The organism is Olleya sp. Hel_I_94 (genome assembly GCF_007827365.1).
In the GTDB taxonomy this organism is placed as follows: domain Bacteria; phylum Bacteroidota; class Bacteroidia; order Flavobacteriales; family Flavobacteriaceae; genus Olleya.
On sequence record NZ_VISI01000001.1, the window covers coordinates 117,844 to 175,514 of the forward strand.

The following is a 57,671-nucleotide window of genomic DNA, read 5'->3' on the forward strand; positions in this document are numbered from 1 at the left end:
TAATTGATAGTCCTCTAATTCTATAACATTAACTTTGTCTACACCTTCAATATTTAATGGTATATTTGATTGAACAATAATTGTTACTTTGTAGTTTTTAAAACTTTTAAGTTCTGATACAACTTGTTCTAGATAATTCAATTGTTCATCTCCATAGTTAACTAATACAGCAAGTATATCCATATCTTAAAATGTAGTTGAATATTTATACTTATTAGAAACAATTAGGCTTACTGTTTTGACTCCTGAATATTTAGCCTTAAAGAAAACAATCTCTTTTTCTTTAAAAATCATTTGTAATGCGTCAAAAGTATCCTGTTCTCCTTTTCTTTGACAATCATCTATCAAAATTACAAACTCGCTTTCTTTGGTGAATTTTTCTGCCAAATAGAATATGTCAAATCTTGAGAATCGTTCACTACCATGAGGTCCATCCACAATATATAATTCTGCTTGAAAATCTATTTGATTTTTTAAGTCTTTGTAAGTATTGACACTAAATCCATTAATCTCTTTCCTTTCTAAAGGACAATGTATAAGACTCGTATTATTAGTTAATTGAAAATTAGATTGAAAATGAATTTTCCAATCCATATTTTGCTCAATAACCACATATTTGCAATCATAATTTAAACCTTTAATACAAGATGAAATAAACTTAGTAGATTCACCTAAACCAAATTCAATAATTGTTTTTGGTTTAAAATCATGCATTATTCTATTCAAAACATAAAAAAAAGCATAGTTACCTGCCCATCTACCGATATTCAAACTCAGATTTTCTAAATACGATTTACCTCTGATACTATCATGGTATACGTTTGCCCAATCTAACTCTTTAAGCCAATCCTTTACAGTATATTCTTGCACCTCTTGTTTAATGTTCTTTCTTTTAAAAAAATTCATTTAACTATGTTTTATTGAATAATCAAGCAAAATTTTACCTTGATTGTTAGGTACTTTTGCATCTGACTCATAATATTTTCCGTCTAAAATTTCAAAATCAAAAGCATTTTGTATCCAATCGGATACTTCTCCTTTACATTCCAAATATGTTGTCACATAATATATTCCTTTCTGTAGATTAAGCTTTTCTAATTCGAAACTAATTGTTTTTACAACATTGTTTTTTGATTTAACATCATAGGGAATAACCGATGTACTGAGCCAAGCATATTTTTGACCTAAACTATCATCTATTCTAATATCTAATCTCACATCACAAACTTTAAAATTACTATTGTTAGAAATGTCAAAACTTATAGAAAATGGAAGACCAACTGTACCATGGAAATCATTTCCTATGCTCTTAGTTTTTACAGAAGTAATTTTAATAACTCCATTACCTTTTCTTTCTAAACTTTCAAAATTTTCTTTTTCCTTTCGCATCTGACTAAGGTATAGGTTGATAATATTATCCACGCTACCTGTAGACCTTATTCTTCCTTTTTCTACTAAAATTGCTCTAGTACATAAATTTTTAATTGCCGACATATTATGACTGACAAACAAAACTGTTCTCCCCTCTCCACGACTTATATCTTGCATTTTACCAATAGCCTTTTTCTGGAATTCGGCATCACCAACCGCTAACACCTCATCAATCACCAATATTTCTGGTTCTAAAAAGGCTGCTACTGCAAAAGCTAATCGTACAGTCATACCAGAGCTATAACGTTTAACTGGCGTATCTATATAGCGCTGACAACCTGAAAACTCGATAATTTCGTCAATTTTAGAAGAAATTTCTTTTTTAGTCATTCCTAAAATAGCTCCATTAAGATAGACGTTTTCTCTACCAGTCATTTCGCCATGAAATCCTGTACCCACTTCTAATAAAGACGCTATACGTCCTTTAGTTTTAATCTCGCCTGTTGTTGGTCCTGTGACTTTAGATAAAATTTTGAGCAAAGTAGATTTTCCTGCTCCATTCTTACCAATAATCCCTAAGACTTCACCACGTTTAACTTCAAAATTAATATCTTGTAAAGCCCATACATACTCTGACTGTGCTTTAGTACTACGATCATTACTCTCGCCTACTTTTAAATAGGGATCTGCTTTACCTCGTACTTTATGCCACCATCTATTTAAATCGTGACTGATGGTTCCTGTACCGACTAATCCTAAACGGTATTGTTTAGAGATGTGTTCTGCTTTTAAAATAATGTCTTTTTCTTCCATATTACACAGTATCTATAAAAGACTTTTCGGTTTTATTAAATATAACTAGTCCTATTAAAAACAAAATAACACTTATAACACCTGCGTAAATAAAATTGCTAAACGCAAAGCTTCCAACGCCCAAAGTCATCTGTCTAAATAACTCTATAATGGTTGTCATTGGGTTATAGGCTACTAACCATGAATATTCTGGTAATTTCTCTTTAAAATAGGATAAGGGATACATCACTGCAGAACCATACATTAACAACTGTACACCAAAACCTACCAAAAAGGTTAAATCACGATATTTAGTGGTCATTGAAGATATAATCATACCTAAACCTAACCCTATTAAACCCATAAATATAATTAGTATAGGTAATAGTATAATAGTCAGTTGTGGTACGGCATTACTGGCTGTATCTGTAAAAAACACAAAGTAGATATAAAACGAAATAAACACTAATAGCTGAATTCCAAATTTTATAAGATTAGAAAACACAATAGATAAGGGTGTGATAACTCTAGGAAAGTACACCTTACCAAATATACCTTGATTAGCCTTAAAAGTATCACTTGTTCCTGTTAAGCAAGAGCTAAAATAGTTCCAAGAGGTGATGCCTGCCAAATTAAATAAAAAGGAAGGAATACCATTACCTGTAGGTATAGCAGCTAGATTGTTAAAGATTAGTGTAAAGATTACTGAGGTAAACAAGGGTTGTATAAAATACCACAAAGGGCCTAATATGGTTTGTTTATACTGTGTGATGATATCACGCTTTACAAATAAAAACAATAAATCACGATACCTCCATATCTCTTTAAAATTGAGATTTATAAGCTTTTTTTTGGGCGAAATGGTGTATAACCAATCTGATTTAATATGTTTACTCTCCAAATTTATTATTTTATTGCTTATTTAAATGGATTTAAAAATGCTATAATTTTTTTAGTAAAAGATGTATTCTTTTTTTCCTCCTCATGATACCCATTACCATAAGCACCATAACCATAGCTATATCCATAACCGTAGCCATAACCATATTTTCCTTTTTGGTCATAACCATTATATAAAAAACTAATATTTTTAACCTCTCCTTTTTTATGTTTATCGGTTATTAGAGATAGCATTTCTTTTTTGGTATAATCTTGACGGACAACATACAAAGAGGCATCTACATAATCTTTTAGCTCCAATGCATCAGCAACTAAGCCAACTGGTGGTGTATCCAATATAATATAGTCATACAACTCTTTTAATTCAGCAATAAACTGATCCATTTGTGCACCAATAAGTAATTCCGATGGATTTGGTGGAATAGGTCCAGAGGTTATAACATCAAGGTTTTCAACTTTAGTGTGTTGCACAACTTCTTGCAAAGATTTTTGCCCAATCAAATAATTTACTGCACCTGTAGTATTGTCTATATCAAAATCTCCAAATATTTTAGGTTTACGTAAATCTAATCCAACTAATACTGTTTTTTTACCACTTAAAGCAAATACAGTTGCAATATTAATTGAGCAAAAGGTTTTACCTTCTCCACTAACTGAAGAGGTAACCATAACAGTCTTAGTACCATTCAATTCATGCTTTTTATACATAAACTGCAAACTAGATCTAATAGCTCTAAACGCTTCTGCAATAGCAGATTTAGGCTTATTATACACTGCTAAATTGTTTTCAGAGTCATTTTTACCAACAACACCTAATAATGGGATTTTAGCTAATTTTTCTAAATCATTTGGTGTATGAATTTTATTATCAAAAAATGTAATAATGAAAGACAATAACAAAATAGGGATTAAAGCTGCTAAAATAGCAAATACATAACGTATATTAAGATTAACAGCATTACGTCCTTGACCAACATCTTTAGCTGGCTCAATAAAAATAATATCAGAAATATTTGAAGCTTTAATTAAATCAGCCTCACCTCGTTTAGCTAAATATAAATTATAAGTACTTTGACTTAATAAATATTCACGCTCAATAGCTTCTAATTTTTGCTGGTTTTCTGGTAGAGTTGAAAATTCTCGCTCTGAACTATATATTCTAGAGTTTAAGGATTGTAACTGAAAACCTATATTCGCTCTTACTGAAGCGATGTTTTCAATCATGACATTTTTAAGCGACTCTATTTGATTATTCAAATCATCAAATACAGACACATTATCCCTTACAGAAGTTTCTAAAGTAGATTTTTGGACAGATAAGGCTACTATATTAGAAATTCCTCCTATTATATTAGAATCATCAATACCTTGCAGAGCTGGTGCAGGAAAACTAGTAAAATCAGAACTAGTCAATAGATAATTTTTCAATAAATCATACGACATTAAACTTTCATTTAAAAGTTCTTTTTGAGTGTTATAGTCTTCTATTTTACTTGATAAAATCTCACTCTCACCTTTAATATCAAAAATTTTATTACTACGTTTAAAATCATTTAAGGAGTCCGCTTTTCTATTTAATTGCCCTTTAACACGAGCTAATTGTTTATCAATAAAAGCAACTGTATTAATTGCATATTGATTTTTTCGTTGGAGTTGGTCGCGCTCTAAAATAAAAACTGAAGTGTTAATATAGTCAACTATCTTAGATTTATTTTTATTAGTTAATCTGACTGTTAATAATGGTGAATTTTGCTGATTAGAAACCACATAACTATTTGAAAATTCAGATACGGTAGCATTAAAATTATTGTATTCTATAAAAAACTCCTCATTTTTTTTAATAGCTACATTACCTCTTTTTATTAGACTTCCTTTTAAAAAAGGCAAGTCAATGTATTCCTCAAACTTATAAATTTGAGAGAAAACCGAGGAAGACACTGAAAAAGATTTTATCTCTTTAGTATAAAAATTTTGCGCATTTACAGTTTCAGACTCTCCTAAATCATAAGATAACTTAAACGTTTCAGAATCTAAAAACTCAAGTTTTATAGGATGTCCGATCAATTGGTAAGCACTATCTAAACCTACAAATTTAAACTGATGACTGCCATATATATCTGTTTTGTAAAAACGACCTTGCTTTAGATAACTTAAATATAAATCTAAACTATCCACGACTTTTTCGTGATGCTTTCTAGATTTTAAATTTAACAGTACCTCTTGTACTTTTCCAGATATTCCTCCATAGTTAAAAATCAAACTAGTATTGGAAGTAAATAAAGGATTCTTATCATCTTGCACTGTAAGAGAAGCTTCTATTGTATAAGGAAACTCCCTTCTGATATTCTGCTGATAAACAACATATAAGCCAACAATCAAAGCCAACAAAAACCATTTCCAATAACTAATAGATCTAAAGATAAATGCTTTAAAATCAAAAATCTGACTATTATCTATCCCTCTTGGCTGTTCCATATTTTATAGATTTTTAGCTAAAAAATAAGTACTAACTAAAACTGAAAATATACTTGCTATAGTCGTTAAAGTTTGTGTCGCAGTTTGGCCACCTCCTAAAGACTTTCGCTTTAAAGGCTTGACCATAATAATATCGTTAGGTTGTATGTAATAAAACTCAGATTTCATGGCAGCCATATCAGTCAAATCAATATGATGAATTTTCTGTCCCTGTGGATATTGTCTTAATATTAAAACATCTTTTCTATCACCTGTTTGAGTTATATCACCAGCGTTAGCAATAGCTTCAAGAATATTTACTCGATCTTGATACAAAACCTGTGTTCCTTTGTTCTCTATTTCTCCTAAAGTAGAATATTTTAACCCTGACAATTTAACGGTAACAAATATTTTAGCAGTCTCTTTTAAGTATTTTTGTAATATTACAGTTTTAATTTTTTCTTCAACTTCATCAGTTGTAAAACCTAATACATTTATTTCTCCTAAAATTGGAAATTCAATATTACCGTGTAAATCAACCGTAAACCCATCATAATATAATGATTGATCAGAATTACCTATTTCATTTGTTGTAGGATTAAAGATTTGAACTAAATCAGAAACCTCTTTCTTTTCAGCTTTAACATTTACACTTAACAAATCATTAACCTGAACACGATAAGGAGATGCTAAAGCCTGCAATTGCAACGAGTCGTTAATAACCGTACCTTTATCTTGCAAGTAAACAACATCTTTTTGAGTAATACATGAGGTACTTACAAGCCCAAGCACTAGGACAAGACACATTACAATTTGCTTCATTTTTACAGGTTTGTTAATTCACAAATATAACCTTTAGCACTTTAAAACAAAACAACTAACAGGGTTTTTGATTTTAAATTCAAAAATTAAGCACCATCCTTAACTATTATTGTTTTTAAAACCTTTTTTTAGTTACTAGATTATTAACCAAACAACTTTTCACTTTTAAATATTCTACATTTCACTTATAATAACCATCTTTGCTAAAAATTACACGCATTGAATTATTTAACTGTAGAAAACATTGCCAAATCTTATGGCGAATTAACATTATTTGAAGGCTTATCTTTTAGCGTCCATAAAGACCAAAAGATTGCTTTTGTAGCTAAAAACGGAACAGGAAAAACCTCCATTTTAAAAATGCTTGCTGGTTTTGATGTTCCTGATACTGGTAATATTATTTACAGAAAAGATATTAAGGTTGCTTTTTTACCTCAAGAACCAATTCTAGACCCGGAATTAACCATTGAACAAACCATATTTAATGCCGATAATCCCGTTTTAGATATTATTAAAAACTACGAAAAAGCATTACTTAATCCTGAAGATGAAGATGTTTACCAAAAAGCGTTTGAACAAATGGACAGACACAACGCTTGGGATTTTGAAACACAATACAAACAAATACTTTTTAAGCTAAAATTAGACAATTTAGATCAAAAAGTTAGCGTACTGTCTGGAGGTCAAAAAAAACGTCTTAGCCTAGCTAATGCGCTAATTAATAAACCAGACTTACTAATTTTAGATGAGCCAACCAACCATTTGGATTTAGAAATGATTGAATGGTTAGAAGCTTTTTTTGCCAAAGAAAACATCACTTTATTTATGGTTACTCACGACCGCTTTTTCCTAGAGCGTGTGTGTAACGAAATTATAGAGCTTGATCATGGCGAATTATATAGTTACAAAGGAAACTACTCCTACTACCTTGAAAAAAAAGAAGAACGTATAGCTAGAGAGCAAGTAGAAACTGGTAAAGCAAAACAACTTTTTAAAAAAGAATTAGTATGGATGCGTCGCCAACCAAAAGCACGTACTACCAAATCTAAATCTAGAATTGACGATTTTACCGAAATTAAGCACAAAGCATCCCAACGCAGAAAAGATCATGTTGTAGAGTTGGAACTAAACATGGAGCGTTTAGGAAGCAAAATTGTTGAATTAGTTAAGCTATCTAAATCCTTTAAGGACAAAGTCATTTTAGACAATTTTGATTACAACTTTCAACGTGGAGAACGCGTTGGTATTATTGGTAAAAACGGAACAGGAAAATCAACATTCCTAAATATGTTAACCCAGACAACTGCTCCTGATAGCGGAAAAATATTAATTGGAGAAACAGTTAAATTTGGATATTATACCCAAGCAGGTATTACGCCAAAACCAGACCAAAAAGTAATTGATGTAGTTAGAGACTTTGGAGATTATATTCCGTTAAAAAAAGGAAGACAAATTAGCGCACAACAATTATTAGAACGCTTTTTATTTGACAGAAAAAAACAATATGATTTTGTCGAAAAACTAAGTGGTGGAGAACGTAAACGCTTATACCTTTGTACCATTTTAATACAAAATCCAAACTTTTTAATTCTAGATGAGCCTACTAACGACTTAGATATTGTAACCCTAAACGTGTTAGAAGACTTTTTATTAGATTTTCCGGGATGTTTGATAGTCGTCTCTCACGACCGCTATTTTATGGACAAAATTGTGGATCACCTATTAGTTTTTAAAGGCGAAGGTGAAGTAGAAAACTTTCCAGGAAACTACACAGATTATCGTATATACGAAGACAGTAAAGCACCTGAAAGCGACACTGATGCAGAAGATAAAAAAGAAAAGAAAAACTGGAAAAAAGACAGCAGCAAAGCAGCTCTATCTTACAACGAACAGAAAGAATATAATAATTTAGAAAGTAAAATAAAATCTCTAGAATTTGATAAAAAAGAGATTGAACAAAAATTCTTAAATCCAGATTTATCTCAAGATCAAATCACAGAATTGTCTGCTAAAATCCAAAAAATCATGGATAGCATCGAAGAAAAAGAAATGCGCTGGTTAGAATTGTCCGAAAAAATGGAAGAATAAAATTAGACAGAAAAAGAACGATTATAACTAAAACAAAATAAAGCTAAAAGGGCTACTCCCAAAATCAATTAATAGAATTAAACATTGAAATGCAGTACTAATGAATGAAGCAATGAAACTATAAAGCGTAGCTTTAAGCACGCCATTGCGACAGTGAATGATATTTTAGTAATTTCCTCATTTCAATATGATTTTTTGGATTGGTTTATACTGAGCGTTGTCAATGAGTTTGTATCAAGACAAAGTGAACAGAAAGAATTTGTAACGATCTAAAAAGCCTTTCAGGAATAAACATTTGATCTTAATAAAAGAAAATAATAGCAAACAGCTATCAGATGAGTAAGACTTACCAAATACAATCCTACTTTAATTTTTTAAAACGCTCCACTAATCAACATGGTGTGCACTCCCCTTTTGTTTATGATTTAGTTACCAAGTGTTTTTATGACAAAAAAAAGCACGCTGCTTACCTAGATATTAAATCCTACAGAAAAAAGCTTATAAAAAACACTGCCAGCATTAACGTCACTGACTTAGGCTCTGGCAGTCAAGTGTTTCAAAACAATAAAAGATCCGTTTCTAAAATGGCTAAAGTAGCTGGATCAGATTATAAAGAAGCCAAATTACTATATCGATTAACCAATTATTTTAAAAGTAATACCATTTTAGAGCTTGGTACATCTCTAGGTATTGCGACTCAAGCTTTAGCGTTGGGCAATCCAAAAGCAATAATTACAACCGTTGAAGGCTGTCCTAGTATTTCGGCTGTAGCCCAAACCCAATTTCAAAATTTCGACTTAAAAAACATTACAATAAAAACAGGTGATTTTGCTCAGGTTATTAGTAATTTAAATTCGCAAACCTTAGACTTAATTTATTGTGATGGCAATCATACCAAGCAGGCTACATTGCAGTATTTTGAAATGCTACTACCTAAAACGCACAACGACACAGTACTTATTTTAGATGACATTTACTGGTCAAAACAGATGACTGACGCTTGGGAAATTATAAAAAACCACCCTCAAGTAACCGTAACTATTGACACCTATAAATTTGGTTTTGTCTTTTTTAGAAAAGAACAAGCTAAAGAGCATTTTACCATTAGACTTTAAATTAATTATTAGTCGCGTCGCTTAGTTTTTAACTTTCTACTTTTAAACTTTTCCCTTAACTTTACATTCATGAAAATATATACAAAAACAGGAGACAAAGGTACTACAGCTTTATTTGGAGGCACACGTGTCCCTAAACATCATATTAGGATTGATAGCTATGGTACTGTTGACGAGCTAAACTCTTACATAGGTTTAATTAGAGACCAAGAGATTAATCAACTATATAAAGATATTTTAATTGACATACAGAATAAGTTATTTACTGTAGGTGCAATATTGGCTACAGATCCTGAAAAAGCGATTCTTAAAAACGGAAAAGAACGCTTAAACATTAATAAAATTTCTGATGAAGATATTATCTTGTTAGAACAAGAAATGGATATTATGAACCAGGACTTACCACCAATGACACATTTTGTACTTCCTGGTGGCCATCAAACTGTGTCATTCTGTCACATAACCAGAACCGTATGCAGACGTGCAGAGCGCTTAGCATCAGCACTTAACGATTTAGAGCCTTTTGAAGCCAATGCGTTAACGTATTTAAACCGTCTTTCTGACTATCTTTTTGTATTGGCACGAAAGTTGTCTCATGACTTACAAGCAGACGAAGTAAAGTGGATACCTGAAAAAAAGTAACCCACGTTATAAAGCGCTGTGATTAGTAACACTGCAAAATACTTTAGTATCAAGTAGTTTCAGTTTAGAAGACGTTCTTTTTTTTAATGAAAAAATAATTCACTTTTTTCTTGACTATTTAAACTAAAAATTTATTTTTGCAAAAATTAAAACCGCATAAGAAATGTATTGGACATTAGAATTAGCATCTTATTTAAGTGATGCACCTTGGCCAGCAACTAAAGATGAGCTTATTGACTACGCTATTAGAACAGGCGCTCCTTTAGAAGTTGTAGAAAATTTACAATCAATAGAAGATGAAGGTGATTCATACGATTCTATAGAAGAAATTTGGCCAGATTATCCAACTGACGAAGATTACCTCTGGAATGAGGACGAGTATTAATAACACACAAATAGTATCAAAAAAGTCTCAATTAGAGACTTTTTTTGTGCTTTTTAATATAGCTAAACGCAGCTAAAAACGTATATTTAAGCCCTTTTTAAAAAAGGACAAAACATAAAGTACTGTTATTCTATGCAATGCATAGAATGGCATCTCAAATAAAACACAAAAACTATGAGTTTTTTAAATTCCGTACTAAAAGTATTTGTTGGTGACAAGTCTAAACAAGACGTTAAAGCCATCACACCAATAGTAGACAAAATTAAAACCTTTGAAAAGGCTATGATAGCCTTGTCTCACGACCAATTAAGAGCTAAAACTGACGAGTTTAAAGCCATAATAGCAGAAGCGCGTCAACCATTTTACTCTAAAATTGAAACACTACAAGCTGAGGCTGAAGCAACAGAAGACATAGACAAACGTGAAGATATTTATCAAGAAATTGATAAAATTAAAGAAGAATCTTACACTGCCACAGAGGATACTTTAAACAAAATATTACCAGAAGCCTTTGCTGTTGTTAAAGAAACTGCTAGACGTTTTAAAGACAATACCACTATAATCGTTACTGCTAATGAGTTTGACAGAAGCCTTTCTGGAGACAAAGACTTTGTTACTTTAGAAGGTGATAAAGCAACTTGGTCTAACTCATGGGATGCTGCTGGAAAAGCCATTACTTGGGACATGGTACATTATGACGTCCAATTAATTGGTGGTATTGCAATGCACCAAGGTAAAATTGCAGAAATGCAAACAGGAGAAGGTAAAACTTTAGTGGCAACATTGCCTGTATATTTAAATGCCTTAGCTGGTAAAGGTGTACACTTAGTAACAGTAAATGACTACTTAGCTAAGCGTGATAGTGCTTGGATGGCTCCAATATTTAACTTTCATGGGTTAAGTATTGACTGTATTGATTATCACCAACCTAATAGTGATGCACGACGCAAAGCATACAACGCAGACATTACTTATGGTACCAACAACGAGTTTGGTTTTGATTACCTACGTGATAACATGGCACATGCTACTGGAGACTTAGTACAACGTCCACACCACTACGCAATTGTCGATGAGGTCGATTCTGTATTAATTGATGATGCACGTACACCATTAATTATTTCTGGACCTATACCTAAAGGTGATGAGCATGAATTTACAGAGCTTAAACCTAAAGTTGATGACATCGTTAATATCCAACGTAAATATTTGACTCAGGTTTTAGTTGAAGCTAAAAAATTAATAGCAGAAGGAGATACTAAAGAAGGTGGATTAAAATTATTAAGAGTTTACAGAGGTATTCCTAAAAACAAGGCATTAATAAAGTTTTTAAGTGAAGAAGGTGTAAAACAAATTCTTCAAAAAACGGAGAACTATTACATCCAAGACAATAATCGCGAGATGCCAAAGGTTGACGCAGAATTGTATTATGTAATAGAAGAAAAAAATAATCAAATTGAATTAACAGATAAAGGCGTTGAGTACCTTTCTGGAAAAGACAATCCTGACTTTTTTGTCATGCCAGAAATTGGTATTGAAATGGCTAAAATCGAAGCAAAAGGATTATCTACTGAAGAAGAAGCTGAGGCTAAAGAAGATTTATTCCGTGACTTCGGAATCAAATCAGAACGTATCCACACGCTTAATCAATTATTAAAAGCGTATGCTTTATTTGAAAAAGACACACAATACGTGGTCATGGACAATAAAGTAATGATTGTGGATGAGCAAACTGGTCGTATTATGGATGGTCGTCGTTATAGCGATGGACTACACCAAGCTATTGAAGCTAAAGAAAACGTAAAAATTGAAGATGCGACGCAAACTTTTGCAACGGTAACCCTTCAAAATTACTTCAGAATGTACAAAAAACTGTCAGGTATGACAGGTACTGCTGTTACTGAAGCTGGTGAATTCTGGGAGATATACAAATTAGATGTTGTCGAAATCCCAACAAACAGACCAATTGCTAGAGATGACAGACAAGATTTAGTCTACAAAACTAAACGTGAAAAATACAATGCAGTTATTGATGATGTTACCAAACTATCTGAAGCAGGACGTCCTGTTTTAATTGGTACAACATCTGTAGAGATAAGTGAGTTGCTAGGAAAAATGCTAAGCATTAGAAAAATACCTCACAACGTATTAAATGCAAAACAACATAAAAAAGAAGCTGAAATAGTTGATCAAGCTGGTAAATCTGGACAAGTAACTATTGCAACCAACATGGCTGGTCGTGGTACAGATATTAAATTATCTGACGAAGTAAAAGCAGCTGGTGGACTTGCAATTGTAGGAACAGAACGTCATGATTCACGTCGTGTAGACAGACAGTTACGTGGTCGTGCTGGACGTCAAGGAGATCCAGGAAGTTCACAATTTTACGTATCGCTAGAAGACAACTTAATGCGTCTTTTTGGATCAGAGCGTATCGCTAAGATGATGGATAGAATGGGATTACAGGAAGGTGAAGTGATTCAACATTCTATGATTTCTAAGTCTATTGAGCGTGCACAGAAAAAAGTAGAAGAAAACCAATTTGGAGTACGTAAGCGTTTACTAGAGTATGATGATGTAATGAATTCGCAACGTGAGGTTGTTTATAAACGTCGTTACAATGCCTTGTTTGGAGAGCGTCTACGTGTAGATTTAGCAAATATGATTTATGATACCTCTGAAGGTATTGCAGAATCTAACAAAGCTGCGAATGACTTTAAGAATTTTGAATTTGAATTAATCAGATTTTTCTCAATGTCATCTCCAATTACTGAAGCCGAATTTAATAAAATGTCAGCTTTAGATATAGCGCAAACCATTTACAAAGCTGGTTTTACACATTATAAAGAAAAAATGGAACGCAATGCAGATATTGCCTTTCCAATTATTGAAAATGTATACGAAAACCAACGTGATAAATACAAACGTATCGTAGTACCTTTTACAGATGGTGTTAAAAACTTGCAAGTTGTAACCGACTTAGAAAAAGCTTACCAAACTAAAGGAAAACAGTTAGTAACAGACTTTGAGAAAAACATTTCGTTAGCTATAATTGATGATGCTTGGAAAACACATTTACGTAAAATGGACGAACTTAAGCAATCTGTACAATTAGCAGTACATGAGCAAAAAGACCCTTTATTAATTTATAAATTTGAAGCTTTTGAATTATTTAAGAGCATGATTGACCAGGTTAATAAAGAAGTGATTTCTTTCTTATTTAAAGGAGAATTACCTACCGAAACTACCAATGCTATTAGCGAAGCTAGAGAAGTACGTAAAAAAGAAAACCTTCAAACTCAAAAAGAAGAAATTCCTAATTTAGATGAACGTTCTGCACAAAACAGAGCTGCAGGAAATACACAACCGCAACAACAAGTTGTAGAGACTATTGTTAGAGATCAACCTAAGATTGGTCGTAATGACAAAGTAACTATAAAGCATGTTATGTCAGGAGAAAATAAAACGGTCAAGTTTAAACAAGCTGAACCTTTAATTGCAAAAGGTGAATGGGTTATTGTTAATGAATAGGCTTAACAAATACTAAATATTAAAAATCCTAAAGTATATACTTTAGGATTTTTTTGTATTTTTAAATACTAACAGATTCCGATTTAGGACCAAAATTTAAGACTATGCTTAAAAATATATTAGCAACAATTTTAGGTTTTATTACTGCAGCAGTTGTAGTATATATAATAGAAACGTTAATTGGTCACACGGTTTTTCCATTACCAGAACAAATTGATCCAAACGACATAGCCTCTATAAAAGCTAATATGCATCTTATACCAATAGGCTCTAAAGTTTTTGTAGTAATAGCACATTTTACAGGTATAATCTCAGGAATGACACTTGCAGGCATGGTATCAAAAACTAGCATGATTCCTGCTTATATTGTTGGTGCTTTAATGGTTATTGCAACAGCAGCTACCATTTTTATGTTACCAAAAGCGCTGTGGTTTTCGTTAAGTGATGGCTTATTAGCAATTGCTGCTTTCTTTTTTGGAAAGTCATTGGCTTCTAGATATGTTTTTGGAGCTTTAGTCTAAACACAAACCAGTTTAAAACAATAAATTACTACCTAAGAGAACTTAGCATTTAATGCCTGAACAATAGACTCTAACTTTTCATTTTTTGCCTTTTTATCTAAAAAAATAGGAGCTACTTCCCTAACCTTACAATCCATAATAGCGCAACGCTCACAAGTTACACCTACATTTTTAGATTCAATTTTAGGGTCATTTAAAAAATTAAGCTTTCGTTGTAATTGCTTATTAATTAACAGTCCTACACTTATACTCCTGTACTGATTATCTCTAAAAGGATCTTTAGTAGCAGAGGACAACACTAAATACTTCATCCCATCATTTTCATAATTAGAGATCTGCATATCAAAGACATGCTCTGATTTGCTATTACTAATATCTTTAAGCATTTTTATGGATACCCAACGTCTACAATAATGCTCATTAGTTTCGTTGGCATGAGGTGATTGTTGATGCGATAAGTGCAATTCTTTTTTAAGATAAAAACGCTCACTATTTGCTCTATGCGTAAACCTTAAAAAAAACAAATTCTGGATATTATATGCTTTAGGTAAAATATTAGTTAAGCGTTGATAAAATGATTCTGGAGAAGCATTATAAGCTTCAATAGCATTTAAAAACAACTCTGTATCAAAAGTTTCTTTTTCAAAGATTTTATTTAACTGCGTCTTAATCTTTTCGCTCGGTATAATCAAAGCGCCTGCAAAATAAGAAGCATAAAAATTATTTAATACCTGATCAAAGGTGTCAAATTTTATCCATGGAAAAGTAAATAAACGCTCTTTTATTTCTAAAAAATTATACGCTAACTCTTTAGCGTAAATAAAGGTTCTTTGCGCTTCGTCTATCTCATTAGCCAATAATAGTGTTTTAGTTTTTGGCACAAACATAGATCGTAAATTACCCAAAGCTTCATACTTACTAAGCTCATTAACTTCTATAGTATAACCATATTCTTCAACTAAAACTTCCTCCAAGTCTTGAGAGGTTATGGTTTCATTTAAATCAATATGATACGCTTTAGCAAATTTTAAAACACTCTGCTCTAAATCTTCAAAATAATTATTATTCGCTTCCTGAAAAGACCGTACAGAAGCTAAATAAAAACTTTCACGACTAAAATTATAGTTCTGTGCTATTTCTATAATTGTACTAATAAAAGCATTCACTTTTGCTGGAGCATTAGCTACAATATCGATTAGATTACTTTCTTTAATACCAAATAGCTCTAACGGAATTTCTTTTAAAATTTTAGACTGTAAAATATCACCAATTGGTGCTAAATTTTTATCCAATTTTAAAGACACCATTTGGTCGTATGGTACATCCAACTTTTCTGATAATATTGCAATTTTATCTGGTTTAGGATATTTTTTACCATTCTCAATTTCGTTTAAATACGATTTTGACAAACCAGAAAGTTTGGACAAACCTAATAAGGATAAATTCTTATCAGTCCTTATCTGCTTTAGCTTAAGCCCAAAAATTAATTTAATGTAATCTTCTTCCATAATAACAAATATACTCTTTTTTGCGAATATTCAATTTTGGCGAAAAACCATTTTTAGCGAACGTTCGCTTGTTTTTTAAAAATCTTTGTTTTAATATTGTCATATAAAATCATAACATCATGGAAGACACACTTTTAAAACAACCTAAAATTTCGTTCTCAGAAAACGTGACTAATTACTATCCTGAGATTTTAACTGATGAGGCTTTACTATTTTTATCCGAATTGCATAAAAATTTTAATTCCAAACGATTAGAATTATTAAATAATCGTGTTAGTCAACAACAATATTTTGATAAAGGACATTTTCCTAAATTCCCTGAAGACACAAAAGCGATTAGAGATGGACAATGGACTGCTGGCTCTATTCCGCATGATTTACAAGATAGACGAGTAGAAATCACAGGTCCAGTTAACCGTAAAATGATAATTAATGCATTAAACTCTGGTGCTAACACATTTATGGCAGATTTAGAGGACAGCAATGCGCCTACTTGGTCAAATACAATCCAAGGTCAACAAAATTTAATAGATGCAAACAATAAAACAATTTCATTAATAGATTTAAAAAAGGACAAAACATACAAGCTAAAGTCCAAAACAGCTGTTTTATTGGTACGTCCTAGAGGTTTACATTTAAATGAGAGCCATTTAATATTTAACAATCAAGAGGCTTCTGGTAGTCTAATAGATTTTGGTTTATACGTGTTTCATAACACCAAAACACGACTTAAAAACAATACTGCACCTTACTTTTACCTACCTAAATTAGAGCATTATTTAGAGGCTAAATGGTGGAATGACGTTTTTATGTTTGCTCAAGATTACTTAAATGTGCCAAACGGAACATTTAAAGCAACGGTTTTAGTAGAGACTATTACTGCTAGTTTTCAGCTTGACGAAATTATATACGAACTAAAAGATCACATAGTAGGTTTAAATTGTGGACGTTGGGATTACATATTTTCTTATATCAAAAAATTTAGAAACCATCCTAATTTTGTAGTGCCAAATCGTGATCAGGTTACTATGACAACGCCTTTTATGGATGCCTATTCCAAACTAGTAATACAACGCTGTCATAAAAGAGGCATTTTAGCTATTGGTGGAATGGCAGCACAAATACCTATTAAAAATGACGAATATGCAAATATTGCTGCTCTAGAAAAAGTTAGAAAAGACAAAGAACGTGAAGTTAAAAATGGTCACGATGGGACTTGGGTAGCGCATCCTGCTTTAGTTAATGTCGCTTTATCAGAATTTAATAAACACATGCCTACGCCAAATCAATTACACGTAAAGCGCGATGATGTTGTTATTACAGAAAAAGATTTAGTCGAAATACCAAAAGGAACCGTAACCGAAGCTGGAATAAGAAAAAATATTAATGTAGGTATTTTATACACCGAAGCTTGGCTGAGAGGTCATGGAGCTGTTGCGCTTTATAATTTAATGGAAGATGCTGCTACTGCAGAAATCTCTAGAACACAAGTTTGGCAATGGTTAAAAAATGAAGTAATCCTAGAAGATGGACAAAAGTTTACAACACAATTATATACCGAATTATTTAATGATGAAGTTGAAAAAATTGTAACCGAATATGGCGAATCCGAAATTAAAAATACCAAGTTTAAGCTTGCGATAGAGCTGTTTAACACGTTGGTTACTTCAGAGCAATTTGAAGAATTTTTAACAATTCCCGCTTACCAATATCTATAAAAAAACAATCCTGCGATTGCGGCAACAATCAACAGGATCTAATTATTAATAATAAATAACGTATCACAAAATTATGAAAAATTTATCACAAACAAATTATGGTTCTGCATTAGAGACAGTACGACAATTAAAAGCAAAATATGGAGCTACTTGGGATGCTATAAATCCAGAAAATGCTGCCAGAATGGTAAATCAAAATAGATTTAAAACAGGATTAGACATTGCAAAATATACAGCTTCTGTAATGAGAGAAGATATGGCTGCATATGATACCGACTCAAGTAACTATACACAATCATTAGGTTGCTGGCATGGTTTTGTGGCGCAACAAAAAATGATTGCGGTAAAAAAACACCATAAAACAACTAGTAAACGCTACTTATACCTTTCTGGTTGGATGGTTGCAGCGTTAAGATCAGAATTTGGTCCTTTACCTGACCAATCTATGCACGAAAAAACTGCAGTCCCAAATTTGATTGCCGAAATTTATGATTTTTTACGCCAAGCAGATGCAATTGAACTGAACGATTTGTTTAGAAGATTAAAAAATGGCGAAGATGTACAGCATCAAATCGATAATTTTGAAACACATATAGTCCCAATAATAGCAGATATAGATGCTGGTTTTGGTAATGAAGAAGCAACCTATTTATTAGCTAAAAAAATGATTCAAGCTGGTGCGTGTGCTATCCAAATAGAAAATCAAGTGTCTGACGCCAAACAATGTGGTCATCAAGATGGTAAAGTAACTGTGCCACATGAAGATTTTATTGCTAAACTAAATGCTGTTAGGTACGCTTTTTTAGAATTAGGAATTGACGATGGTATAATTGTAGCACGAACAGACTCCGAAGGTGCAGGATTAACCCAAAAATTACCTATCAGTCAACAACCTGGTGATTTAGCATCACAATATTTAGCGTTTGTTGACGCTGAAGAAATTGCTATTACAGACGCCAAAGAGGATGATGTCCTACTGAAACGTGATGGTAAATTAGTACGACCAGTTAGATTAGCTAATGGGTTATACAAATTTAAAGAAGGCACTAATATTGATCGTGTTGTTTTAGACTGTATTACAAGCTTACAAAATGGTGCAGATTTATTATGGATAGAAACTCCAACGCCTAATGTAAAACAAATTGCACATATGGTAAATAAAGTAAAAGCAGTAGTACCCAATGCTAAATTAGTGTACAATAACTCGCCATCATTTAATTGGACGCTAAGCTTCCGTAATCAAGCTTATGAAGAAATGCTTATGGAAGGTGAAAACATGACTGCCTATGATCGTAATAACTTAATGGATGCTGAATATGACAATACCGAACTATGTTTTAGAGCTGACCAAAAAATTAAAACGTTTCAAATGGATAGTGCTAAACAAGCTGGTATATTTCATCATTTAATAACATTACCAACTTACCATACCACTGCATTACATATGAATGATTTAACAAAAGGCTATTTTGGTGATCAAGGTATGTTAGCCTACGTTAAAGATGTACAAAGACAAGAAATCCGTAAAAATGTATCATGTGTTAAACACCAAAGAATGGCTGGATCTGATCTTGGTGATGACCACAAAACATTTTTTGCTGGTGATAAAGCTTTAAAAGCTGGAGGAGAAAAAAACACCAGTAACCAATTTGAATTAAAAACAAAAGCTAATACAGTTAAAAATAAAATAGCTGAAGTTGCTTAAATTAAGATTTTAGTCAAATTAATCACACAAACCTACTTAAAACTAGTTGTTTGTGTGATTTCTTTTTTATTACAGACACACTTTAATTATTAGTAAAAAGATTTAAATTAGACCTAGATTTTAAATAATAAAAATCTAATTACATTTACTTAAATAAATCGCTAGTACAATCACTAACATGCAAGAACAATTAAAGATCTTTAAAATCATCCATATAGCATTAGTCGCAGGTCTAATATTAGCTTACTTTTTTTTAGGAAACCTTTCTGATATTACCCAATTAAAGTTACCTAAGGTAGATAGCGACAATACGGTATATTTAGCTATTCCTATTGCTGCTTTTATAGTTAGTAATTTTCTATTTAAAATGTTGGTTTCTAAAATTGACAGCAACTTAAGCTTAAAAGAAAAATTAGTACCTTATCAAAGTGCTTCTGTTGTACGCTATGCCATTATTGAAGGCTCTGCTTTTCTTATATTAATAATAGCACCAGACTTTATTATATTTGGTATGCTTTTAATTGTATACTTAATATTACTAATGCCTACAGAATATAGGATTAAAAGAGATTTAAAACTATTGGATTAGCCTTTACAAACCTAAAATTGGTTCAGGATTTATAGTATTGGATTTATAAAACTCAAGATCATTTAAGCAACAAACACCTGGATAATCTCCAACTTTATTTTGTATATCTTTTATTATTTGAAAATGTAGATGTGGTGCATAATCTCCGTTTACAGATGCTTCTCCAAGATAGGCAATTGTTTCGCCTTGAGCGACAGTATCACCTACTTTTAAATTTCCGATTGAAGCTTCATTTAAATGACCATATAATGTGTAAAATGTTTGGTTATTGATGTTATGTTCCAATATTATGGTCGGTCCATAATCTCCAAAATTAGTGTTGTTTTTAAAACTATGAATGACACCTTCAAAACACGCCAAAACTGCTGTATTAGCTGGACACCATAAATCTAAACCAATATGAATATTACGCTGTTCTGCTTCGGCTTGAGCCGAAAAATAAGCACTTCTGTTATATAGATTTCTAGTCTCTAAATAACCACCAAATGCAACTTGCTTTTTACGTGATTTAAGGTACTTGGCAATGTAGTCTTCCCAAGCTGAAGATGATGCGATATCAAACGTATTTAAGTCTTGATTTGCTTTGGATAAATCTATAGCGATATAATCCGATTTTGGAATAGATGCGTCAATGACATTTAGGTTTTGTCCTGTCCATTGACTTAAAAGAGAAGTAGTTGTAGTAGAATTCATTTTAATTAAAAATTGAATTCAAATTTAGAAATTTTATTTAGCAATTACATTACTAAATTTTGCATTTATAATTATGGTTTTATTGGTATTACTATTGTTATTTGGATAATTTTTAATGGTTTTATTAGACGCTGTCACGCTATTAAATTTTGAACGATTACCATTAAAAAAAAGATTATAATCAGTATTTGGAAGCTTTAGTTTGGCATCACTGTTTTCTAAAACTATATTAAGATTGTTAAAATCTGAAGCAATATTGTTGACTAACAAATCACCAAAACTTCCGTTTATAATAGAATTTCCTGACAGATTATTTATCTGAATATCGGAGGACACAGCATTTAATATCAAGTTTTTGGCATTAGCAATTATAGCGTCATCCACATACTTTAATTTTAACTGACCAGACATCCAATCCTTTACTGCTACTTTAGCATAAGACACATTAATGGAGGTGTTACCTCCATTAATGTGATTAGCTATAAATGACCCATGAGCCACTTCTCCTTTGGCGTTTTCCAGCACATTGGCTAGTTTTAACTCGCCATGCCTTACATTTAGTTTTAACTTAGCTTTTTTAGGCATTTTAATAATAATGGTCTTAGTGGTATTGTAGTCTACATCGTCAAAAATTTTGTTTTCCTTACTACTACTCTTTTTTCCATCTTGATCAAACTGCGCTTCCATTTTACGTTCAAACTCTTCTCCAAACCGTTTACCCCAAGCTTCTAATTTAGGTGCGACTTCTTTTTCAAACTGTGCAGCCCAAGCTTCAATTTTTGGTGCGATTTCTTTTTCAAATTGTTTACCAAAATTTTCTCCCCATTCTTCCATGCTTTTTTCAAAATCGTCATCAAATAGTTTTTCAAATTGCTTACCAAAGTTTTTCCCCCAAGCTTCCATTTCTTTTTCAAACTTATCAATATCTTCTTGCTTGATACTTTTTGCCCAAGTACGCATTTCTTGCTCATAGGCTTCACCATACTCTTTGCGGTATTTTTTACTCCAAGCATCTAGATAGGGTTCGCCCTCTTTTTTATACTTGTCATAATCAAAATCTACATTATAATTTCCATCTGGAGATTTTGGAATACGTAATGTTTTTAAGGTTTCAGGCAACTCGCCTAAAACATCCATATTTTCTAACTTTTTTAATAATGGACCTAAATTAAGCTCTAACTTTTCAGGAAGATTAGCTAAAGCCTCAATAGACGCTTCATCCAATATCGTTACGCTCATGTCATCTGACCAAATACCTCTTGATCCTTTAGACGTTATTTTTACATAATCCGAGTCTCCTGTTAAAGCAACGTCCCAATTGTCCAATGCTTTTTGCATCTCTTGTTTGGTCAACTTTTTACTTTCAATATAAGCTTCAACCTCTATATAATCCTTATTCCAAGTTTCTACAATAATATTGGTATGACTAGTATTTAGATCTACGGTTACGTCTTTATTTGCCCTAACCGATTGGTCAATTTTACTTAATTTTTGTTGCGCTGTAACACTTACTGTAATAAGCAGCATTAACGCAATAAGATATCTGTATTTTATAGTTTTTAATTGTTTCATTTTGATTGTCTTTTAACGACTACCCTTGGGAAGCCTTCATGTTGTTTAACTGATTAAGTTGTTCTTTAAGACGATACATCAAGTTTAAACGAAATTTTAGATTTTGGATTAGTGCATTTACAGTATGCTCATCTGGACCATTATCGGTCAACTCTGTAGACAAGCTTTTGTATTCTGCATTTAACTCTTCTAACCTTAGCACGTAACCATCAAACAATTCTTTATTTTCTGGTGTTAGCTTAAGTTTAGACAATTCTAAATTAATATTTGCCACGTAATAATCTTCTACCTTTTTTAAATCTGGAGAGATATCTCCAAGCGTCATGGTTTTTGTAGTTTTATTAATTTCTGGTTTTGGTTGCTCAGTATCTACTACTATAATAGGATTTACGTCTTGTTTAAAAAACGTATATCCTCCAAAACCTAATCCTAAAATTATCACGATGCTTGCTGCAATGTTTAAAAACGTCCAATTAGATTGCTTTTTTTGTGGCAATGCTTGGTCTAACTTGTCTAAAAATCTAGCTTCATGTCCTTGTGACATTTGCTTATCAGACTGTTGGTTATCATTTTTAAATAATTCTCTAATATCTTTCGCCATAATCGTTTTGTTTTAAAAGGGCTTGCAATTTTACTTTTCCTCTGGATAATTGGGTACGCGACGCGACTTCGGTAATATTTAAAATTTCTGAAATCTCTTGATGGTCATACCCTTCTATTAAAAATAGCATGACTACGTACTTATATTTTTCCGGAAGACTATTAATGGCTTGCTTTATTTGGTCTAAAGTTGTTGTGTCTTCTACTAACCATTTGTCATCAGTATTAGTATCTATTACTTTCAGATGCACCTCATCTAATTCAACTAAGCGTTGTTTTTTAGATTTTAAGTAATCAATACTTTTATTAATAACAATACGTTTTAACCATGCACCAAAAGTAACGTCACCTTTAAATTGATGTAGTTTTGTAAAGGCTTTTATAAAAGCCTCTTGTACGACATCTTCAGCTTCGGCAGTGTGATTTACAAAACGTAATGCAACATGATACATAGCATCGCAATATTGCTGATACACTTGTAATTGTGCCTTACGGTTATTTTGTTTACACAACTCGATGTTATCTAAAGTAACGACTTTCACTTGTTGGTTTTTGGTTAGTGTTCAGGTTAAAGACGACACAAAAAAAGCAGTGTTGCAAAAAAGTTGTTTTTTTTTTCAATTTAGCACAAATATTTAGAATAATTTAAGGGTAATCCTTCTATATGTACTAAATTTTCAGTTAATTTTGTTGCATTACTAAGTGCTAATATTAAGAAACCCGTACATGAAAAAACTTATATATCTATTAATTATCGTTGTAATTGGCGTTTTAGGCTATCAATTTACTACAAAAACAGGCTTATTTAATCAACCTTTAAGTCCAAAGGACACTGCTGGTATAAAAATTAACGACTTAGATTTAAGAGTAGTTTATAATAGACCATCTAAACGTGATAGAGCTATTTTTGGCGCTTTAGTGCCTTTTAATAAAGTTTGGCGTACTGGAGCAAATGAGGCGACTACCTTTGAAACCAATCACGATTTATCTGTAAATGGTGTAAAGCTTCCTAAAGGAAAATATACACTTTGGACTGTACCTATGCAAAACAATTGGAAAGTTATGTTTAACTCCAAACAATATGATTGGGGAGTTAACGAAAAAATGGAACCAAATTGGGATCCAAATTATGACGTTGTAGAAGTAGAAGTGCCTGCACAAATCTTAGATAAACCAGTCGAGCAGTTTACAGTAGCATTTGACAATAGTACAGACGACTTAAAAATGACTATGGCTTGGGACGTTGTAAAAATTGAAGTGCCTTTAAAAGATTAACCTTAGTCTAAAACTAATTTTAACAACGCTTTCGCGGAAATTAAAGCAACTATGTCCAAAAAAAAATCAGCATTAAGCGAGCAAGATGGTGTATCCTCTCCAGAGATGACCAATGCAAATGCTGTTTTAAAAATTAAGGCAAAACGCAAACTGCAACGTACAACACAAGACTTAGTAACCGCTATTTTAAAAGGTAATATAACTGCTTTAAGCCAAGCCATTACTTTAGTAGAAAGCAAAAACCCGAAGCATACAGATCAAGCCAATGCTATTATTAAAGCATGTTTACCTCATGCCAATACTTCTGTTAGAATTGGTATTACAGGTGTTCCTGGTGTTGGAAAAAGCACTTTTATTGAAGCGTTTGGAACACATCTAACAACTTTAAACAAAAAAGTTGCAGTCTTAGCTGTAGATCCAAGTAGCAGTATTACTAAAGGAAGTATTTTAGGTGACAAAACCCGAATGGAAGAGTTGGTTAAAAACACCAATGCTTTTATACGTCCATCTGCTTCCGGAACCTCTTTAGGTGGTGTTGCTAGAAAAACACGAGAAACCATTATCCTTTGTGAAGCAGCAGGTTTTGATACAATTATTATAGAAACCGTTGGTGTTGGACAAAGCGAAACTGCAGTACACAGTATGGTCGACTTTTTTCTACTTTTAAAATTAGCAGGAGCTGGAGACGAGTTACAAGGTATAAAACGAGGTATTATTGAAATGGCAGACGCCATAGCCATTAATAAAGCAGATGGTGACAATGTTAAACGTGCTAAAATGGCTAAAGTCGAGTTTAACAGAGCTTTACATATGTATCCAATAAAAGACTCTAATTGGCAACCTAAAGTAACGTTATGCAGTGCCTTAACAAACGATGGTATAGATGCGATTTGGGATGTGATTTTGGATTACATAACACTTACCAAACAGAATAACTATTTTAATACCAAGCGTACAGAACAAAATAAATTCTGGTTACTTCAAACTATTGAAGAGCAACTTAAAAGTGTCTTTTTTAATAATCCAGAAATTAAATTAGAACTTAATAAACAACTAGCTTTAATTGAAGCTAATAAAACCACTCCTTTTGCTGCTGCAGATTATTTATTGGGATTAGGGTAATGTTGTAAATTAGTAATTTGTCATAAAAAACTAACAAAAAAAAGGACAGTTTTATAACTGTCCTTTTTTTTGTATTTCTCTGTATATTTAAATTATAAAAAATTAGCCTTATACCATTCGACTTGCGCCTTAACACCTTCTAATAAAGTAGTTTGCGGATTATAATCAAGTAACTGTTTAGCTTTATCTATGTTTGCTTTAGTACGCAATTGGTCTCCTACTCTAGCCTTAACATGATCTATTTTAATGGACTGACCAATGACTTGCTCAACCGCTTCTATTCCATCTTGTGTGGTATGTTCAACCTCTGTACCAAGATTAATAATTTCGCCATCTACTTTGTTTTCTTTTCCTATCACGCTTACAATTCCGTCCACAATATCACCAACATAAGTAAAACTTCTTAAATGGGTTGCGCTACCTTCGTATAATGGAAATGCATCTCCATTAAATGCACAAGCAATTAATTTGGTGTACATTTTTTCTGGACGTTCTCTTGGTCCTATAACAGAATATAGTCTTAACGAGCAACTTTTAAATAATTGCTCTCTACTTTTTTGCAATACTAACTGCTCGGCAGTTAATTTAGTAACACCATAGTACGATGCAGGTTTAGGCGCTTTGGTTTCCGGAAAAGTTGCTTCTAATCCATAAATGGAGGAAGTCCCTATATTTACAAATAATTCTAAATTTGGGCATTGTAATGCATAATCTGTAAGATTCTTAGTCGCAATAATATTGTTAGTAAAATAATCTTCAAAAGTTGAACTTGCCGAAATACCTGGTTGTGCTGCAAAATGAAAAATATAGTTGATGTCTTTTGGTAAAACGTCTGCTAAATCCTGGTTTCTTAAATCGGCAGTAATTACTGTAATACCTTTTTGTAACAGTGCTTTTTCGTTTAAAGTTTTCAGCGCTAAGCTATAATAATTATTAAAATTATCTATACCAACAACTTCATGACCTAAATCGTGTAAATGCTCACAGGTGTGAGAGCCTATAAAACCTACTGCTCCAGTGACTAATATCTTCATATGTATTTTTCTGTATTACAAAGAAACAGATTTTTTTTCGATACTAATTTCAATTCTATAAAAAACAATACATTTGTAACACTAAAAAAGGTTTATGAATTACCAATTTACCATCGTCGTTCCTGTTTATAATGAGGAAGATAATTTACTTAGAGTGGAAAAAGAGTTATTAGCTTACACGCAAATAGCAACCAAAACCACTAAAATATTATTTGTTAATGATGGCTCAAAAGATAAAAGTCAAGATTTAATTGAAGCTATTTGTAGTAGACACGATGCTTTTGACTATATATTATTTAAAGACAATCGTGGTTTAAGTGCTGCTATAAAAGCTGGTTTTGACTACACTACCACGCCTTTAGTGGGATATATTGACTCTGATTTACAAACTGCACCAGAAGATTTTAATTTACTACTAGCACATATAGGCGAGTATGATTTAGTTACTGGTGTACGTGCTAACCGTAAAGATAGTTTTGTAAAAAACATGTCGTCTAAAATTGCAAACGGAATTAGACGTGCATTTACTAAAGACGGAATGGATGATACTGGTTGTCCATTAAAAGTAATTAAAACGGACTATGCTAAACGTATTCCAATGTTTAAAGGATTACACCGTTTTTTACCTGCTATGATTATGTTGCAAAATGGAAAAACTAAGCAAATACCTGTACAACATTTTCCTAGAGTTGCTGGCGAGGCTAAATTTGGCGTTTGGAATAGGTTACTAGGACCTTTAATGGATTGCTTTGCGTATTTATGGATGAAGAAAAAATACATTAACTACGAAGTCGCTAAGCAAAAATAATGAGTAATTGGATTATTCTTAGCATAGGCTTTTTAGCGCAAACATTATTCTCTTCTCGGTTAATAATCCAATGGATTACTAGCGAGAAACAAAAACGTGTAATCACGCCTACTTTATTTTGGACGCTTAGTTTAATCGCTTCGTTTTTGCTATTTATTTATGGGTATTTACGCGATGATTTTGCTATTATGCTTGGTCAAGGGTTAACCTATTATATTTATATCAGAAATTTACAATTGCAAAACCAATGGAAAACATTTCCGGTTGGTATACGTTATATCTTATTATTAATGCCAGTATTTATAACTGTATTTTATTTTAATAATAATGAAATTGATACTGTTAAGTTATTTAAAAACGAAGCTATTCCGTTTTGGCTGTTAATGTTAGGGATCGTCTCTCAGATAGTGTTTACATTACGTTTTGTGTACCAATGGATATATTCTGAAAAAAACAAAGAGTCCTCTTTACCACTTGGCTTTTGGGCTTTAAGCTTAATAGGGTCGTTATTAATTTTAACCTACGCTATATTTAGGGTCGATTATGTGCTATTGGTAGGACACTCTTTAGGTGCTGTAATTTACTTCAGAAATTTGTTAATCTTAAAAAAGCAAGATGCCTAAATTATTAAAAGATTATCCAATCATCTTTATTTGTTTGCTATTAGCAGTTATGCTATTACCTAACTTAGAGACCATACAAGTAACTATAATGGAAGCACGTAATTTTATTACTGCTAGAGAGATGTTATTGGATGATCATTGGATATTAACTACCATGAATGGCGAAGCACGTTACGAAAAACCACCTTTACCAACATGGCTTACCGCTATTTCTGGAATTATTTTTGGTGTAAAAAGTGTTTTTGGAATGCGTTTACCTGCTATTATTATGATAATGATTTTGGCTGTTTATAGTTTTAAATTATCCAAAACCATATTAAAAAGCAGAGCACATAGCATGATTAACACGTTAATATTAATAACATCGTTTTACGTTATTGGTATTACTATTGAAGCTCCTTGGGATATTTTTACTCATGGCTTTATGATGATTGCAATCTATCATTTATTTAAATTTTTTAAATCAGAAAACACAGATTGGAAACATACTATTATTGCTGCTTTTTGTATTGGTTTTTCAATATTAAGCAAAGGACCTATTAGCTTTTATGCTTTATTACTTCCTTTTTTACTAGCTTTTAGCTTTAGTTTTAACTATAAGAACATCAAAACTAAAGTGCTACCAATAATTGTTATTTTGATATTATCATTAGTTGTTGGTGGCTGGTGGTACTTTTATGTAAGATTAGAGGATCCAACTACATTTGCTGCTATTACTAGTAAAGAAACAGGAAATTGGACCAGCTATAATGTTAGACCTTTTTATTACTACTGGAGCTTTTTTACACAAAGTGGATTATGGACTATTCCGGCTTTTATTAGCTTATTATTTCCGTATTTAAAACGACGTGTAGTTCATTACAAAGCCTATAAGTTTACTTTTTTATGGACCCTATTTGCAGTTATTTTGTTATCTATAATTCCAGAGAAAAAATCTAGATATTTGATGCCTGTTTTAATTCCTTTAGCTTTAAATATTGGATTTTATATTGAGTATTTGATTCGTAAGTTTAAAACGCTAAAAGACAAACGCGAAACCATACCTGTGTATTTTAACTTTGGCTTAATTGGTTTGATTGGTCTTGTGGCTCCTTTTGTGTTGTATTTTCAGTTTAAAACACAATTAAATAATAGCTTATTCCCTTTTATAATATTTGCAATTATCGTGTTTACTTTAGGCTTGGCTATACTTTTGCAATTAATAAAAAAAGAGATTAAACATGTCTTTTTGTTAACTACTGCTTTTTTTGGAGCTTTATTTTTATTTGGCTTACCTGTTTTCAAAACGTTTACAAGCGACAATTTTAAACCCATAACTACGCTTTTAAAAACACATAAACAAAAGGACATAAAATTGTATGCTATTGACTACGTTTCGCCAGAAACCATATGGCAATATGGAGCTAAAATACCTCAGATTAAACAAGGAAACAATGCTTATAACTTTCCGCTTGAAGCGGAATTTGGAGTTTTATCCAACGGAATCAATCCTAAAAATCAAGCTATTCTTTTTGAAAAATATAATATCAAAGAAATGGCTATTTACGATTTAAATGAGAGTGAGCCAGATAGCAAACAATACAAAGATCGATTGATAAATACCTACTATTATTTTACTAAAAAGTAATTATTTTAATTGAAATCTAGATTGTAAGTATTTATCAAGTTTATAAAACATAAATCCTGAAAGTCCACCAAATAGCATTCCGCTTAAAACATCTAATGGATAATGTACACCAATGTATATTCTACTATATGCCATAGTTATAGACCAAACAATTAGTATATAAATTAGATATTTATATTTATATCTTAACATTAAACCAGAAAAAATAGCGACAGCCATACTGTTACTTGCATGTCCAGAAAAGTAGCCATATTTACCACCACACCACGATTTAAGCAATCGCATGGCTTGCACTAAATCGTCCTCATGACATGGTCTAGGACGTTTTACCAAGAAATTTTTAAATAGGTTAGTAATTTGGTCTGTAAATAAAATCATTAAAGCTATAACCACTAAGGTTAGTACAAACATTTTAGTATTTAATTTTTTGTACATTAAAAAAGCTAAGACAGCGTAAAACGGAATCCAATGTAATTTATCTGTATAAAACAGCCAAAATCCATCCCATGACGTTGTTCCTAGGTTATTTAAAAATAAAAAAAGTTCTTTATCGTATTGTACTAATTGGTCTAACATAAAATTATTTTGCAGTTACCTAAAAGTTAGGTTATTTATATCATTGAAATGATTTTATGAATGCTTAATCTTCATAACGCTCCACTTCTCTATCGTAAAATGCGGTCGCTTCTTTGATTAGGTTTTCTGTCTCCATTTCCAACTCTTTTTCATCATGTTGGTCAAAATCTTCAAACCACTCAACTTCATCATCTTCTAGATTGATTATAAATCTAGGGAATTCTGTATGAATCACAAAGATTGCGTTTGGTAAATCTGTATTATCACCTAAAATGAATTTTGGTAATTCCATAATATATTTGCTTTTTAAAGGTTAGCGACTAGTTATTTTGAGAGTCCAAAATTAACCTTTTAGTTAGATAATTAAAACGTATAAACAATAAAATAGCAGCAGTAGTTAAGCCTGCTAGTAATCCTAACCAAATTCCAAAACTACCATAAGCATGTGCTTTACCCAAATACCAGCTTATTGGAAAACCAATTAACCAATAGGAAATAAAAGTAATAATTGTTGGTATTTTAACATCCTGAAGTCCTCGTAAAGCACCAAGTACAATAACTTGTAAACTATCACTTATCTGGAATATAGCTGCTGCAATTAATAATTGCGAGGCTATTGTGACCACCTCTAGATTATCTTTAAAGTTTACTGCATCATCAAAATCTACATATAACCTTGGGAAAAATTGATTAAATATTAAAAATAAAGAAGCAAAAATGACAGCAAATATAAAGCCCATTAAAAATAGCGATACAGCTACACGACGTAATTCTATATATTGATGTAATCCTTTTTGGTTACCTACTCTAATCATAGACGCAACACTTAATCCCATAGCAACCATAAAGGTCATTGAGCTTAAATTTAGGGCTACTTGATTTGCTGCTTGAGAGTTTTTACCTAACAAACCACTTAACCAAATAGCAGCAGTAAAAATTGCAACCTCAAAAAACATTTGCATAGCACTTGGTGTCCCTAATCCTATAATTTTTTTAAGCATTAATTTATCTAAAACAAAAAACTTAATATTAGTTACATAATCTTTAGACTTTTTACGACCTTTTAATAACCACCATAAATAAGCGACCATAATAACACGCGACACTAAAGTACCATAAGCTGCTCCAACAATACCCATTTCTGGGAAACCAAACTTACCAAAGATTAGTAAATAGTTTAAACCAACGTTAACTAGGTTAGCTACAATAGTAGCATACATAGGATATTTAGTTAAAGATAACCCATCACTAAACTGTTTTATTCCTTGAAATATTATTAAGGGAATTAAAGATATTGCTACTAAATCTAAATACGGGATGGCCAACTCTACAACCTCAACAGGTTGCTTCATTAAATACATTAAAGGTTTGGCTAATAGCAATAATAAAAAAAGTAAAACACCTAAAACGGTACATAAAAACAAACCATGTTTAAAAGCTGATTTACCTTTATCAAAATCGTTTGCACTGTCTGCTTCCGCCACTAAAGGCGTAATGGCAGTACTAAAGCCAATACCAATAGACATAGCTATAAACATAAAACTATTACCTAAAGATACAGCAGCTAACTCTGCAGTTCCAATTTGACCAACCATAATGTTGTCCACAAAACTAACAAAAGTATGACCCAACATCCCTAACATTACAGGAGCAGCCAATTGCCAATTATATTTAAATTCTTTTGTGTAATCAGATAAAACCATTGGGCAAAAATAAGATTTAAAGCTGAATTCTATTGCTTTTATTTGATTTGAAACAGACTATGTTTATTATTTGATAATACTTGATTGTAATGAGTGGTAAAAAATAAATCTAAATTTTTAAATTCTTGTAAATAAGCATTTTGAACTAACACGAATCTGGTTTTGCTACTTAGCAGATTTTTTAGAATATCTTGTAGCATCATGTCGTCCATATAATGTGTGTATATCCATTTTGAAGGAGAGTTTATATTTAAATTAAAATTGACTCTTAAATAACTAGCATCAAAGGAATAAAATTGTTTGTTTTCACCTTTAACGGATTCTACAATTTTTAGAGTATCTGCTAAAAAAATAGTCTCTTCCTTTTTGTATGGGATTTGATTAAATAAATACCCTCCTATGGATAAGCTTAAACCTACCAGTAGAAATTTTAAAACAGTATCCTTAATATTATTAATAGAATATATTATCAAGAGCATGATATAAGGTATAAACATTAAAAAATAATGCCCAAAAGTTCTGCCTGAAATTGAAGTTGATATAATTTGAAATACAAAAGCAATGGAGACAATAATCAAAGGAATAGTTAACTTTTTATTTTTTAAAATTGAAAATGACACACCGTAAATTATAACTATACTAGCTAATAATAATGGAATTAAATAAACGAGCTTGACACCAAAAGCATATATAATTTTTAGCACTTTAACTAAAATAGAACTTTGCTGAATGTAATTGTCAAAATTGAATAAGTAGGCTTGATTTATAAATTGGCTAAAGTTTTCCCAATTATAAATAAGCACTAAAATAATTACAAAAACAACACTTAAACCTAGTAAAAAAAGCAGACTGTTTTTCAATATTTCTTGCCAAGTATTTATCCTAAAGTCTGACTTAAACATCAAATAATAAGCGACTAAAACTGAACCTCCTAAAATTTCGTTTTGTTGTGTAAAAAATATTAATCCTAATAAAACACCAAGTGACACTATACTGATTTTAGATATTGATTTTGTAAAAACCAAATACATTATAACGATAGTTAAATAGGCTGTAAATTGCCTAGTATAGTTACCACCTTGCAAAAACACATGACTATTGATTAAACAAATGTAAAGGCTTGCAATGACTATAGACAAAACTCCCTTTTTGTTTTGCTTTAATGCTATTTTGTAAACTAGTATGGTGCTAAATAAACCAAGGATATTTAATATTATAAAAACACCCCATGTATTATTGGGTGTAATCAAAAAACCCAAATAATTAAGGAAATAGATTATTGGTGGTTTATGGTCAAATACGTCTTTATACGGGACTAGACCGTGATCTATTATCATCCCTATATATTGAAAAATCTCTTGATCGTAACCTAAACCTATATAAGCAGGAGTAAATGGAAAAGCAAAAGCTACATACAGTATAGCTAATAAAAAATACACCAATCTATTGTTATACCTAATGTTTTTTAGCATAAGAAATAATTTGATAAAATGATTTAAAACTAATTTTAAACAATTTTAAAATGCTAGTATTTAAAGTAGGGACACCAGTTGTACGTTCTGTAAATTCTATATCAATAGACTTTACTTTAATATTATTTTTACAAGCCATTCCTGCAACAATTATATTAGGCGCAAACGTATCGTCTGGAATACTTTTAAAAACAGTATTAAATACTTCTGTTTTAATTAATCTGTAAGGTGAATTTACATCCTTTATCCCTTTACCAAAAAATAGTTTAACTACGACGTATGATATGTATGTCATTATTTTTCTAAATAAAGGTGAAATGCGGTTAACACGTTTACCTATTAAAAAATCATAATCCTCTTTTTTATTCCAAAACTGTTCAAAATATTTGGCTTTCATTTCATTATCAGAATCTACTTGAAAAATCCAATTAGCGTTTAAACTATCCTTGTAAGCTTGTAATATTGTTGGACCGTGTCCTGAATTTTTTTTATCTATTACTACTATTCTATCTTGATATTTTTTTTGAAGACTAGTTATAACATCTAAAGTATTATCCTTAGAACCATCATTGTAAAGTTTAATCTTATAATTAATATTAAGCTTATCAAGATGAGTTATCCAATCGACTACTACAACTTCAATAATTTCATCTTCGTTATAAATTGGCATAACCAAATTTAAATCTAACATCCCTTTTTTATTAAATTGTTGTAAGTATCTAATGCATTTTCAATAACATGATGCATATCGTAATATTTATAATCGCCTAATCGACCTCCTATAATTAAATTAGGATACACTTTTTTGACCTCTTTTAAATACTTAGCATATAAGCTTTTGTTAACCTCACCACCTATGGGATAATAGGGTTCTTCACGATTAGCTTCTTTGGAATATTCTTTAATTATAAGCGTCTTATCTAAATTATAGGTACGCTCTGGATGCAGATGCTTTGGCTCATGAATTCTGGTATATGGTATCTTTTGATTACCATAATTCATCACTGAAGTGCCTTGAAAATCTTCATAATTCACAACTTCAAATTCAAAATCTAACGTTCTATAATCCAACTCGCCAAATCTATAATCTAACAGTCTATCTATAGATCCCGAATAAATAATTGTAGCACTCGAATTTAATTGCTCTTTAATTTCAAAAAAATCGGTGTTTAACTGTATATCAATATTATTGGAAGCTAATAATTTATCAAAAATAGCAGTAAAACCATCCGTTGGAATACCTTGATAGGTATCAAAAAAATAAGACTCAGAATAGTTTTTGCGGAATGGCAATCTTTTTATAATTGAAGCAGGCAAATCCTTAGGATCACGCCCCCACTGCTTGATAGTATAACCTTTTATAAAAGCATCATACAATGGTCTACCAATAATATTGATGGCTTGCTCTTCAAAATTTTTTGGATTGGTATAAGATTCTTTTTTAAATTCTTGTTCTAAAAAGTCATCTACTTCAAAAGGTTTTAAATTAATATTATAAAATGAATTAATCGTTTCTAGATTAATGGGCATTTGATACACCTTACTGTTGTACGTGATCAAAACTTGGTGATAGTAACTATTAAAAGTAGTAAAGTTTGAAATATATTCCCATACTTTTTTATTTGAAGTATGAAAAATATGTGTTCCATATTTATGAAACTCGATACCTGTTTCAATATTAGTTTCAGAAAAACAATTTCCCCCAATATGGTTTCGTTTTTCAACGATTAGCACTTTTTTTCCTAAATCATTAGCGATACGTTCTGCAATTATCGAACAGTAAAAACCAGCACCAACCAAAACGTAATCGTAATTTTTATTCATGTAAAATGGTATCTAAACGCAAATAAATAGCTATATTTTTTATTGCAGAAATTTGAATTATTTTTGAAAAAATTAAATTAACTATGAGATTAAAATCCAAATTACTAGTTAATTTAAAACTTCAATACTAAAAATTAATAACATCAAGTTTAGCCTTTTCAAACTCTGCTACAATCTCCTCTACTATTTCTACAACAGGTTTTATATCGTGAATTAGTCCAGCTATTTGACCAATTTCTAATTCGCCTTCCTCTAAATCTCCTTCAAACATTCCTTTTTTAGCACGCGCACGACCTAATAACTCTTTAAGTTGTTCTGGTGTTGGACTTGTTTTGTACAACTCTTGTAATTGATTATAAAATTTATTTTTCACTAGCCTAACAGGCGCTAATTCTTTTAAAGTTAATTGCGTATCACCTTCTTTTGCATCTACTACAACTTGCTTAAATGCTTGATGTGCACTACTTTCTTCACTTGCAACAAATCGGCTTCCTACTTGCACAGCATCTGCACCTAAAACCATACAAGCTAACATTGCTTTTCCTGTAGCAATTCCTCCAGCTGCTATTAATGGAATATGTAGTTGCTCGCTTACCATAGGAATAAGTGTAAGCGTTGTAGTTTCATCACGTCCATTATGTCCTCCAGCCTCAAAACCTTCTGCAACTATGGCATCAACTCCAGCGTCTTGAGCCTTTAATGCAAACTTGACACTACTAACCACATGCACTACTGTAATCCCTTTGTCTTGTAACCATTTAGTCCATGTTTTTGGATTTCCTGCGGAAGTAAAAACGATTTTAACTTCTTCTTCTACAATTATATTCATGATTTCCTCAATGTTAGGATATAACATTGGGACATTAATACCAAAAGGTTTATCTGTTGCTTTTTTACATTTTTGAATGTGCTCCCTTAATACGTCAGGATACATGCTTCCTGCACCAATTAATCCTAATATTCCAGAATTACTTGCTGCTGAGGCTAACTTCCAGCCACTATTCCAAATCATACCTGCTTGAATGATTGGATATTGTATATTAAATAGTTGAGTGATTTTATTTGGCATTTACTATAAATATCTTGTGGTTATTATTTTTAAAAACGAAGGCGATATACGTTAGTTGTAACCTCTAGTTTTTAATTATCTTTTTAGTGATCGCTAAACCTTCAGATTCAACCTTAACTAAATAAACGCCTTTAGAAAATGCGCTTGTATTTATTGTTTTATTGATTGCTGTTATCTTTGTATCAATAATTTTCTTTCCTAAAACGTCATATAGTCTAACTCGAGCTTCTTCATATTGACTAGGAATTTGAATAGTTAATTGATTAGACACTGGATTAGGATATAACTTTAATGTTACGTTTTCATCTTGAAACTCGCTTACAGACAAACCTTGTGCTAAAGCCAAAGATAAATCAGGAATACCATAGCCTAAAAAGAAATCTGGCGCATTGTATTGCGAAGCAGATTCACGAACTAACTGCATGATTTCGGCATTTGAAAGATTAGGTAGCGCTTGCCATAAACAAACGATTCCACCTGCCATAATTGGCGAACTAAATGAGGTCCCATTAGATGTGGTAACCACATCCGAAGTTGTAATAATATAATTGGCTTGACCTTGGGCCACGACATCTGGTTTTTGAGTTGGTTGTGCACTACTACCTCTAGAGCTAAATGATGCATAAGTACCATCTGCCTTTACAGCACCAATACTAAATACACCAGCTGCATCTGCTGGAGCTCCAACAATCTGCCAGCTTCCGCTACCAGAATTACCTGCAGAATTAACAACTAAGATCCCTTTTTGAAAAGCAATATTTGCTCCTTTGGTAATGTAGGCTGTATTACCATCCATTTCGGCAGGAGTATAACTGTAATTAGGATTATCAAAAGTGGTATATCCTAAAGACGAGTTTATAACATCTACTCCTAAACTATCTGCACGCTCTGCTGCTTCAACCCATAGACTTTCTTCTAAAGGGGTTTCAGTAGCTGCATCTTCTGTTCTAAATAAATAATAATTTGCATCTGGAGCAGTTCCTACAAATTGATCTTGTAAAAAACCAGCCATATCGCTTAATACCCATGTTCCATGAGAGTTTCCTGTGTAAGCATATACATCTGTGTTTCTGTCTACAAAATCATAACCTCCTAAAATACCACCATTATCACGCAAACGCTGAAAACCATTCATGGTGCCTACATTGGTAAATCCTGCATCTATAACTGCGACGGTCATACCAGAACCTGTATAACTATCTGGATGTTGGTGCAAGTCGTCTGCACCAATCATCACTGCTTGATTTGCTGCATTACCATAATTAAATGTAGTTAGACTAGCTTCAAACTCATGCTTATCTAGATTTTGACTTATTCTGGCGTCAAAATTATCGTCCGCAAAATCTATACTACTAACTATAGTAGTACTATTAACGGTTAAGGTATTTAACGCCATGATGTCTGATGGATTACCTATAACATGCAAGGCATTAAACCATTTTGATTTTGACATTACAGTAACACCTGGTTGAGATTTGATAAGTGCAATGTAACTTTCTTCCACAGGAACGTCTTTAAAATCTACAACAACATTATGAGCTGATTTACGATCCAGCGCTTTTTGTGTTAAAATTGTATTGGGATTTGCTAATGCTGCTGCGCTATTAGGTTTATCCGATAAATAGACCCAAGCATGCTCTTGTCCAAATGACAATGCCGAATAGGTTAAAACGAAAAAAAGAAGTAGGTTTTTCATAACAGTAACTTTTGTTACTGCAAGTTAAGAAATTACACCTGAACCAACTAATTCTTCCTCTAAATACCAAGCAACAAATTGCCCCTCAGTAATAGCTGATTGTTGGTTTTCAAATTCTACATACATACCACTTTCTACTTTATGTAATGTTGCTTTTTGCAAAACTTGTCTATATCTTATTCTTGCTAACACTTCCATGGTTTGGTCTGTAGCTAATGCTAAGTCCTCTCTAACCCAATGCAACTCTTCATTAGATACAAATAAAACATTTTTATATAATCCTGGGTGTGTTGTCCCTTGACCTGTATAAATAACATTTTCTGTAACGTCTGTATCTATCACAAATAATGGTTCTGCTGTACCACCTACTGCTAATCCTTTACGTTGTCCTTTAGTAAAATAATGTGCGCCTTGATGCTTTCCTTTTACTACACCTTCAGCTATACTATAGCTAGGTTTTCTAGAACGATATTTTAATTCTTCTAATTTATTATTGAAGCTAGGAAGCGTTTCATTATAAAATGAATTATCTCTAGGTATTTCTACAATAACACCTTCTTTAGGCTTAAGTTGTTGTTGTAAAAAGTCTGGCAATCTAACTTTACCAATAAAACATAATCCTTGAGAATCTTTTTTGTCTGCAGTTATTAAATCCTGAGCTTTAGCTATTTCTCTAACTTCTGGTTTTAATAATTCACCAATAGGAAACAATGCTTTAGCCAATTGCTCTTGAGATAATTGACATAAAAAGTAAGATTGATCTTTATTTGGATCCTTACCTGCTAATAATTGGTGTACCTCTTCTCCGTTTTTTGTAATGGTTGTTTTTCTGCAATAATGACCTGTAGCTACATAATCTGCACCTAAATCTAAGGCGATTTTCATGAAGACATCAAACTTAATTTCTCTATTACATAAAACATCTGGATTAGGTGTGCGACCTTTTTCATACTCGTCAAACATATAATCTACGATGCGCTCCTTATACTGTTCGCTTAAATCTACAGTTTGAAAAGGTATTCCTAATTTATCTGCGACCAACATTGCATCATTACTATCATCCAACCAAGGACACTCATCAGAAATTGTTACACTGTCGTCGTGCCAATTTTTCATAAAAAGACCTATAACCTCATAACCTTGCTCTTTTAATAAATACGCAGCAACACTAGAATCCACTCCTCCTGATAATCCAACAATAACTCTTTTTTTCATGACTAATTTTAATAGACTGCAAAGATAAGTCTTTCTAAAAAAAATCAAACACATATATATAAATGGAATGACTTAATAAATGACTGACAAATAAACATTTAAATAACTTTAACAAATCTTTAATTATTTTTGTTTAATCTTTTTATAGATTTGTTAAACAAACCTATTAAAAAACTTTATTATGAAAACGATTAAAAAATTATCGCTACTATTTTTAGCAACTTTTGTGTTATGGTCATGTAGTGACGATGACGATGCGTCAACATCAACGCCAACAACTTTAAATATTGTTGAAACAGCTCAAGCAACAGCAAGTTTAAGTAGTTTAGTTGCTGCAGTAGTGGAAGCAGATTTAGCCATTACTTTAAGTGGACCTGGACCTTTTACAGTATTAGCACCAACAAATGAAGCTTTTGCAGAATTTATGTCTGATAATGGTTGGGCAACTGTACAAGATATTCCAGATGCAGCCTTAGCACAAACATTACTAAATCATGTAATAAGTGGTACGGTTACATCAACAGACCTTGTAGGTTTAGGTAGTGGTTACACTAATACTTTGGCTGATGGTGCAGGAGATAACAAAATAAGTTTATTATTTGACACTTCTAATGGTGTCGTATTTAACAATGTGTCTGAAGTATCAACTGCAGATGTTACTGCATCTAATGGTATTGTACATATTGTAGATAAAGTAATTGCTTTACCTACAGTGGTAGATCATGCAGTAAATAATGCTAATTTTTCAAGTCTTGTAGCAGCTTTAGGTGCTGCAGATGGTGATTTAGTAAATGTTTTATCAGGAGCAGGACCTTTTACAGTATTAGCTCCAGACAATACTGCATTTGCAACATATTTAAACGGAACAGCTTTAGCAGATGTACCTACAGATGCATTATCTGAGTTATTATTAAATCACGTTGTTGGTGGTGCATTATCGTCTACTGACTTAACTACTTTAGTTTCTGGATACACAAACACCTCTGCTAGTGGTCCTGGAGGAAACGCTTTAAGTTTATATTTTGACACTACAAATGGTGTTAGTTTTAACGGAATATCTACTGTTACTGCTGCTGACGTTGTAGGAACAAACGGAATTATCCATGCAGTAGATACTGTAATAGATTTACCAACTATAGCAACGTTTGCAACTTCAAATCCTGCATTAAGCAACTTAGTTGCAGCATTACAATACGCAGATTCTGGGACACCAACTGTACCTTATATTACAACTGTTTCTGATGCAACAGCTGGACCATTTACTGTATTTGCTCCAACTGATGCTGCTTTTGGAAGTTTATTAATGGAATTAAACGCAACTGCTTTAACAGATTTAGATACTGCAACAGTTGACGCTGTACTAACGTACCACATTGTTGGAGCTAACGTACAATCTAGTATGCTAATGAGTGGACCAGTAACGACATTAGGTGGAGATATTACTGCAGACGCAACTAACTTTACTTTAACTGATCCTAATGGAAGAGTAAGTAACATTGTTACATCATTAGTAGATATTCAAGCAATAAATGGTGTTGTACACCCAATTGATAAAGTAATTTTACCATTACAATAAGAATATAAAGTCTTATTTAAATAGTTTATTCCCTTTAAAACCAACATTTTGATAGCAAAAAAAAACGCCTTAAGACATTAAGGCGTTTTTTAATTTATAATAACTAAAGCTTATTTTTTTGCTTTTTTATCTAAGTCTTTTTCTTCGACTAACTTCCCATCTTTATAACGTTTCCATACACAACATTTTACGTCGTCCTTGTAATAACCTTCTACAGCTATAACACCATCTTTAGTGTAAGTTTTATAAGGACCTTCAAACTTATTAGCGTTATAAGTTATTAGTTTCATTATAGTACCATTTTCTGCATACCATTTAGATTCGCCATGTAATAATCCGTCCATGTAATATGCTTTTTCGGCTATTTGACCATTTAAATAAAATACCAAACGTTCTCCTTCAAGCTTACCTTTATCATTATATAATTCTTGCGTCATAACTTGGTCTACATTTTTATGATAAATTACCCATTTACCAATATAATCATGACCACGCATTTTACCTTCACTTATCTTTTTTCCATTACTAGAATAAAAGGTTACTAAAGCAACATCATTATCTGCATTAAAAACCTTGGTCGCAGTTAATACCGCTTTATTATCTATATTTTTATAAAATTTGAATGTTCCTACTTCCTTACCATGGTCAAATTGGCCTTCATATCTAACCACTTTAGTATTGTCAAAATTCTTTTTCCAAGTACCATGACGTTGTGCATTAGCGTCAAACTGATTTAAACTTTGAGCCATCACTAGACTTGTGACAAATAAACAGAATAATAAAAAACTTGTTTTTTTCATTGTATCGTTACTTTATATCGCTTTCGCGGAAACCATGCCTTCCGGTTTAACGTTAAAATTAAACATTTGTTATAACAAAAAAGCTGCCAAACTAAAATTATAGCAGACAGCTTTTTTTTATTAATTTTAAATAAAGAGATTATTTACCTTTATTTTTTTGTTGCATTTGTTTTTGTTTTTCAGCTTGTTCCATCATTTCTTTCATTTTTTTCTGAAACTTGCTTTCTTTTTTAGGCTTAGCTTTTTGAACCTGAATATTAGCATGAATCTTATCTTCATCTAATATAAAATTCTTAATTACCAATAAAATACCAATACTAATTAAATTAGAGATAAAATAGTATAAACTTAGTCCTGAAGCGTATTGATTAAAGAAAATTAACATCATGATTGGAGCAAAGTATATCATATACTTCATCATCTTAGCCATATCAGGCATGCCTTCTTGTTGTGGCGCTGACATTTGGTTTTGACCAGTCGTTAACTTCATGTAAAAGAAAATAGCGATTGCAGCTAATATTGGAAATAAACTTACGTGATCTCCATATAATGGGATATTAAAAGGTAATTCTGCAACAACATCATAAGAAGATAAATCTTCTGCCCATAAAAACTTTTTCTGTCTTAAAGCAAATGCAGTTGGGAAAAACATAAATAAAGCATAAAATACTGGCATTTGAATAAATGCTGGTAAACATCCTGCTAAAGGACTTGCTCCTGCTTTGTTTTGAAGTGCCATAGTTTCCTGTTGCGCCTTCATTTTGTTGTCTTTATACTTTTCTCTGATAGCATCAAGTTCTGGTTTTAAAACTTTAAGCTTCATTTGCGATAAGTATTGCTTGTATTGCACAAATGACATAGCCAACTTAATAAGTACTGTCATTACAATAATTGCAATTCCGTAAGGTAAAAACGAACTTAATCCGTTAAATAATGGAATAAATAAAAACTTGTTAATCCATCCAAAAATTCCCCATCCAAATGGGATACTTTCCACTAAATTATCATCGTATTTTTTTAAAATCTCGCTATCTGTTGGTCCATAATACAACTTTAAATTGTTGTTAATTGAGGCTCCATTTAAAGCTAATGCAGTTTTAGTAGAAAATTGTTTTGTAAATACAGAATCTACCGCTTCGTCTTCTACTAAGTTTTTAGATGTAATTGAAACTTCCTTAAACGCTTTATCAGACACTAGAATAGTACTAAAAAAGTGTTGTCTGTATGATAACCATGTTACGTCCTCTTCAACCTCATCATCGTCACCCATCTGAGATAACTTGTCTACATCACCATCTGTTTGGTAGGTTAAACGTGTGTATCTATTCTCGTAACTAATACTTTGGTCATGTCTTATTGTTTTTTGTGTCCAATCTAAATTAATAGGATTTGACGTATTTATAGCAGACTCTAAACCTTGAGATTTAATGGTAAAATCTACCATATAATCGTTTGGCTTAACTACATAATTATACTCCAAAAATTTATCTTCTGCAGTTTTTAACTTCATGGACACTACTGTGTTTTCTCCACTTTTACTAACTGTAGGCTGAAAATATAAATCTTTAGTATTTAAAGTACGATTATCTGTTGTTTGGAAATTGATATTAAATACCGAATTACCATCCTTTACTAAGTAAATTGGAATAGAATCAAAGTTTACAAAGTTTTTAAGTTTAACCTCTGATAAATGACCACCTTTTGTATTAAACTTTAATGCTAACAAATCACTTTCAACCAATACCTCACTATCTGTAGCAGTTGTAGTCGCTAAAGAATAAGCAAAATCACCGATTTTTGATTGTAATGCTGCTACTTGAGTAGAGTCCTTTGGTTTAGAAAAATCTAATGCAGTAGTAACTTTAGTCTCTGATGGAGCTGTAGCATTTACTTTTTTCTGAGCCTCAATTTGAGCTTGCTTTTCTACCTCTTGCGCTTTAAGCTCTTCAGGAGATGGCTGGTTTTGCCACATCATGAATAATAAGATTCCGAAAATTAATACAAATCCTATTATCGACTTAACGTCTAGTTTTTTTTCTTCCATAATTGTTTGGTTCCTCTAACTTATTCAAGGAATAATTAATTAGTCAAATATACGACCACTTTTAAATTGGTGTCAAATTGACACTTATTTTTTCTTACTGTGCTTTAAACTTGCTTTTACAAATGCCACAAATAAAGGATGTGGATTGGCTACTGTACTTTTATATTCTGGGTGGTATTGCACACCAACAAACCAAGGATGAGATGGATTTTCAACAATTTCGACCAATTTTGTATCAGGATTATAACCAGTTGCTTTTAATCCTGCAGCTTCAATTTGAGTTTTAAAATTACTATTAAACTCATATCTATGTCTGTGACGCTCTTTAATATCTTGAGATCGGTAGACTTTATAAGCTATAGACTCTTTTTCGATATGGCAATCCCAAGCACCAAGACGCATTGTTCCTCCTTTGTCTGTGATGGTTTTTTGGTCTTCCATAATATCAATAACTGGATTTGTAGTCTTAGAATCCATTTCTGTAGAGTTAGCATCTGCTAATCCCATGACGTTACGACAAAACTCAATAACTGCCATTTGCATACCTAAACAAATTCCTAAAAACGGAATGTTGTTTTCGCGTACATATTTAATTGCTGTTATTTTTCCTTCTATACCACGCTCTCCAAAACCTGGAGCTACTAATACACCATCAAGGTGTGATAACTTCATTTTAATATTGTCTGCATTTAAATACTCAGAATGTACAGACTCTACATTTACTTTAACTTCGTTTTCTGCTCCAGCATGAATAAATGCTTCTAATATAGACTTATAAGAATCTTGTAACTCTACATATTTACCTATTAATCCAATTGTAATTTCAGATTTTGGATTTTTATGTCTTTGTACAAACTTATTCCAAGTTGTTAAATCAGGAACGTCACTATTTAATGCTAATTTTTTAAGTACAACTTGATCCAGTTTTTCTTCAAGCATTAAATTTGGCACATCATAAATTGTTGATGCATCAATAGATTGTATGATTGCCTCTTCGCGTACATTACAAAATAAAGCTAATTTTCTTTTTAGATCTGAAGGTAATTCATGCTCTGTACGACAAACTAATATATCTGCTTGTACACCACTTTCCATTAATGTTTTTACACTATGTTGGGTTGGTTTTGTTTTTAACTCTCCAGCTGCTGTTAAATATGGAATTAATGTTAAGTGAATTACTAATGCATTATTATCACCTAAATCCCATTTTAATTGTCTTACTGCTTCAATGTATGGTAAGGACTCAATATCTCCAACGGTTCCACCAATTTCTGTAATAACAATATCATAATCTCCAGAATTACCTAGGATTTGGATTCTGTGTTTAATTTCGTCAGTAATATGAGGGATAACTTGTACTGTTTTTCCTAAAAACTCACCTTTACGTTCACGATTTATAACGCTTTGATAAATACGTCCAGTCGTAACATTATTAGCTTGACTAGTTGGTACGTTTAAAAAACGCTCATAATGTCCAAGGTCCAAATCGGTTTCTGCACCATCATCTGTAACATAACATTCGCCATGCTCATATGGGTTTAGCGTACCTGGATCTACGTTAATATAAGGGTCTAATTTTTGGATTGTGGTTCTGTAACCTTGCGCTTGAAGTAGTTTAGCAAGAGATGCTGCTATAATTCCTTTTCCTAAGGAAGATGTTACTCCTCCTGTTACAAATATGTACTTAGTTTCTGATGTCATGTTGCGTTGTTAAACGCGAGCAAATTTACGATTTTTAAGTAGAAACTGTTGGTCTTTCTTGTTTTATTTTTACAACTCTTTTTTATATTTTTTAAAGAGCTACTTAGCACTTACATCTATTAATTATTTAAAAAACCTAAACTTTGCTTGTTCACTTAGGCTTTGAAAAACAACTGATTAGATTTTAATTTCATCAAATTACTTAGTGACACCTTTTTTAACATGGTTATTAATATAACTTTACGTATTTTTTAGAATGATTAAAAAATCAAACCTACACAATGACTAACGAGCAAACTGCAATACGAACAACTTACTTTAGTATTATCGGAAACACATTGCTTGCGCTTATTAAGGGACTTGCTGGTGTTTTTGGAAACTCTTATGCATTAATCGCAGATGCTATTGAGTCTACAACAGATATATTTGCTTCACTATTAGTATTATTTGGTTTTAAATATGCAAAACGACCTGCAGATGATAATCATCCTTATGGTCATGGAAAAATCGAACCTTTAATCACTTTTGCTGTTGTTGCCTTTTTAGTTGTGTCTGCGACCATTATTGCATCAGAGAGTATTCATAATATTTTAACACCTCATAAAACACCTAAATCATGGACACTAATTGTTTTAGGTGTGATTATTATTTGGAAAGAAATAGCGTTTCAGATTGTAATAAAAAAAAGTAAACAAACCAATAGCTCATCATTAAAAGCAGACGCTTGGCACCATCGTAGTGATGCTATAACGTCAGTGATGGCATTTATTGGTATCTCTATAGCAATAGTATTTGGTAAAGGATTTGAAACTGCTGATGATTGGGCTGCTTTATTTGCGTCAGCCTTTATATTATATAATAGTTATTTAATTTTAAGACCTGCTTTAGGTGAAGTCATGGATGAGCAAGTTTATGATGATCTAATTATTGACATTAGAGAACAATCCTTAAAAGTGGAAGGTGTTTTAGGTACTGAAAAATGCTTTATACGTAAAGCTGGAATGAAGTTTAATGTTGATTTACATGCTATTGTGGATGGTAATATTTCAGTAAAACTAGGACACGACATTTCTCACAACTTAAAAGACTATTTGCGAGAACAAATACCAAATTTAGGACACGTGCTTATTCATATAGAGCCTAATGAAAACTATTAATAAGCTTAAAATCTACTAAGAAGTCTATTTAGGATATTGTTTTTTTATGTTACGAATTAAATCTTCCAATCCATTTAATTTAACCGTATAAACGGTTTCTAACATTTCGCCTAGCTTTCCTTTAGGGAATCCTTTATTATGATACCAAACAATATAATACTCTGGTAAGTCTATCAAGAAACGGTCTTTATATTTACCAAAAGGCATTTTGGTATGTGCCAATTTAATTAAAAAATCTTTGTCTGGTTGAAGCAAATTATCCTTTAGATTTAAACTTGTTTACAGCTTTTAGACGCACAGCAATACTGTCCTTCCATTTTTTTTGACCATCGACGTTAATAGAATATTCGCTTTGTAAGTCGTACGTGTTTTGCATCTCTGCTAATTGACTATCAATCGCATTATGCATATCTTGAAGTGTTTTAGCCAAATCTTCATGTGGCCTAATTGCAGCGATGCGTTGCCTAAATAGCCTTGCATGCAACTCTGTAATATCAAAATGTAATTGCTCGTGACCTAAAACGTGTTTATCTACTTGGTCTGATTTACACCAAGAATGTTCTGGATAAAAAAACGCTTTAACTAAGGTTTTAAAACCATAGACTTTATCATCACGTTTGTTAATAGAGTAACTAAAAGTAATACCAGATGCTGTTACTGCAACAGCATCTGTATCCTGATTAGGTTGTCCTTTAAAATCATCCCAATTAAGTTTATAATTTTCACTCCAGGACAGCTCCTCCATTACATCACTGTGTAACAAGAAAAACCCCAAGCAAATAAATACGTACTTAAACATGATTATAAAAACGACTACTTTTTAATTTTTTACTTCTACTATTTTTAAATCTTGGTATTTAACAATGTATACTGTATTGTTGTAATACCCTCCAAATAATTTCTTTTTGTATGCAAATTTATTTTCTACATAAGTTGTCAATGGTGACTCGTTTACAGAGGTATAAATATCCTCTGAAGTTACTAAACGTAAAACAACATCCATTGTTAAATCAAATCCTCTTACAGCGTATGTGTTTGGTGACTCATTATACATTGCTTTGTAACGTTTTGCAAAACTGTTATTTTCGTCTTCGCTAAAAGACTTATTAATGGACGCATAGGTAAATCCTAAATTAGACAAATGCGTACTTCTAACCTCATCATCCTCAAACGCACTATTTTTATCTGTAGTTGTTAATACGACAGACATATTTGGTTTAATTTTAGAATTTAAGATACTAGAAACATTTGATACAAATCCTGCATTTTCAGTTTCTAAAAAGACAATATTTTTACCTGGTTTAAGCACATTAACCATATCCTGATCAAATACATAATAAGCATCTGCTCCTGTCTTAGCAACTTTTCTAGATTTTACCATTGCTGCCTTAGGGAAAGACACCTTAAGCGCATCTGCTGTTGCTTTATTTTTCATATCAGAGACGATTATAAAGTGTGATGTGCTATCTGCTTTAAAATAATTTAATAGTTTTTCTTTTAACAATGCCTCGTCTGGTCTAGACTGAAACACATTTTCTTGTAAGTCTACCGTTTTTGTTATTGGAGATACTAATGGTATTTTTTTACTTTTTAGTGTTGCTGCTGCAGTATTAAAAAGTTTTGGCATTACTGGTCCAATCACTACATCTACATCGTCAAAATTATTAGATTGTAATAATGACACAACTTTACTTTCTCTATTTTCTGTATCATAGATATCTACCTTAAGATTTATTCCTAAAGTTGCTAAACTATCTATTGCCATTTTTGCTCCTGAGTAAAAATCTAAAGAGGTACTAACATAAGGATCGTTTTTTATTAGCTTTTTAGCGTCGTAAACTGAGTCTGCATCTACCTTACTTAATTTAAAAGGTAGCATTATTGCTATATGTTTTGTATTTACATCCAAATTACGTGTTGTTAAATCTGATGTATACAACTTCTCTCCTGCCAAAGTGATACCTAAACCTTCATTTTTTGCTCTAACATTAGCATCAAAAGGTATTTTTAAAACCATACCTTCTTTTAAGCCTGTGGTTAAAAGCTCTGGATTTAATTGCTCTAATTGCTCCTGTTCTAATCCGGTTTTAAGTTTTAGTCTATAAAATCCTTCAGATTTTAAAACTGTGTAATAACTGTATTTTTCATCTATTGTTTTTACTTCTTCAGCTTCTAGATTAGGAACATTTATAACTTCTCCTGGTTGTAAAACAGCTGACATATCAGGATTTAAATCTTCTAACTCTTGTACTGTTATACCGTATTGGTAAGCTATACGCCATTTTCCTTCTTTTGGATTAACAGTATGTGTTTTTGTCGCTAATTTTGTCTCAACAATAGCTTTAGTTACTTTGTAAACTGGAATTTTAATTTTATCACCTTTACGCAAATTGTTAGCATATAGTTCTGGATTATGCTTTTTAATTTCCTCTTGCTCTACATCATATTTTTTAGATAAACTATATAGTGTTTCTTTACGCTTAACCTTGTGGGTTTTAAAGCCATCTAATGTTTTAACCTCTGTTAATTTTGGTGATGTTTGTGCAGCTTTACTATTTGGAATAATAAGTACAGAATTTACTTTTACTTCTTTTCTAGCGTCTGGATTTAATGCATAAATCTGAGATTTTGTAACACTATATTTAGCAGCAATTTGCTCTATAGTTTCTCCTGCATTTACTTTATGCGTTTTGTAATTTTGCGCTTTCGCGGAAGCACAGCCAAACATTACGACTACGCTTAAGATATATATTAATTTTCTCATATGTTATTTATACGTTTCAAACTGCGTTAGCGGTTGTAATGGCATCCTTTTTTTTGCTGCCATATATGGCAAAAAAAAGATATAATGGAAGACGCGACCCTTGTGGTAACGCCCAACATTTTGATACTATTTTATCAAGCTTAAAAAATTACTTAAAGTGACGGTATTACTCTTTATTCCCACTCAATAGTTGCTGGTGGCTTACTGCTTATATCGTACACTACTCTATTAACGCCTTTTACTTTGTTTATTATATCGTTACTTGTTTTTTGTAAAAACTCGTATGGTAAATTTACCCAGTCTGCAGTCATACCATCAGTACTTTCTACTGCTCTTAGTGCTACACATTTCTCGTAAGTACGCTCGTCACCCATAACTCCTACACTATTTACTGGTAGTAAAATAGCACCTGCTTGCCATACTTTATCGTATAATCCTGCGTCGCGTAATCCGTTAATAAATACTGCATCTACTTCTTGTAATATACGTACTTTTTCTGCAGTGATATCACCTAAAATCCTGATTGCTAGACCTGGTCCTGGAAATGGATGGCGTCCTAAAAGGTCTTTATCCATACCCATACTTGCACCTACACGTCTTACTTCGTCCTTAAACAAAGCGCGAAGTGGCTCTACAATTTTAAGTTTCATGTAGTCTGGTAATCCACCTACATTATGATGACTTTTTATTGTTGCACTTGGTCCTCCTGTTGCACTTACACTTTCTATCACGTCTGGATAAATAGTCCCTTGTGCTAACCATTTTACGTCTTCTATTAGGTTTGCTTCTTGGTCAAAAACTTCGATAAACGCGTTACCAATAGCTTTACGCTTTTTTTCTGGATCACTCAGTCCTGCTAATGCATCCAAAAAGCGTGCCGAAGCGTCTACACCTTTTACGTTTAAGCCCATTCCTTTGTATTGTTCTAATACATCAGAAAATTCGTTTTTACGTAATAATCCGTTATTTACAAAAATGCAGTACAGGTTTTTACCTATTGCTTTGTGCAATAACATGGCAGCTACTGAGCTGTCTACGCCTCCTGATAATCCAAGAACAACTTTATCGTCTCCAAGTTTTGCTTGTAAATCCTCAACGGTTTCTTGCACAAATGCATTTGGTGTCCAATCTGGATTTACATTTGCGATTGATACTAAAAAGTTTTCTAGTAATTGTTTACCATCTTTAGAGTGGTAAACTTCTGGATGAAATTGAATCGCGTAAGTCGACTCGCCTTCTATCTTATAAGCTGCATTTTGCACATCGTGTGTGCTTGCTAATAATTTTGCGTTTGTTGGTAGGTGTTTGATAGTGTCACTGTGACTCATCCATACTTGACTACCTATTGTTATATTTTTAAAAAATGTATCCTCCTCTACAAAACTTAAGTTGGCACGACCATACTCGCGTGTATTAGATTCGGCTACTTCACCTCCAGAAAAATGGGCTAAATATTGTGCTCCGTAACAGACAGCTAGCATAGGCTTTTTACCTCTAATTTCTGACAGATCCGGATGAAAAGCATCCTTTGATCTTACAGACATTGGGCTACCAGACAGTATTACTGCTTTGTAGTCGTCTACGTTTTTTGGTGGTTTGTTAAAAGGGTGTATCTCGGAATAGATGTTAAGCTCTCTAACTCTGCGCGCAATTAGTTGTGTGTATTGCGATCCGAAATCTAAAATAAGTACTTTGTCGTGTTGCATGCACAAAAATAGTAATTGCATTGATAAATACTATTTATGATTTATGAAAATTTGCACTATTTTTTTAACAATTAACAAATACTATTTCATGGACTCCAAAATCGCTTTAATATCTTGAGTAGTTGTGTCTGGATTTATAAAGCAAAAACGAGAAACTGTTTCAAAAGTAGCTCCAGTTTTCCATTTGGTTGGTGTTACTAATGCAAAGCCTTTATCGTGATTTTTAAAAGTCCAATCTCTGTAGTCATTTGCTGTCCATCCCTTGCGTCTATAAAGTACACAAGATAAGCTTGGATCTCTTACAAGCTCTACATGATCCATATTTTTTATTAATTGTCCAGCTATGGTTGCTAATTCCAAACCACGCTCCACAGCTTCTTTATACCTATCTGTACCATGAGTAGCTAAACTAAACCATAAAGGTAATCCACGTACACGACGTGTTAGTTGTATTTGGTAATCTGTTGGATTAAAACCATGTGCTCCTTCGTCTTTAAAAATATCTAAATAGGAACCTTCCTGTGCGTGCGCTTTTTTAGCTAATTCTGGTTGCTTATATATTACAGCACCACAATCGTATGGAGAAAACATCCATTTGTGTGGATCAATGGTAATGCTGTCTGCTTTTTCAATTCCGTTAAATAAGTGCCTAACAGAGTTTGCTGCTAACGCACCACCACCATAAGCTGCATCTACATGCAACCATAAATGTTCTGTTTCGCAAATGTTTGCAATACCTTCTAAATCGTCAATAATTCCTGCATTTGTAGTTCCTCCTGTTGCAACTACCGCAAATAGACGTTGTCTTTGGTGTGTTGTTAAGTCTGCAATAGTTTGCTTTAAAGCGTCCCCTTTTAAACGGTCTTCTGTATCTACCAATAATACATCCACATCCACCACTTTAGCCATAGCTTTGATTGAAGAGTGTGCACCAATTGAGGTAATGATTAACCCTTTTTGATTTTTGTTGTCATCGTTTAAACTTCTCCAATACTCGCGTGCTGTAACAATTGCAGACAAGTTTGCTGCAGTACCACCACTAGTAAATACACCAAAAGCACCTTGTGGTAATCCTGTTAAGGATACAATCCACTTCATAGCTTCGTTTTCGCAAAAAATACCACCTGCTCCTTCCATCCAATACGCACCATGAATACTTGATGCTGAAGTTACCAAATCAAATAAAATAGAGGCTCTGGTTGGAGATGCTGGCACAAATGCTAAATGACGTGGATGATCAATTTTTACATTGGCATGCATTAAGTGTTGCTTCCATAGGTTAAAAGCAGTCTCGCCACCAATACCTTTGTCTGTCACTGTTTCTCCTACTAGTGCCTTTAAAGTTTCGGCTTTTTGAGGTTTACCAATGACGTCTTCAGTTTTTGAAATACGATCTATTGTATATTTCATGACGTCTAGCGTCATTTCAACTAAATCTAAATCTATTTTATGCATGCTTATAATTCAAGAATTAAAAATTGACCTTGCAAAGGTTTTAAATTTTTAATTAACTGAGGTATTAAATCTGCACCAAATTCTAAATATAATTCTGAAAAATTAGTATTACGTTCTTGCAAACTATAATTAGGAAACAATTGGTATTGTAAATCGGTAATACGCTCTACATGATCTTTAAGTTTTCTTTTTTGAGCAGTTAACAATCTTTTTTCAAGATGTGCCAACCCATTAATTTGCTTTTTTTCTTGAGAAGCTACAGCACCAACAAAAGACTTATCCGTTGATTCTGCAAGCTTATAAAGTTGTTGAAACTGTAATTTTAGATGTTGAATTTGCTCAGAAAAATCAATATCAATATTAGAAATTTCTCGTACTTTTTTGTTAATAAAACTATCACGTTTTAAAAACAAATCCTTATCAGATATGCTTAGTTTTTTAAGTTTATCCGCTTGCTGTTTTGTTTTTATTAAAACCGAATTACGTAAAAGTAATATTGGAAAAACTACATTATTAGCTTCAAAATTAGCTTTTAACTGAAACCAGTAAGCTAGCTCACCACCTCCACCAATGTAACATAAATTTGGCAAAATAACTTCTTGATACAATGGACGCATAATTACATTAGGACTAAAACATTCTGGAGTCTGGTCTATATGTTTTGACAACTCTTCTTTAGTCCAAGATATTGACGTGTTTAAAACAGAATATTTTTGATCTTTAAAAACTATACGTTCTCTTACATTTTTAGTGATGTAAAATAAATTTATATCTCTAGGATTTACTTGTATAGAGTAGTTTTCTGATACTTGACTTAATTGATTTGATGTTTCAGTAACTTTTTGAAATGATGTATTATTAAATAACTCTGTTTTAATTTGAGGTATAAATAATGTTTTTAAATCTTTATTATTAGCATCTATAATTACCAAACCATGCTCACCAAATAATACATTTGCTAAATAATGTGTAGCTTTAGCTAAATTATCATGTTTTAAGTATGCGTTTTCAAATAGTGTTTTTAAAAATTTAGCATTTTGACCAATCCCTAACTCTTTTGCAAAAAGGTCTAATACGTTATCTAAATCAGTAGTATCTAAATCTCCAACTGCTCCTGAAGCAATTTTGTTCCAACGTATCTTTTTACCTTTAAAATTGAAATAATTTATTTCTTCAAAATCATGATCCTCTGAAGCCATCCAATAGATAGGCACAAAATTATATTCTGGATATTGTATTTTTAATTGCTTAGTTAAATTAATTGTTGACACAATTTTATACAAAAAATATAATGGTCCTGTAAATAAATTAAGCTGATGACCTGTTGTAATTGTAAAGGTTTTATTGTCTGCTAATAACCTAATGTTAGTGTCTGTAGCTTCTGAAGTTTCCAGAAGGTTATATTGCTCTTGCAAAGTTTTTACTAAGACAACTCTACCTTCTTGAGAAAAATTATCTTGCTTCTGTTTTATTTGAGCTTCAAAGTTTTTGATATTAGGAAACCTATTATAAAACGGTTTTAGTGATTCAGCTTCAGCTAAATAATCACAAATTAATTGAGAAAAATATCCTGTTTCTTTAAAGGGTATACAGTCTGTTGGCATAGTTACAAATTAATCTGCTGTAAAGATAAGGCAGTTTGCCCTTTAGTATGTCTTAAAATTAACATAAAACCCAAGAGTAAAGTGTTGAAATTTGAGTAACTTTATAAGATAATCTGCAAACACAACACTAGTGAAATCAACTGTACTACCTTTAAACATTAAAAACTACATAGTCTATTTTACACTACTAACTTGTTTTTTTGGTTTTAGTCAAAATATAACCGAATTTAAAGGAATAGTTTTAGATAAAACTACCAATAATCCTTTAGCATTAGCCGATTTAATTATTACCAACTCCAATGTTAGTACTATAGCTAATAGTGATGGTGAGTTTACGTTAAAGGTTCCAGAAGACCTGTTACAAAACAATGTAACAATATCTTATTTAGGGTATCAAAAATTAGAAGTTGCTTTATCAGAATTTAAACCAACTGATACTAAAATATATTTACAAGAAGCAGCTACAGTATTGGCTGCTATAGATATTGCAGCACCTAAAGATGCAGAAGAATTAGTAAAAAAAGTACTAAACCTAAAAGGAGACAACTATGCTACTGAAACTGTGTTTATGACAGGTTTTTATAGAGAAACTATTAAAAAACGTAACAGAAATGCATCATTGTCTGAAGCCATTGTTAGCATTAATAAATCGTCTTATAACTCTAGCAAAAATGACGATGTTACTTTAATAAAGGCTAGAAAAAACACGGATTACTCAAGGTTAGATACCATAGCACTTAAAATTCAAGGAGGTCCGTTTAGCAGTTTACACACTGACATTATTAAGTATCCTGAATACATTTTTAATGATGAAACCCTGAGTGACTACACGTTTACTTTTGGTAGATCTACTCAGGTTGATAATCAATTAGTTTATGTTGTAAATTTTAAACAAAAAGAAAATGTTTATAGACCTTTGTATTATGGCACACTTTTTATTGACGCTAATAATTATGCTTTAACTAGTGCTGTTTTTAATTTAAATGTTGAAAATCAAACCGAAGCTACCAAATTATTTGTTAGAAAAAAACCAAGAAAAGCTAATGTATATCCAACTGAAGCTGCTTACAAGGTTAATTATAGAACAAAAGATGGCAAATGGTATTTTGCTTATAGCAATATATTAATCTCTTTTAAAGTTAATTGGGATAACCGATGGTTTAATAGTAGATATACATTACAAAGTGAAATGGCTATAACAGATTGGAATATTAATAAGAATTTATTAACCAATACACAGTCTAAAAAACTTAAACAAAATAGTATTTTACAAGACCAAGTTTCCGGCTTTAGAGATCCCGATTTTTGGGGTGAATATAATATTATAGAGCCTGAAAAATCTATTGAAACTGCTATTAAGAAAATTAAAAGGCAAGTCGAAAAAAACTAGATTATTTTACTTTTGGTGATTGATTATAATATTAAAATAATTTGGATCGTAAAACGTTTTAAGTGTATTATATTTTTGCTGATCTGTAATACTATCTGCTACTTGCATAATTTTTAAATTATGCTCATATATACGCCAAATTAACTCAGAGCAATAATGCTCAGTAGTATCTTTATAATTAAAGCTATGATCAAACGGTAATTGTTTTTTATAGTAATAATCAATTTGCTTTACAATTTTACTTTGTTTAATTGTATCTATATTTTTTAATCTAGTGACTAAAATAGTGCTGTCATGAGAATTGTGCACAAAAGAATCTATTGCCTGCAAACGTAAACCATCCTGATTAGATACGCTACTTGACAGCGCATGTGCAATTTTTAAACTATCATTTTGCTTGATTACAACACCTAGATGCGTGACATCATAGTCCTCACTCATCATTTTAGAAATCATTGTACTTACAAAACCATAACCTCGTCGTAAAATAATATCTCCAGTTTGAAGTTTAGCTTTTTCTTTAGGCGATAATTTATACAAAAAAGACGATTCATACGGTCTGTTTGAATCGTCTTTAAAAAATTTATATGCTAAAAAAATAACAGCTAAGACTAGTGATATTTTTATAGTGGTTTTTAACATTTACTCTGCAGCCTCATAATCATCTTCCTCAATCATTTCCTCATCCATATCGTCATCAGACTCCATATCAGGATTTCCTGTTTCTTTATTAGCTTTATCTAAGCCTTCTTTATTCATTGACTCTTTGTCCATACTTACCAACCATTTTCCTTCTTCTTTAATAAGATTCATTGGCATGTCTTGATCTTTTTCATCTTGACTACTTGACATTTTTACAGTACATACTGCTTTGTCTCCATCAATTTTAGTATCAACTACTTTAAAAGAAATATCTGCTTCTTTCATCTTATCTGCAAATTGATCTTTTGCGCCAAAAGACTCTAGCATAGACAACATAGATTTTGTGTCCGTAGTTGCATGTTTTTTAGCTGTTTCAAAATCTCCAGAATACATAGCTTCTAAAAAGCTAATTGTAGCACCTTCTGGTCCTCCACCACCACAAGCTGTTAACATAAAAAAGCAAGCTACTACTACTGTTTTTAATACTGATTTTTTCATTTTTTGGTTTGTTTAGTTTTGTAAATATACTTTTTTAGATTTAACATTCAAATTGTTTTATTTTGAATACCTTAATTTAAGCTTTTACTAACTCACCATAAAGATCAAAATCTTCTGCTTCAGTCACTTTAATATTGTAATATTCTCCTGTTTTTAAATACGTGTCAGTTGCATCAATTAACACTTCATTATCTACATCTGGACTATCAAACTCAGTACGACCTACAAAATAAGTACCTTCCTTACGGTCTATAACCACTTTAAAGGTTTCTCCAATTTTTTCTTGATTTAACTCCCAAGAAATCTGAGATTGAATTTCCATAATTTGGTTAGCCCTGTCTTGTTTCACTTCTTGTGGCACATCGTCTTCCAAGTTATAGGCATGTGTGTTTTCTTCATGAGAATAAGTAAAACAACCTAAACGCTCAAAACGCATATCTTTTACCCACTGTTTCAATTCTTGAAAATGTGCTTCCGTTTCGCCTGGATAACCAACAATTAATGTTGTTCTAATAGTCATCTCTGGGACTATAGCTCTAAACTGCTTAATTAGGTTTGTTGTTTTTTCTTTGGTAGTACCACGACGCATACTTTTAAGTAAATCGTCACTAATATGTTGTAATGGAATATCTAAATAATTACAAATTTTTGGCTCTCGCTTCATTAAATCTAACACATCCATTGGGAAACCTGTCGGAAAAGCATAATGCAATCTAATCCATTCAATACCTTCAACTTTAACTAAGTTTTCAAGTAACTCTGCTAAGTTTCGTTTTTTGTATAAATCTAAACCGTAATACGTTAAATCTTGGGCTATTAAGATTAACTCTTTAACGCCATTTGCTGCTAACTTTTCAGCTTCCGTAACTAAGTTTTCAATTGGTGTAGATTTGTGCTTACCTCTCATTAAAGGAATCGCACAAAAACTACATGGTCTATCACAACCTTCTGCAATTTTTAAATAGGCATAGTTTTTAGGTGTAGTTGTTAAACGCTCTCCTATTAACTCATGTTTATAATCTGCACCTAAAGCTTTAAGTAAACCTGGCAACTCTGTAGTCCCAAAATATTGGTCTACATTAGGTATATCTTTTTGTAATTCTGGCTTATAACGCTCACTTAAACATCCCGTTACAAAGACTTTATCAACCTCTCCATCTTCCTTTTTTTGCATGTACTCTAAAATAGTGTTCACGCTTTCCTCCTTTGCATTATTAATAAAACCACAGGTATTAATAACTACTACGTTACCTTCTTCCTCATGCACAACTTCTTTTCCGTTAG

Annotated in this window: 50 protein-coding genes (2 of these 50 only partly in view); 17 read left to right on the top strand and 33 right to left on the bottom strand. The window is 32.0% G+C overall.

Annotated features, from left to right (window positions below; all coding sequences use genetic code 11):
- The 6 genes in view from JM82_RS00565 to JM82_RS00590 are tightly spaced (at most 17 nt apart) and all read right to left on the bottom strand, a layout consistent with a single transcriptional unit that may run on beyond the window.
- Nucleotides 1–183 carry the beginning of a hypothetical protein gene (locus JM82_RS00565; RefSeq protein WP_145000213.1) on the bottom strand. It extends 630 nt beyond the left edge of the window, so only the first 183 of its 813 coding nucleotides appear in the window; the start codon lies at nt 181–183; its stop codon lies off the left edge, out of view.
- A gap of 3 nt (nt 184–186) precedes the next feature.
- Entirely contained in the window at nt 187–906 is a 720-nt protein-coding gene (locus JM82_RS00570) for a hypothetical protein (protein WP_145000215.1), read from the bottom strand.
- Nucleotides 907–2,184, bottom strand: a complete 1,278-nt coding sequence (locus tag JM82_RS00575) for a polysaccharide ABC transporter ATP-binding protein (protein ID WP_145000218.1) — start codon at nt 2,182–2,184, stop codon at nt 907–909.
- Between the two features lies 1 nt (nt 2,185).
- Nucleotides 2,186–3,064, bottom strand: a complete 879-nt coding sequence (locus JM82_RS00580) for an ABC transporter permease (RefSeq protein WP_145000220.1) — start codon at nt 3,062–3,064, stop codon at nt 2,186–2,188.
- 17 nt (nt 3,065–3,081) lie between these two features.
- Nucleotides 3,082–5,538: an exopolysaccharide transport family protein gene (locus JM82_RS00585; protein WP_145000223.1), complete on the bottom strand. Its 2,457-nt coding sequence runs from the start codon at nt 5,536–5,538 to the stop codon at nt 3,082–3,084.
- Between the two features lie 3 nt (nt 5,539–5,541).
- Nucleotides 5,542–6,339 carry a polysaccharide biosynthesis/export family protein gene (locus JM82_RS00590; protein ID WP_145000225.1) on the bottom strand — a complete coding sequence of 266 codons (798 nt, stop codon included), beginning with the start codon at nt 6,337–6,339 and terminating at the stop codon, nt 5,542–5,544.
- 219 nt (nt 6,340–6,558) lie between these two features.
- On the opposite strand from JM82_RS00590, the gene JM82_RS00595 reads away from it, so the two are divergent.
- The 6 genes from JM82_RS00595 (at nt 6,559) to JM82_RS00620 (ending at nt 14,621) form a co-directional block, all read left to right on the top strand.
- Nucleotides 6,559–8,427: an ABC-F family ATP-binding cassette domain-containing protein gene (locus tag JM82_RS00595; protein ID WP_145000228.1), complete on the top strand. Its 1,869-nt coding sequence runs from the start codon at nt 6,559–6,561 to the stop codon at nt 8,425–8,427.
- A gap of 335 nt (nt 8,428–8,762) precedes the next feature.
- Complete coding sequence (locus JM82_RS00600) at nt 8,763–9,542, top strand: O-methyltransferase (protein WP_145000231.1); 780 nt, start codon at nt 8,763–8,765, stop codon at nt 9,540–9,542.
- A gap of 69 nt (nt 9,543–9,611) precedes the next feature.
- A complete protein-coding gene (locus JM82_RS00605; RefSeq protein ID WP_145000233.1) occupies nt 9,612–10,184 on the top strand; it encodes a cob(I)yrinic acid a,c-diamide adenosyltransferase in 573 nt (190 codons plus the stop codon).
- Between the two features lie 163 nt (nt 10,185–10,347).
- On the top strand, nt 10,348–10,569 hold the full coding sequence (locus JM82_RS00610; RefSeq protein WP_006989959.1) for a DUF2795 domain-containing protein: 222 nt from the start codon (nt 10,348–10,350) through the stop codon (nt 10,567–10,569).
- A gap of 174 nt (nt 10,570–10,743) precedes the next feature.
- Nucleotides 10,744–14,100 carry a preprotein translocase subunit SecA gene (secA, locus tag JM82_RS00615; RefSeq protein WP_145000236.1) on the top strand — a complete coding sequence of 1,119 codons (3,357 nt, stop codon included), beginning with the start codon at nt 10,744–10,746 and terminating at the stop codon, nt 14,098–14,100.
- Nucleotides 14,101–14,204: 104 nt separating this feature from the next.
- Nucleotides 14,205–14,621, top strand: coding sequence for a hypothetical protein (locus JM82_RS00620; RefSeq protein WP_145000239.1), 417 nt, complete (start codon nt 14,205–14,207; stop codon nt 14,619–14,621).
- A gap of 32 nt (nt 14,622–14,653) precedes the next feature.
- On the opposite strand, the gene JM82_RS00625 is transcribed toward JM82_RS00620, so the two are convergent.
- Nucleotides 14,654–16,129, bottom strand: coding sequence for a helix-turn-helix domain-containing protein (locus tag JM82_RS00625; protein ID WP_145000242.1), 1,476 nt, complete (start codon nt 16,127–16,129; stop codon nt 14,654–14,656).
- A 119-nt stretch (nt 16,130–16,248) separates the two neighbouring features.
- Between JM82_RS00625 and aceB the strand changes: the two genes are divergently transcribed.
- From aceB to JM82_RS00640, 3 genes are all read left to right on the top strand, one after another.
- Entirely contained in the window at nt 16,249–17,847 is a 1,599-nt protein-coding gene (aceB, locus tag JM82_RS00630; RefSeq protein WP_145000245.1) for a malate synthase A, read from the top strand.
- Nucleotides 17,848–17,920: 73 nt separating this feature from the next.
- Nucleotides 17,921–19,552 (top strand): isocitrate lyase, encoded by a 1,632-nt coding sequence (locus tag JM82_RS00635; RefSeq protein ID WP_145000248.1) that lies wholly within the window; start codon nt 17,921–17,923, stop codon nt 19,550–19,552.
- A 178-nt stretch (nt 19,553–19,730) separates the two neighbouring features.
- Nucleotides 19,731–20,141 carry an MFS transporter gene (locus JM82_RS00640; protein WP_145000251.1) on the top strand — a complete coding sequence of 137 codons (411 nt, stop codon included), beginning with the start codon at nt 19,731–19,733 and terminating at the stop codon, nt 20,139–20,141.
- 3 nt (nt 20,142–20,144) lie between these two features.
- Here the strand turns inward: JM82_RS00640 and JM82_RS00645 are convergent, their stop codons facing one another.
- The 4 genes from JM82_RS00645 to JM82_RS00660 are packed head-to-tail and all read right to left on the bottom strand — an operon-like array spanning nt 20,145 to nt 23,548.
- Complete coding sequence (locus JM82_RS00645) at nt 20,145–20,834, bottom strand: peptidoglycan DD-metalloendopeptidase family protein (RefSeq protein ID WP_145000254.1); 690 nt, start codon at nt 20,832–20,834, stop codon at nt 20,145–20,147.
- A 33-nt stretch (nt 20,835–20,867) separates the two neighbouring features.
- A complete protein-coding gene (locus tag JM82_RS00650; protein ID WP_145000257.1) occupies nt 20,868–22,406 on the bottom strand; it encodes a hypothetical protein in 1,539 nt (512 codons plus the stop codon).
- A 19-nt stretch (nt 22,407–22,425) separates the two neighbouring features.
- The gene (locus JM82_RS00655; protein ID WP_145000260.1) at nt 22,426–23,007 is read right to left on the bottom strand and encodes a hypothetical protein; all 582 of its coding nucleotides are present in this window, start codon (nt 23,005–23,007) and stop codon (nt 22,426–22,428) included.
- A complete protein-coding gene (locus tag JM82_RS00660) occupies nt 22,991–23,548 on the bottom strand; it encodes an RNA polymerase sigma factor (RefSeq protein ID WP_145000263.1) in 558 nt (185 codons plus the stop codon). Before JM82_RS00660 ends, JM82_RS00655 begins: the two co-directional genes overlap by 17 nt.
- 184 nt (nt 23,549–23,732) lie before the next feature.
- Here JM82_RS00660 and JM82_RS00665 point away from each other — a divergent pair, with 184 nt between their 5' ends.
- Both JM82_RS00665 and meaB read left to right on the top strand, forming a co-directional pair.
- On the top strand, nt 23,733–24,281 hold the full coding sequence (locus JM82_RS00665; RefSeq protein ID WP_145000266.1) for a DUF2911 domain-containing protein: 549 nt from the start codon (nt 23,733–23,735) through the stop codon (nt 24,279–24,281).
- Between the two features lie 51 nt (nt 24,282–24,332).
- Nucleotides 24,333–25,403, top strand: coding sequence for a methylmalonyl Co-A mutase-associated GTPase MeaB (meaB, locus tag JM82_RS00670; RefSeq protein WP_145000269.1), 1,071 nt, complete (start codon nt 24,333–24,335; stop codon nt 25,401–25,403).
- 92 nt (nt 25,404–25,495) lie between these two features.
- Here the strand turns inward: meaB and JM82_RS00675 are convergent, their stop codons facing one another.
- A complete protein-coding gene (locus JM82_RS00675; RefSeq protein WP_145000272.1) occupies nt 25,496–26,437 on the bottom strand; it encodes an NAD-dependent epimerase/dehydratase family protein in 942 nt (313 codons plus the stop codon).
- Nucleotides 26,438–26,531: 94 nt separating this feature from the next.
- Here JM82_RS00675 and JM82_RS00680 point away from each other — a divergent pair, with 94 nt between their 5' ends.
- From JM82_RS00680 to JM82_RS00690, 3 genes are read left to right on the top strand one after another with little or no spacing between them, the layout of a single operon-like run.
- Complete coding sequence (locus JM82_RS00680; protein WP_145000275.1) at nt 26,532–27,245, top strand: glycosyltransferase family 2 protein; 714 nt, start codon at nt 26,532–26,534, stop codon at nt 27,243–27,245.
- Complete coding sequence (locus JM82_RS00685) at nt 27,245–27,868, top strand: lipid-A-disaccharide synthase N-terminal domain-containing protein (RefSeq protein ID WP_145000278.1); 624 nt, start codon at nt 27,245–27,247, stop codon at nt 27,866–27,868. The genes JM82_RS00680 and JM82_RS00685 overlap by 1 nt, the downstream gene beginning before the upstream one ends.
- Nucleotides 27,861–29,495, top strand: a complete 1,635-nt coding sequence (locus tag JM82_RS00690) for an ArnT family glycosyltransferase (RefSeq protein ID WP_145000281.1) — start codon at nt 27,861–27,863, stop codon at nt 29,493–29,495. The genes JM82_RS00685 and JM82_RS00690 overlap by 8 nt, the downstream gene beginning before the upstream one ends.
- On the opposite strand, the gene JM82_RS00695 is transcribed toward JM82_RS00690, so the two are convergent.
- From JM82_RS00695 to mnmA, 9 genes are all read right to left on the bottom strand, one after another.
- Nucleotides 29,496–30,071, bottom strand: coding sequence for a phosphatase PAP2 family protein (locus tag JM82_RS00695; RefSeq protein WP_145000283.1), 576 nt, complete (start codon nt 30,069–30,071; stop codon nt 29,496–29,498).
- 64 nt (nt 30,072–30,135) lie between these two features.
- Nucleotides 30,136–30,363 carry a hypothetical protein gene (locus JM82_RS00700; RefSeq protein WP_145000286.1) on the bottom strand — a complete coding sequence of 76 codons (228 nt, stop codon included), beginning with the start codon at nt 30,361–30,363 and terminating at the stop codon, nt 30,136–30,138.
- Nucleotides 30,364–30,391: 28 nt separating this feature from the next.
- On the bottom strand, nt 30,392–31,774 hold the full coding sequence (locus JM82_RS00705; RefSeq protein WP_145000288.1) for an MATE family efflux transporter: 1,383 nt from the start codon (nt 31,772–31,774) through the stop codon (nt 30,392–30,394).
- 38 nt (nt 31,775–31,812) lie between these two features.
- Nucleotides 31,813–33,246 (bottom strand): glycosyltransferase family 39 protein, encoded by a 1,434-nt coding sequence (locus JM82_RS00710; RefSeq protein ID WP_145000291.1) that lies wholly within the window; start codon nt 33,244–33,246, stop codon nt 31,813–31,815.
- Nucleotides 33,230–33,937, bottom strand: a complete 708-nt coding sequence (locus tag JM82_RS00715) for a glycosyltransferase family 2 protein (RefSeq protein ID WP_145000293.1) — start codon at nt 33,935–33,937, stop codon at nt 33,230–33,232. Before JM82_RS00715 ends, JM82_RS00710 begins: the two co-directional genes overlap by 17 nt.
- Nucleotides 33,931–35,070 carry a UDP-galactopyranose mutase gene (glf, locus tag JM82_RS00720; protein WP_145000296.1) on the bottom strand — a complete coding sequence of 380 codons (1,140 nt, stop codon included), beginning with the start codon at nt 35,068–35,070 and terminating at the stop codon, nt 33,931–33,933. The genes JM82_RS00715 and glf overlap by 7 nt, the downstream gene beginning before the upstream one ends.
- Nucleotides 35,071–35,197: 127 nt before the next feature.
- The gene (locus JM82_RS00725; RefSeq protein ID WP_145000299.1) at nt 35,198–36,139 is read right to left on the bottom strand and encodes an NAD(P)H-dependent flavin oxidoreductase; all 942 of its coding nucleotides are present in this window, start codon (nt 36,137–36,139) and stop codon (nt 35,198–35,200) included.
- Nucleotides 36,140–36,203: 64 nt separating this feature from the next.
- On the bottom strand, nt 36,204–37,835 hold the full coding sequence (locus JM82_RS00730) for a S8 family serine peptidase (protein WP_145000302.1): 1,632 nt from the start codon (nt 37,833–37,835) through the stop codon (nt 36,204–36,206).
- A gap of 24 nt (nt 37,836–37,859) precedes the next feature.
- A complete protein-coding gene (mnmA, locus tag JM82_RS00735; protein ID WP_145000306.1) occupies nt 37,860–39,050 on the bottom strand; it encodes a tRNA 2-thiouridine(34) synthase MnmA in 1,191 nt (396 codons plus the stop codon).
- 181 nt (nt 39,051–39,231) lie between these two features.
- Here mnmA and JM82_RS00740 point away from each other — a divergent pair, with 181 nt between their 5' ends.
- Nucleotides 39,232–40,626, top strand: a complete 1,395-nt coding sequence (locus tag JM82_RS00740) for a fasciclin domain-containing protein (protein ID WP_145000308.1) — start codon at nt 39,232–39,234, stop codon at nt 40,624–40,626.
- Nucleotides 40,627–40,736: 110 nt separating this feature from the next.
- Here JM82_RS00740 and JM82_RS00745 read toward each other — a convergent pair whose 3' ends face one another.
- From JM82_RS00745 to JM82_RS00755, 3 genes are all read right to left on the bottom strand, one after another.
- Complete coding sequence (locus JM82_RS00745; RefSeq protein ID WP_145000312.1) at nt 40,737–41,426, bottom strand: toxin-antitoxin system YwqK family antitoxin; 690 nt, start codon at nt 41,424–41,426, stop codon at nt 40,737–40,739.
- Nucleotides 41,427–41,565: 139 nt separating this feature from the next.
- Nucleotides 41,566–43,470 (bottom strand): membrane protein insertase YidC, encoded by a 1,905-nt coding sequence (gene yidC / locus JM82_RS00750; protein ID WP_145000315.1) that lies wholly within the window; start codon nt 43,468–43,470, stop codon nt 41,566–41,568.
- An 84-nt stretch (nt 43,471–43,554) separates the two neighbouring features.
- On the bottom strand, nt 43,555–45,171 hold the full coding sequence (locus JM82_RS00755; RefSeq protein ID WP_145000318.1) for a CTP synthase: 1,617 nt from the start codon (nt 45,169–45,171) through the stop codon (nt 43,555–43,557).
- A 281-nt stretch (nt 45,172–45,452) separates the two neighbouring features.
- On the opposite strand from JM82_RS00755, the gene JM82_RS00760 reads away from it, so the two are divergent.
- Complete coding sequence (locus JM82_RS00760; RefSeq protein WP_145000321.1) at nt 45,453–46,328, top strand: cation diffusion facilitator family transporter; 876 nt, start codon at nt 45,453–45,455, stop codon at nt 46,326–46,328.
- A 24-nt stretch (nt 46,329–46,352) separates the two neighbouring features.
- Here JM82_RS00760 and JM82_RS00765 read toward each other — a convergent pair whose 3' ends face one another.
- From JM82_RS00765 to bshC, 6 genes are all read right to left on the bottom strand, one after another.
- A complete protein-coding gene (locus JM82_RS00765) occupies nt 46,353–46,583 on the bottom strand; it encodes a DUF3820 family protein (RefSeq protein WP_145000324.1) in 231 nt (76 codons plus the stop codon).
- Nucleotide 46,584: 1 nt separating this feature from the next.
- Nucleotides 46,585–47,127 (bottom strand): hypothetical protein, encoded by a 543-nt coding sequence (locus JM82_RS00770; RefSeq protein ID WP_261375222.1) that lies wholly within the window; start codon nt 47,125–47,127, stop codon nt 46,585–46,587.
- A gap of 21 nt (nt 47,128–47,148) precedes the next feature.
- Nucleotides 47,149–49,092 carry a LysM peptidoglycan-binding domain-containing protein gene (locus tag JM82_RS00775; protein ID WP_145000329.1) on the bottom strand — a complete coding sequence of 648 codons (1,944 nt, stop codon included), beginning with the start codon at nt 49,090–49,092 and terminating at the stop codon, nt 47,149–47,151.
- A gap of 173 nt (nt 49,093–49,265) precedes the next feature.
- On the bottom strand, nt 49,266–50,798 hold the full coding sequence (gene guaA / locus JM82_RS00780; protein WP_145001094.1) for a glutamine-hydrolyzing GMP synthase: 1,533 nt from the start codon (nt 50,796–50,798) through the stop codon (nt 49,266–49,268).
- 81 nt (nt 50,799–50,879) lie between these two features.
- On the bottom strand, nt 50,880–52,253 hold the full coding sequence (locus JM82_RS00785) for a pyridoxal phosphate-dependent decarboxylase family protein (protein WP_145000331.1): 1,374 nt from the start codon (nt 52,251–52,253) through the stop codon (nt 50,880–50,882).
- Nucleotides 52,254–52,255: 2 nt separating this feature from the next.
- Nucleotides 52,256–53,857: a bacillithiol biosynthesis cysteine-adding enzyme BshC gene (gene bshC, locus JM82_RS00790; protein ID WP_145000333.1), complete on the bottom strand. Its 1,602-nt coding sequence runs from the start codon at nt 53,855–53,857 to the stop codon at nt 52,256–52,258.
- 130 nt (nt 53,858–53,987) lie between these two features.
- On the opposite strand from bshC, the gene JM82_RS00795 reads away from it, so the two are divergent.
- On the top strand, nt 53,988–55,247 hold the full coding sequence (locus tag JM82_RS00795; protein WP_145000335.1) for a carboxypeptidase-like regulatory domain-containing protein: 1,260 nt from the start codon (nt 53,988–53,990) through the stop codon (nt 55,245–55,247).
- Between the two features lie 6 nt (nt 55,248–55,253).
- Here JM82_RS00795 and JM82_RS00800 read toward each other — a convergent pair whose 3' ends face one another.
- From JM82_RS00800 to rimO, 3 genes are all read right to left on the bottom strand, one after another.
- The gene (locus JM82_RS00800; RefSeq protein WP_145000337.1) at nt 55,254–55,889 is read right to left on the bottom strand and encodes a YiiX/YebB-like N1pC/P60 family cysteine hydrolase; all 636 of its coding nucleotides are present in this window, start codon (nt 55,887–55,889) and stop codon (nt 55,254–55,256) included.
- Nucleotides 55,890–56,387, bottom strand: a complete 498-nt coding sequence (locus JM82_RS00805; protein ID WP_145000339.1) for a DUF4878 domain-containing protein — start codon at nt 56,385–56,387, stop codon at nt 55,890–55,892. It abuts the gene before it with no gap.
- Nucleotides 56,388–56,463: 76 nt separating this feature from the next.
- Nucleotides 56,464–57,671: the 3' portion of a 30S ribosomal protein S12 methylthiotransferase RimO gene (gene rimO, locus JM82_RS00810; RefSeq protein WP_145000341.1), read on the bottom strand. The gene runs 100 nt beyond the window's last position; only the last 1,208 of its 1,308 coding nucleotides appear in the window; its start codon lies off the right edge, out of view — the gene reads right to left on this strand; the stop codon is at nt 56,464–56,466.

Coding starts and splice junctions, on each gene's coding strand:
- JM82_RS00805 (WP_145000339.1), bottom strand. CDS start 56,387: ATGAAAAAATCAGTATTAAAAACAGTAGTAGTAGCTTGCTTTTTTATG.
- meaB (WP_145000269.1), top strand. CDS start 24,333: ATGTCCAAAAAAAAATCAGCATTAAGCGAGCAAGATGGTGTATCCTCT.
- JM82_RS00610 (WP_006989959.1), top strand. CDS start 10,348: ATGTATTGGACATTAGAATTAGCATCTTATTTAAGTGATGCACCTTGG.
- JM82_RS00675 (WP_145000272.1), bottom strand. CDS start 26,437: ATGAAGATATTAGTCACTGGAGCAGTAGGTTTTATAGGCTCTCACACC.
- JM82_RS00640 (WP_145000251.1), top strand. CDS start 19,731: ATGCAAGAACAATTAAAGATCTTTAAAATCATCCATATAGCATTAGTC.
- bshC (WP_145000333.1), bottom strand. CDS start 53,857: ATGCCAACAGACTGTATACCCTTTAAAGAAACAGGATATTTTTCTCAA.
- mnmA (WP_145000306.1), bottom strand. CDS start 39,050: ATGAAAAAAAGAGTTATTGTTGGATTATCAGGAGGAGTGGATTCTAGT.
- yidC (WP_145000315.1), bottom strand. CDS start 43,470: ATGGAAGAAAAAAAACTAGACGTTAAGTCGATAATAGGATTTGTATTA.
- JM82_RS00800 (WP_145000337.1), bottom strand. CDS start 55,889: ATGTTAAAAACCACTATAAAAATATCACTAGTCTTAGCTGTTATTTTT.
- JM82_RS00740 (WP_145000308.1), top strand. CDS start 39,232: ATGAAAACGATTAAAAAATTATCGCTACTATTTTTAGCAACTTTTGTG.
- JM82_RS00680 (WP_145000275.1), top strand. CDS start 26,532: ATGAATTACCAATTTACCATCGTCGTTCCTGTTTATAATGAGGAAGAT.
- aceB (WP_145000245.1), top strand. CDS start 16,249: ATGGAAGACACACTTTTAAAACAACCTAAAATTTCGTTCTCAGAAAAC.
- JM82_RS00585 (WP_145000223.1), bottom strand. CDS start 5,538: ATGGAACAGCCAAGAGGGATAGATAATAGTCAGATTTTTGATTTTAAA.
- JM82_RS00605 (WP_145000233.1), top strand. CDS start 9,612: ATGAAAATATATACAAAAACAGGAGACAAAGGTACTACAGCTTTATTT.
- JM82_RS00730 (WP_145000302.1), bottom strand. CDS start 37,835: ATGAAAAACCTACTTCTTTTTTTCGTTTTAACCTATTCGGCATTGTCA.
- JM82_RS00600 (WP_145000231.1), top strand. CDS start 8,763: ATGAGTAAGACTTACCAAATACAATCCTACTTTAATTTTTTAAAACGC.
- JM82_RS00690 (WP_145000281.1), top strand. CDS start 27,861: ATGCCTAAATTATTAAAAGATTATCCAATCATCTTTATTTGTTTGCTA.
- JM82_RS00705 (WP_145000288.1), bottom strand. CDS start 31,774: ATGGTTTTATCTGATTACACAAAAGAATTTAAATATAATTGGCAATTG.
- JM82_RS00665 (WP_145000266.1), top strand. CDS start 23,733: ATGAAAAAACTTATATATCTATTAATTATCGTTGTAATTGGCGTTTTA.
- JM82_RS00760 (WP_145000321.1), top strand. CDS start 45,453: ATGACTAACGAGCAAACTGCAATACGAACAACTTACTTTAGTATTATC.
- JM82_RS00710 (WP_145000291.1), bottom strand. CDS start 33,246: ATGCTAAAAAACATTAGGTATAACAATAGATTGGTGTATTTTTTATTA.
- JM82_RS00590 (WP_145000225.1), bottom strand. CDS start 6,339: ATGAAGCAAATTGTAATGTGTCTTGTCCTAGTGCTTGGGCTTGTAAGT.
- glf (WP_145000296.1), bottom strand. CDS start 35,070: ATGAATAAAAATTACGATTACGTTTTGGTTGGTGCTGGTTTTTACTGT.
- JM82_RS00755 (WP_145000318.1), bottom strand. CDS start 45,171: ATGACATCAGAAACTAAGTACATATTTGTAACAGGAGGAGTAACATCT.
- JM82_RS00635 (WP_145000248.1), top strand. CDS start 17,921: ATGAAAAATTTATCACAAACAAATTATGGTTCTGCATTAGAGACAGTA.
- JM82_RS00775 (WP_145000329.1), bottom strand. CDS start 49,092: ATGAGAAAATTAATATATATCTTAAGCGTAGTCGTAATGTTTGGCTGT.
- JM82_RS00575 (WP_145000218.1), bottom strand. CDS start 2,184: ATGGAAGAAAAAGACATTATTTTAAAAGCAGAACACATCTCTAAACAA.
- JM82_RS00770 (WP_261375222.1), bottom strand. CDS start 47,127: ATGTTTAAGTACGTATTTATTTGCTTGGGGTTTTTCTTGTTACACAGT.
- JM82_RS00700 (WP_145000286.1), bottom strand. CDS start 30,363: ATGGAATTACCAAAATTCATTTTAGGTGATAATACAGATTTACCAAAC.
- JM82_RS00745 (WP_145000312.1), bottom strand. CDS start 41,426: ATGAAAAAAACAAGTTTTTTATTATTCTGTTTATTTGTCACAAGTCTA.
- JM82_RS00625 (WP_145000242.1), bottom strand. CDS start 16,129: ATGGAAGAAGATTACATTAAATTAATTTTTGGGCTTAAGCTAAAGCAG.
- JM82_RS00785 (WP_145000331.1), bottom strand. CDS start 52,253: ATGCATAAAATAGATTTAGATTTAGTTGAAATGACGCTAGACGTCATG.
- JM82_RS00695 (WP_145000283.1), bottom strand. CDS start 30,071: ATGTTAGACCAATTAGTACAATACGATAAAGAACTTTTTTTATTTTTA.
- JM82_RS00715 (WP_145000293.1), bottom strand. CDS start 33,937: ATGTTAGATTTAAATTTGGTTATGCCAATTTATAACGAAGATGAAATT.
- JM82_RS00725 (WP_145000299.1), bottom strand. CDS start 36,139: ATGCCAAATAAAATCACTCAACTATTTAATATACAATATCCAATCATT.
- JM82_RS00620 (WP_145000239.1), top strand. CDS start 14,205: ATGCTTAAAAATATATTAGCAACAATTTTAGGTTTTATTACTGCAGCA.
- guaA (WP_145001094.1), bottom strand. CDS start 50,798: ATGCAACACGACAAAGTACTTATTTTAGATTTCGGATCGCAATACACA.
- JM82_RS00650 (WP_145000257.1), bottom strand. CDS start 22,406: ATGAAACAATTAAAAACTATAAAATACAGATATCTTATTGCGTTAATG.
- JM82_RS00655 (WP_145000260.1), bottom strand. CDS start 23,007: ATGGCGAAAGATATTAGAGAATTATTTAAAAATGATAACCAACAGTCT.
- JM82_RS00645 (WP_145000254.1), bottom strand. CDS start 20,834: ATGAATTCTACTACAACTACTTCTCTTTTAAGTCAATGGACAGGACAA.
- secA (WP_145000236.1), top strand. CDS start 10,744: ATGAGTTTTTTAAATTCCGTACTAAAAGTATTTGTTGGTGACAAGTCT.
- JM82_RS00685 (WP_145000278.1), top strand. CDS start 27,245: ATGAGTAATTGGATTATTCTTAGCATAGGCTTTTTAGCGCAAACATTA.
- JM82_RS00570 (WP_145000215.1), bottom strand. CDS start 906: ATGAATTTTTTTAAAAGAAAGAACATTAAACAAGAGGTGCAAGAATAT.